This window comes from Chitinophaga sp. CB10 (assembly GCA_001870995.2).
GTDB lineage: Bacteria > Bacteroidota > Bacteroidia > Chitinophagales > Chitinophagaceae > Chitinophaga.
The window spans coordinates 57,672-115,342 of the sequence record MLAV02000017.1 but is presented as its reverse complement, the minus strand read 5'-3'; the positions used below and the strand labels follow the sequence as shown (position 1 = coordinate 115,342).

The 57,671-nt window shown below is 49.8% G+C and carries 49 protein-coding genes (2 of these 49 cut by a window edge); 20 read left to right on the top strand and 29 right to left on the bottom strand.

Annotated elements, in window-relative coordinates; all coding sequences use genetic code 11:
* A protein-coding gene (locus BOC67_RS20905) for a BamA/TamA family outer membrane protein (RefSeq protein WP_291913283.1) crosses the window boundary here: on the top strand, positions 1–1,548 show its 3' portion. 888 nt of this gene lie to the left of the window's left edge; the window shows 1,548 of its 2,436 coding nt (coding positions 889–2,436); its start codon lies off the left edge, out of view; the stop codon is at positions 1,546–1,548.
* A 100-nt stretch (positions 1,549–1,648) separates the two neighbouring features.
* On the opposite strand, the gene truB is transcribed toward BOC67_RS20905, so the two are convergent.
* Positions 1,649–2,338, bottom strand: a complete 690-nt coding sequence (gene truB / locus BOC67_RS20900; RefSeq protein ID WP_291913223.1) for a tRNA pseudouridine(55) synthase TruB — start codon at positions 2,336–2,338, stop codon at positions 1,649–1,651.
* A gap of 73 nt (positions 2,339–2,411) precedes the next feature.
* On the opposite strand from truB, the gene BOC67_RS20895 reads away from it, so the two are divergent.
* Positions 2,412–3,209: a class I SAM-dependent methyltransferase gene (locus BOC67_RS20895; protein ID WP_291913222.1), complete on the top strand. Its 798-nt coding sequence runs from the start codon at positions 2,412–2,414 to the stop codon at positions 3,207–3,209.
* A gap of 157 nt (positions 3,210–3,366) precedes the next feature.
* On the opposite strand, the gene BOC67_RS20890 is transcribed toward BOC67_RS20895, so the two are convergent.
* The 3 genes from BOC67_RS20890 to BOC67_RS20880 all read right to left on the bottom strand — a co-directional run bounded on the left by BOC67_RS20890 (position 3,367) and on the right by BOC67_RS20880 (position 6,573).
* On the bottom strand, positions 3,367–4,116 hold the full coding sequence (locus BOC67_RS20890) for a shikimate dehydrogenase (RefSeq protein ID WP_291913220.1): 750 nt from the start codon (positions 4,114–4,116) through the stop codon (positions 3,367–3,369).
* Between the two features lie 91 nt (positions 4,117–4,207).
* Positions 4,208–4,972, bottom strand: a complete 765-nt coding sequence (locus BOC67_RS20885; protein WP_291913219.1) for a phosphosulfolactate synthase — start codon at positions 4,970–4,972, stop codon at positions 4,208–4,210.
* A 179-nt stretch (positions 4,973–5,151) separates the two neighbouring features.
* Positions 5,152–6,573, bottom strand: coding sequence for a tetratricopeptide repeat protein (locus BOC67_RS20880; protein ID WP_291913218.1), 1,422 nt, complete (start codon positions 6,571–6,573; stop codon positions 5,152–5,154).
* 195 nt (positions 6,574–6,768) lie between these two features.
* On the opposite strand from BOC67_RS20880, the gene BOC67_RS20875 reads away from it, so the two are divergent.
* Together BOC67_RS20875 and BOC67_RS20870 are read left to right on the top strand one after the other, a co-directional pair.
* Positions 6,769–7,128, top strand: a complete 360-nt coding sequence (locus BOC67_RS20875; protein ID WP_291913216.1) for a hypothetical protein — start codon at positions 6,769–6,771, stop codon at positions 7,126–7,128.
* Between the two features lie 72 nt (positions 7,129–7,200).
* A complete protein-coding gene (locus tag BOC67_RS20870) occupies positions 7,201–7,443 on the top strand; it encodes a hypothetical protein (protein WP_291913215.1) in 243 nt (80 codons plus the stop codon).
* A gap of 6 nt (positions 7,444–7,449) precedes the next feature.
* Here BOC67_RS20870 and BOC67_RS20865 read toward each other — a convergent pair whose 3' ends face one another.
* The 3 genes from BOC67_RS20865 to pafA all read right to left on the bottom strand — a co-directional run bounded on the left by BOC67_RS20865 (position 7,450) and on the right by pafA (position 10,742).
* Positions 7,450–8,100, bottom strand: coding sequence for a hypothetical protein (locus BOC67_RS20865; protein ID WP_291913214.1), 651 nt, complete (start codon positions 8,098–8,100; stop codon positions 7,450–7,452).
* A gap of 38 nt (positions 8,101–8,138) precedes the next feature.
* Positions 8,139–8,918 carry an enoyl-CoA hydratase-related protein gene (locus BOC67_RS20860; RefSeq protein ID WP_291913213.1) on the bottom strand — a complete coding sequence of 260 codons (780 nt, stop codon included), beginning with the start codon at positions 8,916–8,918 and terminating at the stop codon, positions 8,139–8,141.
* Between the two features lie 156 nt (positions 8,919–9,074).
* Entirely contained in the window at positions 9,075–10,742 is a 1,668-nt protein-coding gene (pafA, locus tag BOC67_RS20855; protein WP_291913211.1) for an alkaline phosphatase PafA, read from the bottom strand.
* Positions 10,743–10,915: 173 nt separating this feature from the next.
* On the opposite strand from pafA, the gene BOC67_RS20850 reads away from it, so the two are divergent.
* From BOC67_RS20850 to BOC67_RS20840, 3 genes are all read left to right on the top strand, one after another.
* Positions 10,916–12,157 carry a pyridoxal phosphate-dependent aminotransferase family protein gene (locus BOC67_RS20850; RefSeq protein ID WP_291913209.1) on the top strand — a complete coding sequence of 414 codons (1,242 nt, stop codon included), beginning with the start codon at positions 10,916–10,918 and terminating at the stop codon, positions 12,155–12,157.
* A 611-nt stretch (positions 12,158–12,768) separates the two neighbouring features.
* Positions 12,769–13,878, top strand: a complete 1,110-nt coding sequence (locus BOC67_RS20845) for a PepSY domain-containing protein (protein WP_291913208.1) — start codon at positions 12,769–12,771, stop codon at positions 13,876–13,878.
* Complete coding sequence (locus BOC67_RS20840) at positions 13,875–16,199, top strand: TonB-dependent receptor (RefSeq protein WP_291913207.1); 2,325 nt, start codon at positions 13,875–13,877, stop codon at positions 16,197–16,199. The genes BOC67_RS20845 and BOC67_RS20840 overlap by 4 nt, the downstream gene beginning before the upstream one ends.
* A gap of 169 nt (positions 16,200–16,368) precedes the next feature.
* On the opposite strand, the gene purL is transcribed toward BOC67_RS20840, so the two are convergent.
* Positions 16,369–18,570, bottom strand: a complete 2,202-nt coding sequence (purL, locus tag BOC67_RS20835) for a phosphoribosylformylglycinamidine synthase subunit PurL (RefSeq protein ID WP_291913206.1) — start codon at positions 18,568–18,570, stop codon at positions 16,369–16,371.
* Between the two features lie 424 nt (positions 18,571–18,994).
* Here purL and BOC67_RS20830 point away from each other — a divergent pair, with 424 nt between their 5' ends.
* A complete protein-coding gene (locus BOC67_RS20830) occupies positions 18,995–21,184 on the top strand; it encodes a glutamine synthetase III (RefSeq protein ID WP_291913205.1) in 2,190 nt (729 codons plus the stop codon).
* Between the two features lie 262 nt (positions 21,185–21,446).
* Positions 21,447–22,109 carry a hypothetical protein gene (locus BOC67_RS20825; RefSeq protein WP_291913204.1) on the top strand — a complete coding sequence of 221 codons (663 nt, stop codon included), beginning with the start codon at positions 21,447–21,449 and terminating at the stop codon, positions 22,107–22,109.
* 121 nt (positions 22,110–22,230) lie between these two features.
* Here BOC67_RS20825 and accC read toward each other — a convergent pair whose 3' ends face one another.
* The 3 genes from accC to efp form a co-directional block, all read right to left on the bottom strand.
* Entirely contained in the window at positions 22,231–23,568 is a 1,338-nt protein-coding gene (accC, locus tag BOC67_RS20820) for an acetyl-CoA carboxylase biotin carboxylase subunit (RefSeq protein WP_291913202.1), read from the bottom strand.
* A gap of 103 nt (positions 23,569–23,671) precedes the next feature.
* The gene (gene accB / locus BOC67_RS20815; protein ID WP_291913200.1) at positions 23,672–24,154 is read right to left on the bottom strand and encodes an acetyl-CoA carboxylase biotin carboxyl carrier protein; all 483 of its coding nucleotides are present in this window, start codon (positions 24,152–24,154) and stop codon (positions 23,672–23,674) included.
* Between the two features lie 54 nt (positions 24,155–24,208).
* Positions 24,209–24,772: an elongation factor P gene (gene efp, locus BOC67_RS20810; RefSeq protein WP_291913198.1), complete on the bottom strand. Its 564-nt coding sequence runs from the start codon at positions 24,770–24,772 to the stop codon at positions 24,209–24,211.
* Positions 24,773–24,962: 190 nt separating this feature from the next.
* Here efp and BOC67_RS20805 point away from each other — a divergent pair, with 190 nt between their 5' ends.
* From BOC67_RS20805 to BOC67_RS20795, 3 genes are all read left to right on the top strand, one after another.
* Entirely contained in the window at positions 24,963–25,466 is a 504-nt protein-coding gene (locus tag BOC67_RS20805; RefSeq protein WP_291913195.1) for a thioredoxin domain-containing protein, read from the top strand.
* 218 nt (positions 25,467–25,684) lie between these two features.
* Positions 25,685–26,626, top strand: coding sequence for a malate dehydrogenase (mdh, locus tag BOC67_RS20800; RefSeq protein WP_291913193.1), 942 nt, complete (start codon positions 25,685–25,687; stop codon positions 26,624–26,626).
* Positions 26,627–26,780: 154 nt separating this feature from the next.
* Positions 26,781–27,242 (top strand): MarR family transcriptional regulator, encoded by a 462-nt coding sequence (locus BOC67_RS20795; RefSeq protein WP_291913192.1) that lies wholly within the window; start codon positions 26,781–26,783, stop codon positions 27,240–27,242.
* A gap of 2 nt (positions 27,243–27,244) precedes the next feature.
* On the opposite strand, the gene BOC67_RS20790 is transcribed toward BOC67_RS20795, so the two are convergent.
* From BOC67_RS20790 to BOC67_RS20780, 3 genes are all read right to left on the bottom strand, one after another.
* Positions 27,245–28,480 carry an MFS transporter gene (locus tag BOC67_RS20790; RefSeq protein ID WP_291913191.1) on the bottom strand — a complete coding sequence of 412 codons (1,236 nt, stop codon included), beginning with the start codon at positions 28,478–28,480 and terminating at the stop codon, positions 27,245–27,247.
* Positions 28,481–28,573: 93 nt separating this feature from the next.
* Positions 28,574–29,263: a VTT domain-containing protein gene (locus tag BOC67_RS20785; RefSeq protein ID WP_291913190.1), complete on the bottom strand. Its 690-nt coding sequence runs from the start codon at positions 29,261–29,263 to the stop codon at positions 28,574–28,576.
* Positions 29,264–29,357: 94 nt separating this feature from the next.
* The gene (locus BOC67_RS20780; RefSeq protein ID WP_291913189.1) at positions 29,358–30,632 is read right to left on the bottom strand and encodes a dicarboxylate/amino acid:cation symporter; all 1,275 of its coding nucleotides are present in this window, start codon (positions 30,630–30,632) and stop codon (positions 29,358–29,360) included.
* Between the two features lie 189 nt (positions 30,633–30,821).
* Between BOC67_RS20780 and BOC67_RS20775 the strand changes: the two genes are divergently transcribed.
* Positions 30,822–32,318: an amino acid permease gene (locus BOC67_RS20775; protein WP_291913188.1), complete on the top strand. Its 1,497-nt coding sequence runs from the start codon at positions 30,822–30,824 to the stop codon at positions 32,316–32,318.
* Positions 32,319–32,400: 82 nt separating this feature from the next.
* Positions 32,401–33,111 (top strand): YebC/PmpR family DNA-binding transcriptional regulator, encoded by a 711-nt coding sequence (locus BOC67_RS20770; RefSeq protein ID WP_291913186.1) that lies wholly within the window; start codon positions 32,401–32,403, stop codon positions 33,109–33,111.
* Positions 33,112–33,258: 147 nt separating this feature from the next.
* Here BOC67_RS20770 and BOC67_RS20765 read toward each other — a convergent pair whose 3' ends face one another.
* Together BOC67_RS20765 and BOC67_RS20760 are read right to left on the bottom strand one after the other, a co-directional pair.
* Entirely contained in the window at positions 33,259–34,014 is a 756-nt protein-coding gene (locus BOC67_RS20765; protein WP_291913184.1) for a response regulator transcription factor, read from the bottom strand.
* Positions 34,015–34,305: 291 nt separating this feature from the next.
* Positions 34,306–35,265 carry a D-2-hydroxyacid dehydrogenase gene (locus BOC67_RS20760; RefSeq protein ID WP_291913183.1) on the bottom strand — a complete coding sequence of 320 codons (960 nt, stop codon included), beginning with the start codon at positions 35,263–35,265 and terminating at the stop codon, positions 34,306–34,308.
* A 166-nt stretch (positions 35,266–35,431) separates the two neighbouring features.
* Between BOC67_RS20760 and BOC67_RS20755 the strand changes: the two genes are divergently transcribed.
* From BOC67_RS20755 to BOC67_RS20740, 4 genes are all read left to right on the top strand, one after another.
* On the top strand, positions 35,432–36,004 hold the full coding sequence (locus BOC67_RS20755) for an RNA polymerase sigma-70 factor (RefSeq protein WP_291913181.1): 573 nt from the start codon (positions 35,432–35,434) through the stop codon (positions 36,002–36,004).
* A 65-nt stretch (positions 36,005–36,069) separates the two neighbouring features.
* Positions 36,070–37,179, top strand: coding sequence for a FecR family protein (locus BOC67_RS20750; protein WP_291913179.1), 1,110 nt, complete (start codon positions 36,070–36,072; stop codon positions 37,177–37,179).
* Between the two features lie 415 nt (positions 37,180–37,594).
* Positions 37,595–41,011: a TonB-dependent receptor gene (locus BOC67_RS20745; protein ID WP_291913178.1), complete on the top strand. Its 3,417-nt coding sequence runs from the start codon at positions 37,595–37,597 to the stop codon at positions 41,009–41,011.
* 18 nt (positions 41,012–41,029) lie between these two features.
* Positions 41,030–42,799, top strand: a complete 1,770-nt coding sequence (locus tag BOC67_RS20740; protein WP_291913177.1) for a RagB/SusD family nutrient uptake outer membrane protein — start codon at positions 41,030–41,032, stop codon at positions 42,797–42,799.
* 229 nt (positions 42,800–43,028) lie between these two features.
* Here the strand turns inward: BOC67_RS20740 and BOC67_RS20735 are convergent, their stop codons facing one another.
* On the bottom strand, positions 43,029–44,342 hold the full coding sequence (locus BOC67_RS20735; protein WP_291913176.1) for a DUF3472 domain-containing protein: 1,314 nt from the start codon (positions 44,340–44,342) through the stop codon (positions 43,029–43,031).
* A gap of 241 nt (positions 44,343–44,583) precedes the next feature.
* Positions 44,584–46,986 carry a thiamine pyrophosphate-dependent enzyme gene (locus BOC67_RS20730; RefSeq protein ID WP_291913175.1) on the bottom strand — a complete coding sequence of 801 codons (2,403 nt, stop codon included), beginning with the start codon at positions 46,984–46,986 and terminating at the stop codon, positions 44,584–44,586.
* A 198-nt stretch (positions 46,987–47,184) separates the two neighbouring features.
* On the opposite strand from BOC67_RS20730, the gene BOC67_RS20725 reads away from it, so the two are divergent.
* On the top strand, positions 47,185–47,580 hold the full coding sequence (locus tag BOC67_RS20725; protein ID WP_291913174.1) for a DUF1573 domain-containing protein: 396 nt from the start codon (positions 47,185–47,187) through the stop codon (positions 47,578–47,580).
* Positions 47,581–47,706: 126 nt separating this feature from the next.
* A complete protein-coding gene (locus BOC67_RS20720; protein ID WP_291913173.1) occupies positions 47,707–48,909 on the top strand; it encodes a pyridoxal phosphate-dependent aminotransferase in 1,203 nt (400 codons plus the stop codon).
* An 887-nt stretch (positions 48,910–49,796) separates the two neighbouring features.
* Here BOC67_RS20720 and carA read toward each other — a convergent pair.
* From carA to secY, 11 genes are all read right to left on the bottom strand, one after another.
* Entirely contained in the window at positions 49,797–50,909 is a 1,113-nt protein-coding gene (gene carA, locus BOC67_RS20715) for a glutamine-hydrolyzing carbamoyl-phosphate synthase small subunit (RefSeq protein WP_291913171.1), read from the bottom strand.
* A 138-nt stretch (positions 50,910–51,047) separates the two neighbouring features.
* Complete coding sequence (locus BOC67_RS20710) at positions 51,048–51,875, bottom strand: zinc ribbon domain-containing protein (RefSeq protein ID WP_291913170.1); 828 nt, start codon at positions 51,873–51,875, stop codon at positions 51,048–51,050.
* A 142-nt stretch (positions 51,876–52,017) separates the two neighbouring features.
* On the bottom strand, positions 52,018–52,518 hold the full coding sequence (gene rplQ, locus BOC67_RS20705; protein WP_291913167.1) for a 50S ribosomal protein L17: 501 nt from the start codon (positions 52,516–52,518) through the stop codon (positions 52,018–52,020).
* A gap of 101 nt (positions 52,519–52,619) precedes the next feature.
* Positions 52,620–53,615, bottom strand: coding sequence for a DNA-directed RNA polymerase subunit alpha (locus BOC67_RS20700; protein WP_073083240.1), 996 nt, complete (start codon positions 53,613–53,615; stop codon positions 52,620–52,622).
* A gap of 67 nt (positions 53,616–53,682) precedes the next feature.
* The gene (gene rpsD, locus BOC67_RS20695; protein ID WP_291913282.1) at positions 53,683–54,288 is read right to left on the bottom strand and encodes a 30S ribosomal protein S4; all 606 of its coding nucleotides are present in this window, start codon (positions 54,286–54,288) and stop codon (positions 53,683–53,685) included.
* A 158-nt stretch (positions 54,289–54,446) separates the two neighbouring features.
* The gene (rpsK, locus tag BOC67_RS20690; protein WP_291913164.1) at positions 54,447–54,848 is read right to left on the bottom strand and encodes a 30S ribosomal protein S11; all 402 of its coding nucleotides are present in this window, start codon (positions 54,846–54,848) and stop codon (positions 54,447–54,449) included.
* 112 nt (positions 54,849–54,960) lie between these two features.
* The gene (gene rpsM / locus BOC67_RS20685) at positions 54,961–55,341 is read right to left on the bottom strand and encodes a 30S ribosomal protein S13 (protein ID WP_291913161.1); all 381 of its coding nucleotides are present in this window, start codon (positions 55,339–55,341) and stop codon (positions 54,961–54,963) included.
* A 58-nt stretch (positions 55,342–55,399) separates the two neighbouring features.
* On the bottom strand, positions 55,400–55,516 hold the full coding sequence (gene rpmJ / locus BOC67_RS20680; RefSeq protein ID WP_073083232.1) for a 50S ribosomal protein L36: 117 nt from the start codon (positions 55,514–55,516) through the stop codon (positions 55,400–55,402).
* Positions 55,517–55,582: 66 nt separating this feature from the next.
* A complete protein-coding gene (infA, locus tag BOC67_RS20675) occupies positions 55,583–55,801 on the bottom strand; it encodes a translation initiation factor IF-1 (protein WP_012789309.1) in 219 nt (72 codons plus the stop codon).
* A 148-nt stretch (positions 55,802–55,949) separates the two neighbouring features.
* A complete protein-coding gene (map, locus tag BOC67_RS20670; protein WP_291913153.1) occupies positions 55,950–56,750 on the bottom strand; it encodes a type I methionyl aminopeptidase in 801 nt (266 codons plus the stop codon).
* Positions 56,751–56,864: 114 nt separating this feature from the next.
* Positions 56,865–57,671 carry the 3' portion of a preprotein translocase subunit SecY gene (secY, locus tag BOC67_RS20665; protein WP_291913150.1) on the bottom strand. 537 nt of this gene lie beyond the right edge of the window, so the window shows 807 of its 1,344 coding nt (coding positions 538–1,344); the start codon falls outside the window, past its right edge — the gene reads right to left on this strand; it ends in the stop codon at positions 56,865–56,867.

Here is a 57,671-nt window from a genome sequence, read left to right as displayed (position 1 = left end):
AACGGGAATATCAACGATACCACGTTTAAAGAGGAGGTGCGTAAGTATATCACCATCCGCCAGCACCAGGAAATGCTGCGGCCAAAAATACTTTCCAAGTCCATCCTGCTGCGCCCGGGGGAAGTTTATTCCCTGCAGCAGTACAACAATACCATCAATAAGCTGTACGACCTTGGCCTGTGGCTCTTTGTGACGCTGCAATACAAGGAAGCAAAGGATACCAGCAATGCGCTGGACGCCTACCTGATGCTCACGCCCCGTAAGAAGCAGGAGTTTGGCGTGAACTTCGAGGTGAGCAACAGTTCCGACTACCTCCTGGGTAGCGGCATCAGTTTGAACTACCGGCATATCAACCTCGGCAAAACCGCCACCCAGTTTGGTTTCAGCCTTAACACCGGGATTGAGCTGATTAAAGACCCGAATAATAAATGGGCTTTACAGTCCAAACAGTTTGGGGGAGAATTTGGATTTACGTGGCCGCGTTTTGCCCTGCCATTCAACATCCGTCAGAATCCGCGTTCCAATGTTAAAACCCGGCTGACGTTCGGGGCCAACTACCTTTCCCGCGTGGAGAAGTTTGACATTACCAGCATAAACCTTTCCTATGGGTACGACTGGAATGCCAGCGCTTACCGCCGCTGGATCGTACGGCCGTTTACGTTAAACTATGTAGGGGTGAACCTGAACCCTTACTTTAAGGATACCGTAGTGGATCCCAACCCTTACCTGAAGCGCAGCTTTGAGCCGGCGCTGATAGGCGGGGAAAACATCTCCTACATTTACAGCAATAACGATGTGCTGCACCAGAACCACTACACTTATTTCCGGATAAACCTGGAAGAGTCAGGCCTGTGGCTCAATGGCATCAACAGCCTGATCAGCGCTTCCACGAATAAAAAATCCAACCTGGAAACCATCACCAAAGTGGGTATATCCAACTTCGTGAAAGTGGAAGCCGATTACCGGCACTACTGGAAGCTGGGCATCCACAGCGGGCTGGCTACGAGGGTATATGCCGGTATTGGTATCCCGTACAGCTACTCGCAGGTATTGCCCTATGTGAGGCAGTTCACGGCCGGAGGCCCGAACAGCATCCGCGCCTGGCGGCTCCGTACCCTGGGCCCGGGATCTTACAAGGACAGCTCTTCTACCGCTGAAATATTCCCTGATCAAACCGGGGATATGAAGCTGGAAGGGAATGTGGAATACCGGTTTGACCTGTTGCGGATGTTTGGGGGAACCATCAACCTGAAAGGCGCTACCTTCCTGGACATGGGGAATATCTGGATGATCAAGGACGACCCGGACCGCCCCGGCTCCGCGTTTAATATAAACCAGTTGTATCACGATTTGGCCATTGGCACAGGCGCGGGCCTGCGGCTGGATTTCTCCTTTTTCCTGATCAGGCTGGATTGGGGTATTCCGCTGAAAGTACCTTATTTCACGGGGAATAAGAACGGATGGTATTTGAGCCAGTGGGATTTGGGCAGTGGCAGCTGGCGAAGGAAAAATATTATCTGGAACGTGGCCATTGGGTATCCGTTCTAGTGATAAAAAAGCCTCCGGTAATATCCGGAGGCTTTTTTTATGGATGTTTTTAACGGTGTTGGATCTTTATGCTTCTTATTTGATTAACGGAGGCATTTTTTTATGCTTCTTTTTTAACCGTATTCGCCGCTATAAAATCATTAATATCCGTAGCATCCTCCAGCTTAAACTCCCCGATGCGGGTGCGGCACAAGCTGCTCATATAGCCGCCAACGCCCAGCGCAGCGCCGAAGTCATTGGCCAGCGAGCGGATATAGGTACCCGTACTGCATACCACCCTGAAATGCACCACCGGCATTTCAACTTTCGTGATTTCAAATTCTTTGATGGTGACTTTGCGTGGTTCCACCTTCACTTCCACTCCCTGGCGGGCCAGGTGGTAGATGGGTTTGCCGTTTTGCTTGATGGCAGAGTGTATAGGAGGCAGCTGCATGATTTCGCCGAGGAATGGCTGCGTAGCCGCGCGGATTGCATCTTCTGTAAGGTGGCTGGTATCCTGGAAATTTTCAGGTTCGGATTCCAGGTCGTAAGTGGGGGTAGTAGCGCCGAGGGTAAAAGTACCGGTGTACTCTTTTTCCTGCGCCTGGTATTCATTTATTTTTTTGGTCATTTTACCGGTACAGCAAATGAGGAGGCCGGTAGCCAGCGGGTCCAGCGTGCCGGCATGGCCCACTTTGGCTTTGGTGGTATTTCTGATCTTGCGTACAACGTCAAAGGAAGTCCACGTCAGCGGCTTGTTGATGAGTATAACCGCCCCTTCCTGGAATTTTGTTTTTTCTTCAGTTTGCATTTTGCAAAGATAGCTTTAAGCGATCAGGTTTCAGTTTTGCTTTTTTTGACTATTTTCACGGAATTTTCAAAATATGTCATTAGAACATCATAAAGACGCCAGATTACGTTACCAGCAACAGGTGGACAACTCGCGCGACTATGTGATCCCTTTCATACAGCAGGAGTTCCCGGAATTAAAGGGCCTGCGGGTAATGGAAGTGGGTTGCGGAGAGGGCGGCGTGCTGACGCCTTTCCTGGAAATGGGTTGCCAGTGCGTTGGGGTCGACCTGGTACCTTACCGGATAGAGCTGGCTACCAGCTTCCTTGGCCCTTACGTGGCCAGCGGGCAACTGAAGCTCATTGCCAAAAACATTTATGATGTTGATTTTTTAGGGGAGTTCCGTAACTCCTTCGATATTATCATCCTCAAAGATGCCATTGAGCACATTCCCGACCAGGAGAAGATCATCGGTCACATGAAACAGCTGCTGAGTCCAAACGGGCAGATATACTTCGGTTTTCCACCCTGGTACATGCCGCACGGCGGTCATCAGCAGATATGCCGCAACAAATTCCTGAGCATGGTGCCATACGTTCACCTGCTGCCTCGGCCGCTTTACAAGGGCGTGCTGAAGGCCTTCGGGGAAAAGGAGGACGTCATCGTAGACCTGATGGAAGTAAAGGATACCGGTATTTCCATCGAGCGTTTTGAGCGCATCGTGAAGCGCCAGCAGTATGATATTACCCAGCGCAGGTTTTACCTGATCAATCCTATTTACAAGTATAAATTCGGGGTGAGCGCGAAGAAACAATTCGGACCTATTGCCGCCATACCTTATTTCAGGGACTTCCTGACTACCTGCGTGTATTATATGATCAAGCCGCGGTAGGGATATTCAGTAAAAAGTCAATCCTCGTTTGCCGTGGGCGAACGAGGATTTTTTTATGAGGTGGTGATTGTTTCGTGTGATTGATAAATGAGGACCCTTATGTGATGCACGAATGAGCCGTTCCGCATGATTTACAAAACCGGCAGCCTCCCCTACTTTACGGTTGGGAAGTTTCGCGGCCATTCCAAATCGCCCATGCCGCCTCCGCCTGCAGTATCAACATTTCGTGCCCATTTTTAACAGCAGCGCCTCTTTCTTCTCCCAAAGCTAAAAACTTCGTCACCGGCGGATTGTACACCAGGTCGTACAGCAGGTGCTGACTGCCGATATATTCATAAGGTATCGGCGGGTGTGCGTCTACATTCGGAAACATCCCCAGGGGCGTGGTATTGATGAGGAGGGTATGTTGTTCCATTATTTTTTTATCGAGAGAAGTATAAGCTATCGCATCAGCGGTGGCGGTGCGGCTTACCACCGTGTACGGTATCTGTAACTCCCGGAGGGCATACATCACGGCCTTGGCAGCGCCGCCCGTACCCAACACGAGGGCATGGGTATGATGGGCTTTGAGTAAAGGTTTCAGGGAGTTGCTGAACCCGATCACGTCCGTATTGTACCCGATCTTTTTACCATCTTCCAGGCGTATGCAATTCACAGCGCCGATGTTTCTGGCGGCATCGCTCAAATCGTCCAGGAAGGGGATCACCACTTCCTTATAGGGGATGGTTACATTCAGTCCGCAGAGGTCTTCCTCCTGGTGGAAAAGCGTGGGGAAAGCGGCAATATCCGCAATGGGGAAGTTCTCATACCGGCAGTCTGCAATGCCTTCCTTTTTAAACTTCTCCGCAAAATATCCTTTGGAGAAGGAATGACTGAGGGGATAGCCAATAAGACCGTATGTTTTCATGCAGCTATTAGTTAATAGGTTATATAAAGACGTAGGGATTTTGTGATGCACAAAATCCCTACTATAAATTGCTGATATAAAATCAGGATCGTTATTCCTTGTCGAGGAACAGGTGGAAAGTATCGCCACGCAGCCCTACGCGCATCGCTTCGAGGGAAATCACCTCATGCGGCGCCAGGTTGCCGAGGTTGGCGTTGCAGCCTACCAGTTCCAGGAAGTACAGCTGTTGCGCTTTTTGCGGCGCTTCCCAGATAATCTTCTCCGCAGGAATCTGCGTGAGGATTTCCTGTACCAGCCCTTCGCGCACCTCGCCGGAGCCGCGGTAGATACCCACGTTACCGCTTTCGCGCGCTTCCGCGATTACGTAAGTGGCGCCGGCAGACAGTTCAGCGCTCATCAGTTCAATCCATTTGTAAGGAGGGATGATGTGCTCAGCGTCTTTGGAACCAACTTCGCTCAATACGAGCCCCAGTTTAGAGAGTTTTTCGATATAGCCGCATTTTTCAGCGTGAGGGATGATGATGGAACCATCGGATACCTCCATGTAGGAAATACCATAATCCTGAACGGTTCTTACATATTCATCGAACTGATTACGAATAAGGAATGCTTCAAACAGGGTACCGCCAAAATACACGGGAATGTTTGCGGACTGGTACAATTCAATTTTCTGACGAAGGTTAGGTGTGACAAAGGAAGTACCAAAACCCAGCTTAACGATATCAACGTGAGGCGACGCCGCAGATAAAAAATTACGTGCTTCTTCCAAACTTAGCCCCTTATCCATGACCATGGTGAGTCCATGTTGCCGAGGTTTCTGAGTCCTTTCCGGGATTTGTGTCAGATTAAAATTCATTTAGTAATATTTTTATCTTCTTAATGGTCATTAAAACACTCAACTAACTTAGCCAGGCACTATGGGATAGCTTAGTGGGCAATTTTAGTAACCGGAAATAGTATTGTTTTTAACCATGACAATTAAAAACCGGCGCAAAAATAAGAACTATACTTTATTTTAAAAGCAAATAACATTGGTTAACGTTTGCGGCGGTACTGCGCGATCAGGTCGACCACACTCACATGCTGTAAAATAGCCGGGTCCAGCTCAATTAATTTTTTAACGGCTTTGGCATTATGTTGCAGCGCTGTTTCCAGGTGCAACAGGCCTTCCTTGGTTTTGCCCATGGTGATCAGGATGGCGGCGCGGTAGTACTGGAACACCGGTTTGCGGCCGGCTTTTTCTTCGGCTGCATCCAGCTGTACGAGCGCTTCTTCCAGGAATCCGCCGATGTAAAGGCCCCTGATCAGCTCCTGCCAGGTGGAGGCGCTTTTAGGACGGGTACGTACGGCGTTCATGAAAAATGGCAATGCTTCCTTGCATTTATCCATTTCCAGGAGGCATTCCCCCATGCTCATATTGTATTCTGCACTGTTCTTATTGATTTTCAATGCACTCTGCAGGGATTTAACGGCATTGTTCCAGTTCGCCTCCATCATGTAAGCCACTGCTATTTTATAGTAGAGCTTGTCATCATTGGGGCTCAGGTGGGATGCTTTGCGGTAGTAGTACCTGGCCTGGGTGTATTTACGCTGGCGCTCATAACAGTGGCCAATAGCCTCGTATATCACATCTTCCGGCTTGGCTATTTCCAGGTGCTTTTGCAGTACCTCGATGGCTTCTGCGTATTTGCGCAGGCGGATGTAGGCATCCCCCAGGTTGCGGTAGGCATAGTCGAATTTCTCATCAATGGCCAGGGCGTACTGGTAGGCGTCGATGGATTTTTCATAGAGCTTCAGTCCCTGGTAGGCCGTGCCCAGGTTGAACCAGGCCAGGTGATTAAAGGGATGCTCATCAATAATCCAGGTATGCAGGCGGATACTTTCCTCGTTGCGGCCCGTAAACTCCGTCCAGAAGCAGATCTTGTGAAGCGCTTCCTCGTTGTTGGGATCGTGTTGCAGGGCCATTTTCAGGCAGTCGAACACTTTTTCGAATTCTTCCCAATCATCGTACACATCTGCCAGTTCCAGCAGCAACTCCGTACGGTCGTCCCCATCGAACTGCTCGATCTGTTCTTTCAGCACAGCGGCGGCCTTCTGGTGCTGGTTCAGCGCCAGGTAAACATCCGTCTGCAGTATGTAAAGATTGATATCGGTCGTGTCCAGCAGGGCGGCTTTTTCAAGCATATCGAGCGCCTCGTTGTATTTTTTGGTCTCGATCAGTAAGTTGGCCTTTTTTAACAAAAGTGTGGCGGAAAAGGGAAACTGTTCTATGGCTATTTCAGCGGCCTGCAATGCGGTTGGCATTTCGTCATGCTCGTCGTAATAGTCTATGATCTGCTCAAATGAATCTTCGTCCAGAAAAGAATGAGACTTACCAGCTCTGAGGTTTTCAAACTGCTGCAATAAATCTCTCAGATCATCAAAATCCTCGTTTAAAAATGAAAAGTCTTTACTCATTACTGTAAATATAATCAATTTCCGTATCCCCCAAAAAGCGGTGATGCTAAACTATTTACAAATTTTTTAACATTTTATTAAGGTTTGCACTTTTAGACCGTTAAAAATTTGTTATATAATTAAGAGAAGTTGTTGTATCTTTGTATTGCAATGAAAACGAAAACTAACATATTAAGGGTCTTTTCATTGTCTTGCATGTTGGCAAGCGCTATGGCGCTATTCGGTTTCGAAGCCATGGCAAATACTAATATTTTGCCCAACGATAACAAAGACAAGGTGAAAAAGACGGAGAACACCCGCTTTGTCCTGAATACGGCTATGCCCAAAACCAATTTGGGCCTGGATGCCGGTTACCGTTACTCAGGTGCTTTTAGTTCTGACTTTAAGTTTACCAATACCGAAAAGGAACAGTCCGTAAACTTCAAGCAGGTGATGACTTATACAAAAGGTAATGTGACCTACGTGGTTCCTTACAATGTACAGGTGCAGCAACAAATGCCTGGTAACCTCAATTTCCAGCGCTTGCAGATTATCCTGCCGCTTAAAAAAGGTTAATAACGTTTCTTCAGTACAATATGGAGGCTGGTCGTAAGACTGGCCTTTTTTTATTTATTCAACGGAAAAAATATGGGACTTATTAATTGCCCCTCATGTCACAGGGATTCCTTTACCTGGTCCTATGACGAAGAGCGCACGCCGCCCACCTCGTGGTATTGTATCAGCTGTGGCTATTCGGCCGCTGAAAACGAATCCCTGGAGCGCCACTGTCCGGCCTGCCTTGAAAAAAGCCTGATCAGGCTGGAAGACGACACCAGTACCTACTGGTACTGCCACCGCTGTAGCGGCATAAACCTAATTGTAAACCAGTAACTAAAATCAATTCATACTTTTCAGCTCCTGCTGGCTCACCTCCTTATACCCACTCTTCGGCACATCAAAATAAGACGCCGGCACCGGTATCAACTCCACCTTCGTAGCCGTCACCGTAATCACAGACCCCGTCTTCGTATGAATTTCATATTGCAGCGCCAGCCCGTTCAGGTTGCTGAACCGCTGGGTGTACAGCTTGTTCTCCGGCACTAAATCCGGCGTATAATACACAATGTAAGTCTTCCCGTCCGGCATGGTAGCCTGGGCCTTTTTACACATATACCCCGCTATTTCCTTCTTTTCCCCCTGGTCCACGAATTTGGTGCCCTCATACTGCTTCATATCCTTTTCAAACTGCTCCTTGCTATTGCGGATAAGGTATTTGGTCCCGTGCTGGTCAATCAGCGTGGTCATGGTCCTTTCCCGGCTATTGATCAGGTACACATAGTTAACGATGTTGAAATTGATTTCCACCCTGCTGAGGTAACTTCTCATGTACACAGTCAGACTGCTGTTTTGCAGCATGGCGTCGGTTTGCGCCATCTCAGGCGGCAAATCCATCCTGTAGGTGATTTTGGCATCTGATATCGTGCGTTGCGCCATCGCGCTCACGCTGATCCACAGGCATAAAAACGTAGTTAAAAACCGGTGTGACATAGTATGGTCGTTTTTCATGGGTAGCGGTTGTCCACCTGCTACCAGGTCAGCTTTTCCTTATTCAAAAAGGCAGCAATGCCGCGTTTGCAATCCGCATGGCCACGGGTGGCCGCATTCTGCTGCGCTGCATATGCCAGGCTGTCCGGTAGAGTATGGTCCAACACTGTGCCAATCAATTTTTTGGTCACTTTCAGGGAATGAGCCGAAGCCTCTGTACATAAGCCCATGGCCACTTTGGCCACATAGTCCCTGATCTCCGCGGCAGGTACCACCGCCGTGATCAGGTTGGCCGCCGCCGCCTCGGCTGCAGTAATCAGTTTTCCGGTAAGCAGCAATTCCTTCGCCCGCCCCTCGCCTATCTTGCGCACCAGGAAAACCGCCACCAGCGCCGGGATGAAGCCAATCTTCACCTCCGTATATCCCATCTTTGCTTCGGGTACCACATAACTCAGGTCGCACACGGTTACCAGCCCGCTGCCACCGGCTATAGCATGCCCCTCCACCTGCGCTATCACTATCTTATCAAGTTCGTATATTTCCCTAAATAAGGACATCAGTTCATGCGAATCAGCGAGATTTTCCTCATAGGTATTTTGCTGCAGCTGCTGTAAATAATCCAGGTCCGCCCCGGCACAAAAAGCCTCTCCCTCTCCCTTCAGGATAATCACCTTCACATTATCATCCTGGCCCGCCTCCGTAAAGGCCTGCCTCAGCTCCGCTACCAACGCGCCGTTGAGCGCATTCCGCTTGTCCGGCCGGTTCAGTGAAATCGTGGCTATCCTCTCGGCCACCGTGTACAGTAAGAACGAATAAGCCATGTGTCAATGTTTAGTTGCCTCCCCGGAAACTAAAAAGGTGTAACGGGATCTTCAACTCCCATTACACCTTCCTGTTCTCACCGTGAGAGTGACAGCAATGTAAGAAAAAAACCTTAATCTGTAGTCACCTGACCCTCACGGCGACTATACGAATTTCTATCGGATCGCTTCCTCAATCACATGGCCCACATTCCCGCTTGGCATCTGTATCTGCAGCAGCGCGGCAATGGTAGGCGCAATATCCGTCATACCCACCGTGCGGTTGGATTTCCCGGGACGCACGCCCCAACCCATCCATACCAGCGGAATATGCGCATCGTAAGGATACCATAAGCCGTGCGTAGTACCGGTCTTGCCGCCATCGATATAACCCGGGGAGAGTATCACCTGTATATCCCCGCTGCGCTTGGCGTTCATACCGTTGGTCAGCATATTGCGCATCACCGCCGGCAGGATCACATCGTTCAGGTCCTTCAGCGGAAACGCATTCGCAATAGCGGGCGACTTCAGCAAGCGGGAAATAATAAACGCTTCCACGTCCGACTCGCTCTTACCCGCCGCCTCAATGGCCGCATGGTTCATCCAGAACTGGTAGTTTTCCACCGCGCGGATAGCGCCTTTGATGCCGAATTTAGCATTCACCTCTTCGTTGAGGGAAGCCATCGCCGCATTGTCGTTCCACAACCCGCCTGGCAGTTTGTTCTCTTCCATAAAGCCCGGCACATGCGCTACGCCATGGTCCGCCGTGATGAAAAACAGGTAATTTCCCTTGCCCACCTTCGCATCCAGGTAGTTGAAGAAAGTTGCCAGGTCCTTGTCCAGGCGCAGGTATGTATCCTCGATTTCAATACTGTTTGGCCCAAACTGGTGGCCTACATAGTCCGTAGAAGAAAGGCTGATGGCCAGGAAATCAGTTACAGGGCCTTGTCCCAGCTGGTTGGCCTCCATAGCCCGCTTCGCAAACTCCAAAGTCATGGTATTGCCGAAAGGAGTAGCCGCAATGGCGGAATTGGCAATTTCGCTCAGCTCATGCGGAAAGGAGGTATTGGTAGCATTCTTATACCTGCCCTCATAAGGCTTTTCATCCTGGGTGCTGAGTTTATAGGAAGCCCGCGGATACAGCGGCGTCCAGGCTTTGGCCAGGTACTGCTGCGGGAACTTTTCATTGTTGAAATCCTTCGCCCACTGCGGCAGATCATTCATGTAATAGCTGCTGGTCACCCAGTTGCCGGTACTGCCATCATACCAGTAAGCGGCATTGGCGCTATGGCCTGCGGGCAGGATAGCGCCGCGGTCCTTGATCGCCACCCCAATCACCTTGCTCTGGAAGTTGTTGGAAAGGCGCAGTTCATCCCCGATGGTGGTCACCAGCATGTTGCGTGGACTCATTTTGCCGGCATTCGAGCTGCTGCCCACCGTGGTAACAGTCGTATCTTCCGCGCAATACACAGAGCGGTTCAGCTCCGGACTAAACCAGCTGTTGCCGATAATGCCATGTATAGCCGGTACCGACCCGGTGTACACACAGGTATGGCCGCAGGCGGTTATGGTAGGCGTATAATTAATTAACGTATTTTCGCAGGAGAATCCTTCGTGGAGTAATCTATTGAAACCACCGGCGCCGTACCTGCTGCCATACCGGTAGAGGTAATCCCAGCGCATCTGATCAACCACCATTCCCACCACCAATTTGGGTTTAGCGGCAGTTTTAACATTCTTTTTTAAGCTCACATGATTGAATGGTTTCGGCGAAGTAGCCTTCTGGGCATAAGCTGTGGTAACCGCCAGTAGCAACAGGCAGGATAAATGGTAGAATCGTTTCATCAAATTTAACTTATTTTGTATATGACTAAAATCCAAGATTGTTATGGTTTAGCGCGATTTTTTGACAAGTCGGCTGGTATTTACAAATCGAACTCAAGTTTACAAAAACTAATATTTTAATACCTTTGTGTCCGTTTTTAATAAAGGTAATTAACCATTTCATAATATAGCATATGGATATTTTCGAGAAACTGCTGAAACATATGGGCCCTATAGGGGAACATTCAGACAGAGCCCATGGCTATTTCGCATTCCCTAAACTGGAAGGAGAAATAGGTCCCCGCATGAAATTCCGGGGCAAAGAGAAAATTGTATGGAGCCTGAACAACTACCTGGGACTGGCCAACCACCCGGAAGTGCGTGCCACAGACGCGCAGGCTGCCGCTGAATTTGGATTAGCTGCTCCTATGGGAGCCCGCATGATGACTGGTAACACCAATTACCACGAACAGCTGGAAAAAGAGCTTTCCGACTACATGGGTAAAGAAGATACCACACTGGTAAACTATGGTTACCAGGGCTTTATGAGCGCCATTGATGCTATATGTAACCGTCGCGATATCATCGTGTACGACGCTGAAGCACACGCCTGCCTGATCGACGGCCTGCGTTTGCACCAGGGTCACCGTTATGTGTTCAAACACAATGACATCGAAGACCTCGAAAAACAACTGAAACGCGCTACTGAACTGGCTAAAACCTCCGGTGGCGGTATCCTCGTAATCACCGAAGGCGTATTCGGTATGGCCGGTGATCAGGGTAAACTGAAAGAAATTGCTGCACTGAAAGATAAATATGAATTCCGCCTGATGGTAGACGACGCGCACGGCTTCGGTACCATGGGCGCTACCGGCGCCGGTACCGGTGAAGAACAGGGCGTTCAGGATAAAATTGACCTGCTGTTCAACACCTTCGCTAAATCCGGCGCTTCCATCGGTGGTTTCATCAGCGGCGATAAAGCCATCATCAACTACCTGCGCTATAACATGCGCTCCCAGATCTTCGCTAAATCCCTCCCGCTGCCAATCGTAATCGGTCACCTGAAACGCGTGCAGCTGATGCGCAAACACCCTGAGTTTAAAGCCAAACTCTGGGATAATGTCCGCAAACTCCAGCAGGGCCTGAAAGACAGGGGCTTCAACATCGGCCACACCAACTCCCCTGTTACGCCGATCTACCTCCAGGGCGATATTCCGGAAGCTACCGCTATGTGCCTGGACCTGCGCGAAAACTACAATATCTTCTGCTCTATCGTGGTATATCCGGTTATTCCGAAAGGCCAGATCATCTACCGCATTATCCCGACCGCTGCGCACAGCGACGAGGATATCGAGCTGACACTCAAAGCCTTCAGCGAAACCAAAGCGAAGCTGGACGCCAAAGTGTATGAAGTGGCGGAAATTCCAATGGTATAGTGAACGCTATATATTTTTTTACAGGATACCCTTTGTGCCCGGCACAAAGGGTATTTTGTTAGAAGGATGGCTTCATCAACCACGAATAACTCACCAACAAAATTTCCAAACACCCCATTTCATATAAAACAAAAGGGCCACGCCTTGTGCGCAGCCCTTACAACAAATCGTTCTTTCACTAGGTGTAAAGTTCACTTGTTTTCATTAGGACATGGTAGAGAACTGGTCTTCATAGAAAGTTAGAATCTGTTGATTCCAAATTATTTATATGGTGATGATTTCTTTAATTCAGAAATCGTTCGCATTTGATTCTATTCAAAAATAGACTTCTCCCGTTAAGATTTCATAACACAAACGTTGTATTTTGTTAACGGCTTGTTAAAAATATCTACTGCGATAATAAATCACCCTCCCGCCAATTTCCCGATACCGCGCAATAATTTTCCGGATTGCGTAAATGAAAAAATCAGGACTGTTCTACCTTTGCATCGCAAGAAAAAAAGTAGCTCAGAAAAGTATCAGGTCCTGCATGGTTATAGCATAACGGCGATTCCTCATAACACATTCGTGCCTGCCAATTTTCATTGATAAGGAAGTAAAGTATTTAAGGGTTGAGAAAGATTTGGAGTAAACAAGTTTTCAGGATACACCGCCTCGCCGGGTTATTGGCAGGCTTGTTCCTTTTGCTCATTAGTGCCACCGGCTCAATGCTCGTCTTCAATGATGAGCTGGACGAGGCATTGTACCACAGCGCCTATCATATCTCCCCCGGAAAAAATTACCTCCCCCTCCAACAACAATTCCAGGCCGTACGCCAGCTGGTACAGCCGGATCAGCCCTACCTCATGGCGACCCGCCTCCCGCAATCGCCGGACGAAACCACCATCATCCGCGCGGAATATGACGCGGAACGCAAAGTGTACTTCTTCGTAAACCCATACACCGCACAAGTGGTAGGCCAGAGAGGTAATACGGACTATTTCATGGGAAAAGTCCTCTACTTCCACTTCTCCCTGCTTTCCGGAAAAACCGGCGCCCAAATCATACTCGTGATGGCCATCCTGCTCGCCATCTCCCTGCTTACCGGCGCCTGGATCTACCGCCACGCGTTCGGCAAAGTGCTTACTTTCCGGGTAAAACTCGAATGGAGCCACCGCAACCGCCGCTGGCGTAACCTCCACCGCATCCTGGGCGTCTGGGCCATCCTGTTTAACCTCGTCATCGTCATCACCGGCATCATCATGGTGCAAAAAGTGATCGACTCCCGTAAAGGCAAACTCACCGCCTCCAAAGAAATTCCCACTAACCTGGACTATGACCGGCTGGTAACCGAAGCCCGTAAAGCCATCCCCGGGCTGACCGTCATGGGCGTACGCCCTCCCAAAAAGGCGGACGCGCCCGTGCGCATCCTCGGCCATGCCGGCGAATCCCCCATCTGGGGCCAGTTTGCCTCCTCCGTGTACTTCGATAATAAAACCGGCGAAATACAAAAAGTAGCCGCCATCCATCACGCGAAATTCGCAGATAAATTCGCCGCCATCGTACCGCAACTGCACTTTGGCAACTACGGCGGCCTCCCGCTGAAAATAATCTGGTCCTTGTTTGGCCTCGCCCCCGGCCTGCTATCCCTGTCAGGTTTCCTGATATGGTACCGCCGCAAATTCATTATCACATCACAACGGAAATCCATCCACAAAGGATCATTAATAACAGACAAATGAAGAAGCTCGTTTCCTTCGGCCTTGCATTATTACTGGCGACCTTACAACTCGCCGCACAAAATATTACGGGAAAAATACAGGACAGCACCGGCAACGCCGTTCCCGGCCTCCGCATCTACCTGGCCGGCACCCAAAAACACGCCATCACCAACAACGACGGCGGTTTCACCATCCGGGATGTAAAGCCGGGCAACTATAAACTGATCGCTACCGGTATCGGCTATACGACGATTGAAAAGGAAGTAACGCTCCAAAACGATAACCTCGCGCTCAACCTGCTGATCGACAATGCGAAAGTTGGCCTCGGGGAAGTAGTAGTCACCGCCGGCCGTAACAGGGAAACCATCGGTACCGTACCCAGCTCCATCACCATCATCTCCGGTAAACAGCTGCAGGAGCAAAGCGCCATCACTACGGACATCAACCAGCTGCTGGGCCTGAACGTACCCGGCCTCACCCTCGGTACCAACACCGCCACCAAAAAAGGAGAGACCCTCCGCGGCCGCAGCATGCTCATCATGATCGACGGTATCCCGCAATCCACCCCGCTCCGCAACGGGGATAAGGACATGCGTAGTATAGACGTTTCCGTTATAGAACGCGTGGAAGTGATCAAAGGCGCTACCGCCATCTACGGCAACGGCGCGGACGGTGGTATCATCAACTTCATCACCAAAAAAGCCACCGGCGATAAAAAGATCAGCGGCGCTACAGACGTCAGCACCGCCGGCTCCCTCACCAGCGCAGCCAACAGCATGGGCGGCCGCGTATCCCAAACCCTCAGCGGTACGCTTAATAAATTCGATTACGTGGTAAACGGGACCTACGAACAAACCGGCGTGTATAAAGACGCCAAAGGCGAAGTGATCGCCCCGTTCCAATCCCTCGCGCAAAACGAGAATATCAACGCATTTGCCAAAGTAGGCTACAACATCAATGACAATAACCGCATTGAACTGATGTACAACTACTACCGCACCATGCAGAACTCCACCTACATCAACTCCGGCGGCAAATTCGGCGAAAGCCCTATCACCGGCGTATTGGGCACGCTGCCGGGCGCAAAGCAGGGCACGCCGTATAACCACAACGCCTACCTGACGTACACTAACAAACATATTTTCAAAAACACCTCCCTGGATGTGAATATCTACTACCAGGATTTTTATACTATCTTCGAATATTCCGATTTCTATGAAGGCGGCGGCAACTCTGCCATCACCTCCCGCAAAAAGGGTATTCGCGCCAACTTCAATACCCTGCTGAATATCAGCCCGGATCTACACGGGGATATCACGTACGGACTCGACGTGCTCAACGATGTCACCGAACAGCCCCTGGTAGACGGCCGCAAGTTTGTGCCCAGGATGGATATGAAAAACTACGCGCCTTATGCCCAGCTGAAAGCCTATATCTTCAAGGATTTCCTCCTGAAGGCTGGCGTGCGTTACGAAAATGTTTCCCTCGATATCCCGGATTTTACCACCATTAAATTCGGCAACTATGCCGGCGGCGTGAAGGTGAAAGGCGGCAACCTGCCCTACGATGCGCTGACATACAATGCAGGCCTGCGTTATACCCGGTTCGATTATTTCAATCCGTTCGTCAGCTTCTCCCAGAGCTTTAGCCTGTACGACCTGGGGCGCACGCTCCGCCTCGCCAAAGATGTGCCGGGAGGCGCCAGCGTCAACGGTTCCATCCAGACGGACGCTATCATTACCAATAACTACGAAGCCGGCTTCAATAGCAACATCGGGAAATTCAATGCCAGCGGCGCTTACTTCATCAGCACTTCCAACCTGGGCAGCAGCCTGGTGGATATCAATGGGGTAGCCACGCCGGAACGCGCGCCGGAGCGCATCCAGGGCTTTGAATTTACCGCCGGTTACCAGTTCCTCGCCAACCTCTCCGTAAACGCCTCCTATGCGCATGTAGAGGGCAAAAAGGAAACCGCCGCCGGTAAGGTGTACCTGCCCGGAAGCCGCATCACGCCTGATAAAGCGACGGTGAATGTGAACTATTCGCCCTTCCGTCAGAAGCTGGACCTCGGCCTGTATTACATCTACAGCGGTTCCCGCAAGCGCTTCTCGCCCAATTCCAAAGGCGACTGGGACCTGGGCACTGGCCCTGTCAGCAGCTTCAGCCTCGTGAACCTCTATACCGCGTATCATTTCAACAAGGCCACCACCCTGCGTTTGGGTGTGGATAACCTCTTCAACGCGGACTACTACCCGGTGCTGGCACAGTCCCGCGTAGTAACGGACAGCTATATCAAAGGCGCCGGCGCAAGATTCAACCTCGGCCTGAATTACAGGTTCTGATAACAAAAAGCCCATTGCTTGCGCAATGGGCTTTTTACTGCTATTTTATTTTTTTAGGGAGAGATCCAAGGCCGCTGCGATCGCCTGCACGTCCTCAGAACAGGGCCATCACCGCAGGCTGCCGTTTTTACACAGGCCGCGACAGGCGGCGCCTTCCCTGTTACGTTTCCTATTTAAGATTTTCCTCCAGCGCGGTATTATAAATCTTTTTCCAATCCGCTACCTTACCCCATACTTCATCATCCACTACGATGGCATCCCCTTTCACCACGCCGATTTTTTCAGCGCGAATGGATACGTCCGTTGCATCAATAATGGAATGAATCACGGCGTCAAACTTCTCCTTGTCCTCCGGCCGGATGGATACAATCACGCGGCTCTGGCTTTCGCCAAAGAGGAAGGCGTCCGTGCGGAAGTTGTCGTTCGTACGGATGTCGAAACCGAGGCCGTTGGGGATCGCGCTTTCGAATACGGAGATGAACAGGCCGCCTTCGCTCACATCGTGGGCGGACTGCAATACGCCCGCCTTATGCAGTTTGGATACGGCCCGCTGCAGGTGCAGCTCTTCCTCTATGTTGAAGTGCGGAACCGGGCTGTATTCAATGCCGATGATCTTGTGCAGGTATTCGGAACTGCTGATATCATTGCGGCTGCGACCCAGGAGGTAGATGTAGTCGCCCTCCTGCTTGAACCCCTGCGTGAGCACGGCGTCCCTGCTTTCCAGGATACCGATCATTCCGATTACCGGCGTAGGGTAAATAGCCCCGTCGGGCGACTGGTTGTAGAAGCTGACGTTGCCCCCGGTGATAGGCGTATTGAACTTGCGGCAGGCTTCTGTAACGCCTTTCAGCGCATATACGAACTGGTAGTACACTTCCGGATCGTACGGGTTGCCGAAGTTCAGGCAGTTGGAAATTGCCAGCGGCTCCGCGCCGGAGCATACGAGGTTGCGGGCGGCTTCCGCTACGGCTATCTGCGCGCCCACGTGCGGGTCCGCATACACGTAGCGGCTGTTACAGTCGGTAGTCACCGCCAGCGCCTTATCCATACCCGGCAGCGGCACTATGGCCGCATCGCTGGGGGCGGTGGCGCCGCCGTTGAACTGGTTATATATCCAGCGCTTGGAAGCGATATTCGCCTGGGCAATCATGCGCTCCGCTACAAACGAAGGGTTATCCGTATCCGGGATGAACTGGATATCAAAAGGTCTGATTTTTTCAAAATAGGCCGGCACGGTGTACGCGCGGTGGTATTGCGGAGCGCCGCCTCCCGGTACGAGGGAAAATGCCGGCACGTCCGCTTCCAGCGTTTCATGCAGGTAGCATTTCAGGCTTTTATCGGCAGTCACATGGCCTATTTGCGCGCATTGCAGCTCCCATTTGGAAAAGATTTCCGTTACTACCTGCTCCTGTCCTTTTTTCACGACCATGAGCATCCGCTCCTGGCTTTCGCTGAGCAGGATTTCCCAGGCCCGCATGTTGGGGTGGCGGGCAGGCACTTTATCCAATTGCAGGATCATCCCATGTTCGCCTTTGGCGCTCATTTCCGCAGCGCAGCAGGTGATGCCGGCAGCGCCGATGTCCTGCATGCCGATGAGCGCTTTGGTGGGCGCTACTTCCAGGCAGGCTTCCATGAGCCTTTTCCCCAGGGCGGGGTTGCTCTGTTGTACTTCCGGCAGGTCTTCCGCACTGTCTTCCGTGATGTCGGCCGATGCGAATACCGCGCCCCCGATGCCATCCTTGCCAGTGAGGCCCCCTACGATAAACACGGGGTTACCGTCTCCATACGCCGTCGCGGAAATCGTCTGCCCGGTTTTTACCACGCCTACGCTCATCACGTTTACCAGCGGGTTGGTTTGGTAGTTGCTTTCAAAATACACTTCCCCGCCAACGGTCGGCACGCCGAAATCCTTTCCGTAGTGGCTGATGCCGGCTACCACGCCTTTCATATTTTCCCTTGATTTGGCGTTGCTGATGCTGCCGAACCGCAGGGAGTTCAGCTCTGCAATGGGGCGTGCGCCCATGGTAAATATATCGCGGTGGATGCCTCCCACGCCCGTGGCCGCGCCCTGGAAGGGCTCAATGGCGGACGGGTGGTTATGTGATTCTATTTTGAACACCACGGCGTTGCCGTCGCCAATGTCTACCAGGCCGGCATTTTCCTCCCCTGCTTTCACCGGCAGGTGATCGCCTTCGCGGGTCAGGGTTTTGAGCCATACCAGCGAATTTTTGTAACTGCAGTGCTCGCTCCACATGGCGGCGTACATACTCAGTTCAGTGAAGTTTGGGGATCGGCCTAACGTGGATTTTACTCTTTCAAACTCGTCAGCGGTAAGTCCCAACTGTTCAGCAATTTCTACGGTAGTTTGCATGCTTATAAGGTATAAAACGAGTGAATAATGGGTAATACAAATTACATGATTTTCATACAACTGCCAAAGTGAACCCCGGTACTCTTACCGGATTATTTAGCCGTATTATTATAATACGGGGCCGGCTATACGTTAAAATCCTGCCGGAAGTCACTATGAGCTATAAGATAGTTTCAGGGGTACTTTTCCTCCCAAACCTGCCCTGGGTATGAGATAGAAATATTTTCCCATAAGATGTACAAGCGCTTATTATATTAATAATTTTTTAATTTATCAGTTTTAGACTCCGCTACCCTCTTTTTTTTGACCAAATGGAAAAATTCGCTGCTTTTTTCGACCCAAAATGTAATTTTTTGGTTAAAGTGAACAATTTTATTGCATTTACCGGTGTTATTGTGTTCTTTTGTGTAAAATTAATTACAGCATGCAATCGTTACGTTTTACCGCGCTGGAAGGATTAGCTGGCGTAGACTCCAAACTCACCGAGCATAATGGCAAAATCACCGAAGTTTTCGGTTCTAACGTATTTGCCGGAAGAATTGTACGTGAATACCTGAGCGATGAGGCTTACAAGAGCCTGATGAACTCAATTAAGAACGGCACCAAGCTTGAGCGCAAAATGGCTGAGCAGATTGCCTCCGGTATGAAAGCCTGGGCAATGAAAAAAGGTGTAACTCACTACACGCACTGGTTCCAACCGCTGACTGGTACTACCGCTGAAAAACATGACTCTTTCTTCACCCTGAAAAGCGATGGCTCTGCCCTCGAAACTTTTGACGGTGATGCGCTGGTACAACAGGAGCCAGATGCTTCCAGCTTCCCGAATGGCGGTCTGAGAGCAACCTTCGAAGCTCGCGGTTATACTGCATGGGACCCATCTTCTCCAGCCTTCATCCTGGAGCAAGGTTATGGTAAAACCCTCTGCATTCCTACTATCTTCGTTTCATACACCGGTGAATCACTGGACTACAAAGCGCCTTTGCTGAAAGCCCTCGCTGCGATCGACAAAGCTGCGGTAGACGTATGTAACTATTTCGATAAGAACGTTACCAAAGTTACGCCTACCCTCGGTTGGGAACAGGAATACTTCCTGGTAGACGAAAACCTGGCTAACGCCCGTCCTGACCTGATCATGACCGGCCGTACCGTGGTAGGTCACGCGCCTTCCAAAGGTCAGCAGCTGGAAGACCACTACTTCGGCGCTATCCCTGAAAGAGCTTACGCTTACATGCGCGATTTCGAAGAAGAATCCTACAAACTGGGTATTCCGCTGAGAACCCGCCACAACGAGGTAGCTCCTTCCCAGTTCGAGTGCGCGCCTATCTTTGAAGAAGTGAACATCGCAGTTGACCACAACTCTCTGCTGATGGACATCATGAACAAAGTAGCGAAACGCCACAAACTGAAAGTACTCCTGCACGAGAAACCATTTGCCGGTATCAACGGTTCCGGTAAACACAATAACTGGTCTATGGCTACCGACACCGGCGTAAACCTGCTGGCTCCCGGTAAAACTCCTAAGACCAACCTCATGTTCCTCACTTTCTTCGTGAACACGATCAAAGCGGTACATGACTACGCTGACCTCCTCAGAGCGTCTATCGCTTCTCCGTCCAACGACTTCCGTCTGGGCGCCAACGAAGCTCCTCCTGCCATCATCTCCGTATTCTCCGGTAAATACCTCTACGAAGTACTGCAGGAAGTTAAAACCCGCGTAAACAACAAGTTCGACGAACAGGACGAGGCTATCCTGAAACTGGACCTGCACCGTCACATTCCGGAACTGATGCTGGACAACACCGACCGTAACCGTACTTCTCCGTTCGCCTTCACTGGTAACAAGTTCGAGTTCCGCGCCGTAGGTTCTTCCGCTAACTGCGCTTCCGCAATGACCGTGCTGAACTCTATCGTGGCTAAAACCCTGACCGACTTTAAAGTGGAAGTGGATGGCCTGATCGAAAAAGGTGAGAAAAAAGAGATTGCAATTATGCAAACTCTTAGAAAATATATTGTAGATTCGGAAAGAATCCTGTTCGAAGGAGACGGTTATTCCGAAGAGTGGGAAAAAGAAGCTGAAAGAAGAGGTCTTGAAAATATCAAAACCACTCCTAAAGCACTCGACGCTTTCGTTACGCCTAAAGCTACCAAACTGTTCACCGAAGTAGGTGTGTACAACGAAAAAGAACTGCACGCCCGTCACGAAATCCTCCTGGAAGACTACGTGAAAAAAGTGCAGATCGAAGCCCGCGTAATCGGCGACCTCGCTACCAACACTATCCTGCCTTCTGCTATCAGCTACCTCAATGAGCTGATCGAAAACATCAAAGGCCTGAAAGAAATTGGTCTCGGCGAAGAGTCAGTGAAAGCGCAGAAACAAATCGCTGCTAAAATTTCTGAACATATTAATGTCATCAGTGAAAACGTACAGGCTATGATCGAGGCGCGCAAAGTTGCTAATAAACTTACCGACAGCCGCCAGAAAGCGATCGACTATTGTGAGAAAATCAAGCCTTACTTTGATGTGATCCGCTACCACTCCGATAAACTGGAGTTCCTGGTTGATGACAAGAAATGGGCATTGCCTAAATACAGAGAGCTGCTTTTCTTGCGATAAAACCGTAAGATTGTTTTGGTGTATGATTAGCCCCGGATTTTCATCCGGGGCTTTGTTTTTCCGTAAAGCGCCCATTCGCCAAACACTAATGCTTCAAGCGCCAATTACCGCAAGCCCCCTCTTCAAAAAGCAGGACCCATCCCCAGGCAATCATCTATAAACCAATTACTTACCTCCCATTTAACTAAATTTTACCATATCTTAAACATTTCATTTTTAAACTCCCGGACCACCCCGGGGTCTAAAACTGAAAACAACCAATATGCTTAAGAACTTACTCTTGATCTGCCTGATGGCAGCAACGATTCCGGCCATGGCGCAGGATTCTGCCAGGTCTAAGCCATTGAACCTGACCGCTGAACAGCAAACAAAACTGAAAGACATAAACAAATCCTTTATCAAAGACGCACAACAGGTTCGCAAGGATTCCAGTCTTTCCCCGGCTGATAAAAAAGCTAAAATGCAGGCCATCAGCCAGGCCCGGGAAGCGAAGGTAAAATCCGTACTCACGCCGGACCAGGCCGCAAAATGGGAACAGCAGCACACTGCCATGAAAAATAAAATGGCGGATATGCGCCAGCATAAAAGGCATCGCAGCGATAGCGCCCACGGCAAAAAGGCCATGAAGGAAGCCCTCGGCCTATCAGACGACCAGGCCGCGAAAATGCAGGCCATCCACAAGGATTTCAAGGCCAAAGCACACGCTGTCCGTAAAGACAGCACCGTGTCCAAACAAGACCAGCTGGCTAAAATGAAAGCGCTCAAAGCCGAGAAGGATACGCAGGTAAAATCAGTCCTCAATGCGGACCAGTACCAGCAATACCAGGCCATGGCGGACAATTTTAAAAAGCGTCACAAACATGGCGGTCACCACAAAGGACCGAAAGCGTTTAAGAAAGAGCAAAACACTGCTGACGGCAAATAATCATTACATCAGGCAATAAAAAAAAGGTCGCCCGCCGGGCGGCCCTTTTGCGTTTAAAAACACCTCCAATAAAAAAGCTCCTGACCTTAAAGCCAGGAGCCGTTCTTATAATCACTTGTCCTTACTGCATCTGGAAAGACTCAATAAACTTCGTAGTAAAGTTACCCTTACGGAAGTCTTCGTTCTTCATCAGCTGCTGATGGAAAGGAATGGTAGTTTTAACCCCTTCGATTACAAACTCGCTCAGTGCGCGCTCCATGGTATTGATCGCTTCTTCACGGGTTTGCGCCACGGCGATGATTTTAGCCACCATGGAATCATAGAAAGGAGGAATCACATAACCGGCATAGATATGCGAATCCACACGTACGCCATGACCGCCCGGGATATGCAGGGTAGTAATCCTGCCCGGGGACGGACGGAAGTCGTTGTACGGATCCTCCGCATTGATACGGCACTCAATCGCGTGCATCTGCGGCGTATAGTTTTTACCGGAAATAGGAATACCGGCTGCAATCTTGATCTGTTCCTTGATCAGGTCAAAGTTGATCACTTCCTCGGTCACACAGTGTTCTACCTGGATACGGGTGTTCATTTCCATGAAGTAGAAGTTACGGTGCTTATCCACGAGGAACTCAATAGTACCAACGCTTTCGTAGTTGATAGCGCTGGCGGCTGCGATAGCGGCTGCGCCCATTTTCTCACGCAGTTCAGGCGTCATGAACGGAGAAGGCGATTCTTCTACCAGTTTCTGGTGACGGCGCTGGATCGAGCAATCCCTTTCGGAGAGGTGACATACTTTACCGTATTGGTCGCCCGCTACCTGGATTTCAATATGGCGCGGCTCTTCCACGAATTTCTCCATGTAAATACCGTCGTTGTTGAATGCAGCACGGGCTTCATTCTTAGCCATGTTGTAGGCATTTTCCAGCTCAGCTTCTTCCCATACCACGCGCATACCTTTACCACCGCCGCCGGCAGTAGCTTTCATGATCACGGGATAGCCCATCTTAGCGGCCAGCATTTTAGCTTCGGCTACGTCTTTGAGCAAACCTTCAGAACCTGGAATTACCGGTACGCCGGCAGCAATCATGGTTTCTTTAGCCGTCATCTTATCTCCCATTTTGCGGATCATCTCCGGAGTAGGGCCGATAAATTTAATGCCGTGCTCACCGCAGATCTCGGCGAAACGCGCGTTTTCAGCAAGGAAACCGTAACCAGGGTGGATAGCGTCCGCGTTGGTGATTTCCGCCGCCGCCATCAGGTGAGGGATATTCAGATATGACTCGCTGCTCTGCGGCTTTCCGATACAAACCGCCTCGTCTGCAAACTTCACATGCAGGCTGTCTTTATCTGCAGTGGAATATACTGCCACCGTTTTAATACCCATCTCCTTACAGGTACGGATAATACGGAGGGCAATCTCTCCACGGTTAGCAATCAATATTTTTTTGAACATTGTTTTCCTGATAAGTTAAGAAAAGAGAATAGCCCCCAGAAATTAGCCTTTAGTTATGCAACAATGCGAAAACTAAAGGCTAACAACCAAAGGCTACATGCAATTATGGTTCTACTAAGAATAAAGGCTGGTCGTATTCAACCGGAGAAGCGTCTTCAACGAGCACTTTCACGATTTTACCAGTTACTTCACTCTCGATTTCATTGAACAGTTTCATCGCTTCGATGATGCAAACCACTTTACCTGGCGCTACTTCATCACCTACGTTGACGAATGGCGGCTTATCAGGACCCGCAGAACGGTAGAAGGTACCGATCATAGGAGATTTAATGGTAATCAGGTTGTCGGCCTTAGGCGCAGCCGGAGCAGTGGCCGCAGGAGCAGCAGGCGCAACAGGGGCAGCTGCAGGAGCTACAGGTGCTACAGCCTGTACCGGAGCCGCTGGGGCAGGTACCGCAATAACCTGTTGTACTTCGTTTTCTTTCTGTTTTATTGTAATCTTAAACTTGTCCTGCTCGATGCTCAGTTCACTGATGTTTGATTTGTTAATCATCTTTACCAGTTCCTGAATCTGTTTAAAGTCCATGTAGACAGCTTTTGGTTTAGAAATGTGATATAGTTAGTCTAATAGTCTGACAAATTATTTTACTCTCTCGATGTATTCGCCGGTCTTGGTGTTCACACGGATCAGCTCGCCCTCATCCACAAACAGCGGCACCATCACGGTAGCACCGGTTTCGATAGTAGCAGGTTTTAAAGTACGGGTAGCGGTATCACCCTTAACGCCTGGTTCTGAGTAAGTTACCAGCGCAACGATTTTATCCGGCAGCTCTACAGCCATGTACTGGTCAGTTTCAGTGTTGATCTGTACCATTACTTCCTGGCCGTCTTTAAGGAACTGAGGCGCATCAATGGTGTGCTCTTCCATCACGATCTGCTCGAAAGTTTCGTTGTCCATGAAGTTGTAACCACTCTCATCTTTATATAAGAATTGGAAAGGCTTCTTCTCGATACGAACCGGATAAATCGTATCGCCGGAGTTCCAGGTATGTTCGATAGAACGTGTGTTGTCAACGCCCTTCAATTTAGCCCAAACCTTTGCTGCTGCGCGGGCGGTTTTGTTCTGACCAAACTCTACAACAGAATACAAACTGTTATCCAGCTTGATGATTAATCCTGTTCTGATATCTGCGGTGGTAGCCATAAAAGCTTACTGATTTTTTTAAGTTAAAAATTTATAAGGAATGCAAAAGTAAAAATTTTCGCATATGAACAATCAATTTCCTTCCAAAAATAGGCAGAATACGTTCTTTTTGACCCATTTTTCTTCATTTTTATGCAGAAAATGACATTAAAGGGGTAAATTGACCCCAAAATTTAAGAAACTCTGAACTATGCGTTATTTGTTTTTACTGCTGTGCGCCTGCATGCCCATGTTGCTGAAAGCCCAGTTCAATACAGCCGCCTCCAATACCAAACCTCCTTATCTGCAGTACCCGGTGATTCCGGCCTTTAAAATGACCCTCCCGGATGGCCACGTCATCACCAAAAACGACCTGAGAAAAGAAAAAACCATGGTATTCGTCTTCAGCGTGGATTGCGACCATTGCAAGCACCTGACGGAAGAAGTCCTCAAAAACATCGATAAATTCAAAAAATACCAGATCCTCATGGTGACGCCCTTCAACGTAGACCAGATGAAGGAATACTACAAACAATACAACATCGCCAAATACCCGAATATCATTATGGCCAGCGAGCCTACCCGCCAGATCATGTACTTCTATGACCTGCACTTCTTCCCCGGCCTGTACATCTACAGCGCTAAGGACAAGTTTATCAAGGGTTTTGAAGGTTCCGCCAAAGTGGATTCCCTCCTCTACTATTTAAATAAATAAATTTTTTTGGGAGAGAGATCTAAGGCTGCTTCCTCTTCTCTCTCCCGTTCACACCGGCATATCCCCTGCAGCAGCGCTCGCGGACGCTACATGGCCGCCCAGGGGCGCATAAATCTTCTCCCCCCAAAATTAAAATACCCGCTAAAACTGATTTGTTGGACCCAATTCCGTAAATTCATTACCATAAATTTTTCGTTCACCTAAAAGCCATAGACAAGATGAAAGTTACAGTAGTAGGAGCCGGTAATGTGGGAGCCACCTGCGCCAACGTGCTTGCACACAGAGATTTCTTAACGGAGGTGGTTTTGCTTGATATCAAGGAGGGAACAGCAGAAGGGAAAGCGCTAGATACCTGGCAACAAGCTCCCATCGACTATTACAGCACAAAGGTAACCGGGGTTACCAACGACTATTCCAAAACCGCCAACAGCGACGTGGTAGTCATCACCTCCGGCCTGCCCCGCAAACCCGGCATGAGCAGGGATGACCTGATCTCTACCAATGCCAACATCGTAAGGTCCGTTACAGAAAACGTTACCAAACACTCCCCCAACGCAGTAATCATCGTGGTGAGCAACCCGCTCGACGTAATGACCTATTGCGCCTACCTGACCGCTAAAAAAGACAGCAGCAAAGTGTTTGGCATGGCCGGCATCCTGGATACCGCCCGCTACCGCGCTTTCCTGGCCGACGAAATCGGCTGCTCCCCTAAAGATATTCAGGCCATCCTCATGGGAGGCCATGGCGATACCATGGTACCACTCCCCCGCTATACTACCGTGGCCGGCATCCCCGTTACGGAACTGGTGGCGAAAGATAAACTGGACGCTATCATCCAGCGCACCAAAGTAGGTGGCGGCGAAATCGTCAACCTCCTCGGCACCTCCGCCTGGTACGCCCCCGGCGCAGCGGCTGCACAAATGGTAGAAGCCATCCTCAAAGATGAAAAACGCGTATTCCCCGTGTGCGCATGGCTCACCGGCGAATACGGCCTGCAAAACATCTACCTCGGCGTACCCGTGGTACTGGGCAAAAACGGGATCGAAAAAATTATAGAACTCCGGCTCAACGAGGAAGAAAAAGCCTTGCTCCAAACCTCCGCCCAACACGTGAAAGAAGTGATGGACGTGCTGGACAACATGAAAGAACAAAAAGTATAATAATTCCACTGAAGACAGTAAAAGGATCGGCAGCTGCATAACCGCCGATCCTTTTTATTTTCAAGGAATTAAAACCTGCAAGTGTTAATTACTGTTAAAAAAAGAATCGTATTTTCGTTATTATTCTGATACAATCGATACATCTTTTGTGCATATGTCTAACCTGGAAAAGTTAATTACTCAAAAATCCTTTCTCAACGAGTATCACAAAGGACTTGTAAGTCTGATTTTTGTGGGCAACTGGCTGACATCCCGCCACCAGCAATTCTTTAAGAAGTACGATATCACCATGCAGCAGTTTAACATCCTGCGCATCCTCCGCGGCCAGCACCCGCAGGCCGCCAGCATCAACGTACTCAAAGAACGCATGCTCGACAAAATGAGCGACGTTTCCCGGCTGGTAGAGCGACTGCGGAAGGCGGACCTGGTAGTACGCAAAAGCAGTGAGCTGGACAGGCGCTCTGTAGATGTACGTATCACCGATAAAGGGCTGGAACTGCTCAGCAAAATCGATGAGGACCTCGGAGAGCTGGAAAACGCGCTCAAAGGCCTCAACGAAGCGGAAGCCGCCCAACTGAACCAGTTACTGGATAAAGTACTGGACCACTATTCCTGATCCTATATTTCTTCCAGGTAGTTCAGATCCTTATGAAAGGTTTCCTCTATCGTCCAGGCAGCCAGCATGGCCACGCCTATACATATCACCGCTACAATCGCCCCGCTTTGCAATAAATTGAAGTATTTCTGCGCCGCCACAAACAGGATGGAGATCAGCGGCAGCATGCCCCGGGCAAAATTCGGCACCGTAGTGGCCACCGTGGCCCGCAGGTTGGTCCCGAAGCTCTCCGCCCCAATGGTCACAAATATGGCCCAGAAGCCCACGCTGAAGCCCATCAGGAAACAAACGGTATAAAACAATGCCGTGCTCGCGCCGTGCAGGTTCAGGTACACTGCCACCATAATGCCCGTCAGCGCCAGGAAGAGCAACATCACCTTGCGGCGGCTCCGCAGCAGCTGGCTGATTACGCCGCTGCTAAAATCGCCGATTACAAGGCCGGCATAACAAAAAGCCACGGCATCCCCCGGGTTAATCGTTCCCTGCACCTGCATTTCCCGGGCAAATTTGTTGGAAAACGCAATCAGGATGCCCACTACAAACCAGGTGGGCGTACCCAGTAACACGCATTTCAGGTACTTCAGCAGCCGCGCCTTATTGGTAAACAACGCCACCAGGCTGCCCCGGGTAGTATTGGCAGCCTTCACCTGGTTAAACAGGTGGGATTCCATGACGGAAATCCGCAGTACCAGCAAGGCCAAACCCAAACCTCCGCCTATAAAATAACATATGCGCCAGTCCCCAACGGCCTTGGCAATCAGGTTGGCGGCAACAGCCCCGGAAACCCCGACCGTAGCCACGATCATGGTGCCGTAGCCCCGCTTTTCCTTCGGCAGGATTTCGGAAACCAGCGTGATGCCGGCGCCCAGCTCCCCCGCCAATCCGAAACCGGCTACAAAACGCCATAGTATATAACCATTGATCCCCTGCACGAAACCGTTCGCTATATTGGCCACTGAATAGATGAGGATAGACCCGAACAATACGCTCAGGCGGCCTTTCTTATCTCCCCATACCCCCCAGAAAAGCCCACCCAGGAGCAATCCCAGCATTTGGATATTGATCAGCAGCAGCCCCGCACCGGAGTCGATTTCACTCTGCGGCAGGCCGAGCGACTGCAAACTTGGAACCCGGACGATGGTGAATAACAACAGGTCGTAGATATCGACAAAATAACCCAGCGATGCAACGATGACGGCAATGTTGAAGATGGAAGCGGATTGGCTTTCGGTTTTCATGTGCGTGGTTGATAAAGACTTAAAAAATATTACCTGGTTGATAAAAACAAAAATGCCATGAAAGATAGTACTTCATGGCATTTTTCTGATAATTTATTTGTTGGATTCTGTCAGTTCATCCGGATGATTTTCCTTCGCGTGATCGTGCGGCACTTTCACCTTGCCGAACACCAGCTTCAGCAACACCGGCAGCGTGGTGATCAGGATCAGGATGATCACGATCAGCTCCAGGTGGTTTTTAATGGTAGGATATTTATTACCAAGGAAATAACCGGCCAGCATCATGGAAAACACCCAGCTGATGGAACCTACCACGTTGTACACCATGAATTTTTTACGCTCCATGCCCACAATGCCCGCTACAATCGGTGCAAAGGTGCGGATGATGGGCAGGAAACGCGCCAGGATGATGGCGCCTCCACCGTGCTTATCAAAAAATTCCTTAGCCTGGAAGAGGTGTTTCTTCTTAAACAGGAAGGTATCCTTCCGGCTGAAAAGCAGCGGGCCAGACTTGCGTCCGAACCAGAAGCCCACAATATTACCCAGCACGCCAGCCAGGGCAATGAGCAACATCAATACGATAAAAGGAGCATCGTAAAAGCTGGCGCTCAACTCTTTACCATAGATCCCTGCGAGGAACAGCAGGGAATCCCCGGGCAGAAAGAAGCCTACAAACAGGCCGGTTTCTGCAAAAATGATTGCTACTAACAGGTACAGCCCTCCGTGTTCAATAATCCATGACGGATTAATGAGGTGCTTAAATAACTCTATAATCTGGTCCATGCGCTTTTAAATAACTTTCGGGAATCGGTAAATTATAAATTATTCTCTAATGAGAATGTTAATGTTTGGCAATAGGTCTTTATTGTCAGGCATTTCAGGCTGGCACGTCGGCGGTTCCTTCGCCCAGCTTGTTTTCCCATTTTGATACTACAGCAGTGGCCATGGCATTACCGATCACGTTGGTAGCGGAGCGGCCCATATCCAGCAGGTGGTCTACTCCCAGCAACAGCAGCAGGCCGGCTTCCGGGATATTAAACATGGACAGTGTACCTGCGATAACCACGAGGCTGGCGCGGGGCACCCCGGCAATACCTTTACTGGTGATCATGAGCACGAGCAGCATGGTGATCTGCTGGTCGAACGGCAGGTGCATGCCATAAGCCTGGGCAATGAACAGGCTGGCAAAGGTCATATACATCATGGACCCGTCGAGGTTAAAGGAATACCCCAGCGGCAGTACGAAGCTCACAATGCGTTTATCGCAGCCAAAGCGCTCCAGTTCCTCCATGGTGCGGGGGTAGGCCGCCTCGGAGCTGGCAGTGCTGAAAGCCAGCAGGATAGGGTCCTTAATGAGCCCCAGCAGGCGCAATACGGGCTTGCCGAGGATCATAAACCCAACCAATGCCAGTACCACCCAAAGGCTGAACAGCCCGGCGTAGAACTGCGTGATGAATTTACCATAGATCCAGAGTACGTTGAGTCCTTTATCGGCGATGATGGCGGCCATAGCGGCGAAGACGGCGAATGGCGCGAAGTTCATCACGAAGCCGGTTACTTTCAGCATGATGTGCGCAACGCTGTCCATCAGCTTAACTACAGGGCTGGCCTGCTCCCCGATCGCGGCGGCGGCCACGCCAAAGAAGACGGCAAAAACAACGATCTGCAATATCTCGTTATGGGCCATGGCGTTGATAACGCTATCCGGCACCACATGGTGGAAAAATCCTCTTAAAGTCATATCCGCCTTGGAGATGCCCGCATCGGCATGGGTATCCGGCAGTGGCAATTCCAGGGACAAGCCTGGTTTCATGAGGTTGACCAGCACGAGGCCGAGAAACAATGATACAAAGGTTGCACTGATAAACCACAGCATGGTTTTACCGCCTACGCGGCCAACAGCTTTAATATCCCCCATTTTGGCCACGCCTACTACCAGGGTGGAGAACACCAGCGGAGCGATGATCATTTTAACGAGCCGGAGAAAGATATCTGTCAGTATAGATACATTATCGGCGAACTTTTGAATACTTGCCTGCTGTTCCGGAGTAGGTGTTCCTTTTCCAAATGAGTAGTTTACAATGTATCCCGTTGCAATACCAATTAACATGGCGGCAAAGATGTACAAAGTAAGCTTGTTGGATTTCTTCATGCGTAGGTAGAATTAATTGCTGTAAGTGTTTGTAACCTAAAATTTCCCAAAAATAAGGTTACTGGCTTAAATATGAGCCGCCGGAGGTAAAATAAAAGAGGGCATTTTGATTTGCAGTTATTATATTTGGCGATTAACAATCAACAACAAACAAATCTACCTTAACAACAATCAACCAACATTTGGCTTATGAGCAAACTATTTGCCAAGAAACAACTGTCTGTTCTGCTGTCAGAGGCTTCCGAATCCGATAAGGGGCTTAAAAGGACTTTAGGGGCAGGCTCGCTAATCGCTTTGGGTATCGGGGCCATCATCGGCGCCGGTCTTTTCGTTAGAACAGCTGCCGCTGCAGGCCAACACGCAGGTCCGGCCGTAACGGTATCCTTCATCATCGCGGCCATCGGCTGTGCCCTTGCCGGATTATGCTATGCCGAATTTGCCTCTATGATTCCGATTGCGGGAAGTGCTTACACTTATTCCTATGCCACACTTGGTGAATTCATTGCCTGGATTATTGGTTGGGACCTGGTGCTGGAATATGCCCTCGGCGCCGCCACAGTGGCCATCGGCTGGTCGCAGTACCTCAATAAGTTACTGACAAACGTCTTTCACATCACAATACCCTATGAGTGGTGTCACAGTCCATTTGAGGTGAGCGATGCCGGCGTAAGGGGTATCATGAACGTGCCTTCCGTGTTCATCCTCCTGCTGCTCACCATGCTGCTGGTACGCGGTATCCAGGGTTCTGCCATTGTGAACAACATCATTGTGATTTGTAAAGTGGCCATTGTAATCCTGTTTATCTTCTGCGGATGGCAGTTTATCAACCCGGCTAACCACACACCGTTCACCATTGCCGCGGATGCAGGTACCGTTACCATGCACAACGGCCACGTGGTGGATTACTCCAACTTCTTCAACCATGGATGGGGGGGCGTGCTAAGGGGCGCCGGCGTGGTGTTCTTTGCGTTCATCGGTTTTGACGCCGTATCTACCGCGGCCCAGGAAACCAAGAACCCGAAGCGGAACATGCCGATCGGTATCCTCGTTTCCCTCCTGATCTGTACCGCGCTGTATATCCTGTTCTCCTTCGTGCTGACAGGCGTGGCGCCGTTTAAAGACTTCCTGAAAGCAGGTGGCGAGGCTTCCGTAGCTTATGCGATCGATACCTATATGCCTGGTTATGGCTGGTTATCCACCCTGATCACCGTGGCCATCCTGGCAGGTTTCTCCTCTGTAATCCTCGTGATGCTGCTGGGTCAGACCCGCGTGTTCTACTCCATGAGTAATGATGGACTGGTACCGCCGGTATTCTCCAAGCTGCACCCTAAATACCGTACGCCTTACCGCTCCCAGTGGATGTTCTTCGTATTTACCTGCCTGTTTGCCGCATTTATTCCGGACAGCGTGGTAGGCGATATGACCAGCATCGGAACCCTCTTTGCGTTTGTACTGGTTTGCGTGGGCGTGATCGTAATGCGTAAAAACAACCCGGATGCGCCGCGCGCGTTCAAAACCCCTTGGGTACCGGTAGTGCCGGTGCTGGGCGCACTGTTCTGCCTCACCATGATCGTGAGCCTGGGCGTAGAAAACTGGTCCCGCCTGTTCGTATGGCTGGGAATCGGCTTTATCATCTACTTCGGCTACAGTGTGAAGCACAGTAAGGCCCGCAAGATGATGGATTAACCGGATGGTGATTTCATTACTTAGCCAGATTAGCTTAAATTTGCGGATTATTTTAAAGATCCAATAATAAGATACCACTCCAATGGGAAGAATATTTGAAGTTCGTAAATCCACCATGTTTGCCCGCTGGGACAGGATGGCAAAACAGTTTACCAAAATAGGTAAGGATATAGCAATCGCCGTGAAGGCTGCTGGCCCTGACCCTGATAATAACCCTGCGCTGCGTCGTTGCATTCAGAATGCGAAAGCCGTGAACATGCCGAAAGACCGTGTTGACGCTGCGATCAAACGTGCGATGGGGAAAGATAAAACTGATTACGAAGAAGTTGTATATGAAGGATATGCGCCACATGGCATTGCCATCATGGTGGATACCGCTACCGATAATACCACCCGTACCGTTGCCAACGTGCGTACGCACTTCAACAAATGCGGCGGCAGCCTTGGTAACAGCGGTTCCGTAGCCTTTATGTTCAACCGTGTGGGCGAGTTTAAAGTGAAGAATGCCGGACAGGACCTGGAAGAACTGGAATTGGAACTGATTGATGCCGGTTTGGAAGAAATTGGAGAGGATGCGGAAGGAAATATCATTATCCGCGCTGCCTTCACCGAGTTCGGCAATATGTCCAAAGCCCTGGAAGACAAAGGCCTGGAAGTGATCAGCTCAGAACTGAAGCGTATCCCTGCCAACCTCGTGGAATTATCGGAAGAGCAGGCTAAAGACGTGCTGGAGCTGGTAGACCGCCTGGAACAGGATGACGACGTTCAGGCTGTATTCCATAATCTGAAGTAAGTACAATTTAATACACAAGAGAGGTCCTGCTGATGAGGCAGGACCTTTTCTTTTTTTGTCAAGGAACCGAAATGTATCTGATTAATAGGAGCGCCTTTGAGGGAAAGGCGCTTTTTAATTTCAACGGATAGTAGCAGCCACTGTTTCTCAGGCTTTAATAATTTCCTGGCGCCGGTCCGCCTCATTGGCAATGAACATGATGCCTTTTCCGTGGTACGTGGCCACGCTGAGGGTAGGATCCGGGGCTATATACCGGCGCAGCCGCGTCAGGTACACGTCCATAGAACGCTTGTTGTATGATTCGTCCCCATCCCAAACGCTGGCCATGATCTGGTCCCGTTTGAGCTTTTTATTGGGATTTTCACACAGGTATTTAAAGAGATCGGATTCTTTGGGGGGGAGTTGGAGATGTTTGCTTTCAATGCTGGTACCGCCGTCGGGGCCTGTCTTTTTCACTTCTACCACTACGTTACATTGCTGGTAATTGAACCGCAGGTTGCCCACGTGGTAGGTAATCTGCTTTTCGCTGCGCAGCAGGCGGGCCCTTTTGATGAACACGTCCATCCTGAGCAGGAATTCCTGCATGTTGAAAGGCTTTACGATATAGTCGTCCGCGCCATTTTCCAGTCCCAGCATACGGTCCTGCTCCATATAACGGGAGGAAGTGATGATGACCGGTACGTTTTCGTTGATCGAACGGATGTCTTTAGTGAGGGCAAATCCGTCTTTCTTCGGCATGACCACATCGAGGACGCACAGGTCAATGTCCCGTTGTTGGAATGTTTCCCATCCGGCCTCTCCGTCGGCACAGTACAGTACTTCATAACCGGCTTTTTCGATATGTCTTTTCATCACTTTAGCAAAAAACTGGTCGTCTTCCACCAATAAAACGGTCGGCTTCATTTTAGATAGATTTTAATTGTAACGATTAAAAGTAGCTAGACAGCGATTCTCGATTTTGGGTTTGACCCTGAAAAAGCAAAGGGTATTTTTTACGTTTATTCAAAGTACCGATTTCCTGACGGTTCTGCAATCGTTCTTTTTGTTCAGTTAGAATTTTCTGTTCATTTTGTTCATTTTTGAGGTGATGAATGAACAAATGTATAATTGAGGGGGAGTGAGTTATAAACGCATAGCGAATAAAAACAGTTTATAATTTTTATCAACTATGCGTTTATTTTAATATAAAAAATGTTAGCTATTAACGACGTTTTTAGCCCTTCCGGATAGGAATGCGTCAAGGTTATCCACCACGGCGGAGAGCAACCTGCCCCTTGCAGCGGAGGTAGCCCAGGCAATATGCGGGGTAATGACGATGTTCGGCGCACCGAGGAGCGGATTATCGGCCGCCGGCGGCTCCGTTGATAATACGTCCACACCCGCTCCCGCAATGCGGCCACTGCGCAGCGCCGCCTCCAGGTCCGCCTCGTTGATGAGCCCGCCCCGGCTGGTATTAATCAAAAACGCGCTGCGCTTCATCGTATCCAGCAACGCGGCATTCACAAACTCTTTATTGGCAGCGCTCATAGGCGTATGTAGGCTTACCACATCCGCTTCTTTAAAACAGGCAGCAAGGTCCACAAACCTTACGCCCTCCATTTTATCGCGCTCCGGGTGCTTGTGGTGGGCAATCACCTGCATCCCGAATGCCAGCCCTATCCTGGCCACCGCCTGTCCTATCTGCCCCAGGCCTACTATGCCCAGCGTTTTGCCTTCCAGCTCCACCAGCGGAAAATCCCAGAAGGAAAAATCCTTGCTGCTGCTCCAGCGGCCCTGGTGCACCGCCACGCTGTGCGCGCCCGCATGGTGGCATAATTCCAGGATCAGGGCAAACGTAAGCTGGGCCACCGCCGCCGTACTGTACGCCGGCACATTGGTCACCGGGATACCCCGCTCCTTCGCAGCCGCTATATCTACTACATTATATCCCGTGGCGATTACGCCAATGTATTCCAGCTTCGGCAACGCGGCAATGGAAGCCGCGTTGAGTATGGATTTGTTGGTAAGCACTATCTCCGCGTCCCTGGCGCGTTCCACCACCAGCTCCTCCGGCGTACGGTCGTAAATGGTCACATTGCCCAAGGCTTTGAGGCCGTCCCAACTGAGATCCCCGGGGTTGAGGGCATATCCGTCCAACACAACTATTTGCTTCATATCGTCTTTTTAAGGTGTGAAAAAATCAGTCGATAAAAATAGGTAAACTCGCCCAATCCCTCCAAACGAGAAAATAACGCGACTTTCTGCGAAAAAAACATCAAAAACGAGTGGCTTTAAAAAGTAGATTGCAGGTATAATATCCCGCTAAAATTATTATCGGCTTATGTTCGGTTGGACAGCGATGGAGGACAGTGAACTGCTTGCGTACCTGAAAGAAGGTAACGTGCGCGCGTTTGATACCATTTACGCGCGCTACTGGGCGGACCTGTACAAACATGCCTTCTTCACTCTCCGCAGCCGGGAACAGGCCCTGGACATCATCCAGGAAGTATTCACCTGGCTCTGGATCCACCGGGAAACCGTGGAGATCACCTCCCTCAAACAATACCTCAAAGGCGCCGTACGGTTCAAAATGGCCAACTACCTCCGCGCCAGCAAATCCCGCAAACAATTGATCCACTCCCTGCAATACCTGGCAGAAGACGCCGTTTCCCCGGATGAAATCCGCCTGAAGGAACTGCAATCCCTCATTGCCTCCGCCGTGGACGCCCTCCCGGAAAAATGCAGGGAAGTGTACAGCATGAGCAGGCATGAACAGCTATCCCATGCGGAAATAGCAAGCCGGCTTAATATCTCCGTAAAAACGGTGGAAAACCAGATCTCCATCGCCCTCAAGCGCATCCGCGTCCACATTGGCAGCGCGCTCCTCTACTTCCTCTGCTGGTGGTGTTTTTAAAATTTTTTTTAGCCGCTTTGGGGGATCAGCCTTCCCCGCGTTACCAGGATATAAACGGGCTTTCATTGATCCACGAAAAACTGGCCGCCCTTGCGGAAAAAATCGCCGATGGCGTGGCTACCGAACAGGAAATTAACGAGTATAACGCGCTGCTGGATACCCTAGAAGCAAGTGAACAATGGGATGATGACCTCCTGGGCAACCAACAGGAAACAGGCAGACTGTTACAGGCACGGATATACGAAAATGCCGGCATCCGCCGGAAGATACAGCGCATGCGTATCCTAAGGATTGGTATGGCCGCCTCCGCAGCCTTGCTGATAGGGCTTTCCGCCATGCTTTGGCTGCATTACAAACAGCCGGCAGCATCGCCCGCTGTGGTAACAACGGCCCGCAACAGTGAACAGGTTGTATTACGCCTCGCCAACGGCAGGGAAATCACCCTCGGCAACGATTCTTCCGTAATTCAACAAGGCCATACCGTTATTACGCTCGGCAACGGCGCAGCCACCTGGCAAAGTACGGGCGCCGCTACGGACGAGGTCAATGAACTGATCACGCCCGCCGGCTCCCAGTTCATGATGGTACTGGCAGATGGTTCCAAAGTCTGGCTCAACACCGGCTCCCGCCTGCGATTCCCCACGGCCTTTCATGGCCGGGAACGGACCGTGGAACTCAACGGGGAAGCCTACTTTGAAATAGCGCCAAACGCCCGTCAGCCATTCGTGGTAAAAAGCAATGATAACGCCGTCAGGGTACTGGGCACCAGCTTTAACATCACGTCCTACCAGGATGAACCGGCAGCCAGCGTCACCCTGGTAAACGGTGCAGTGAAAGTGTACCGCCGGCAGGATTCCCTCCTGCTCCAGCCCGGGCAGCAAGCCAGGATGAGCCAGGACAAAGGGATTACGCTCGTCCCCCATGCGGACGTTGCCGCCATTACCGCCTGGAAAAACGGCTTCTTTGCCATGCAGGGAGAAAATACGGACGCTATGCTCCGGCAAATCGCCCGGTGGTATGACCTGGAAATTGAATACACCGGGAGAATTCCCGACCTGAAATTCGAAGGCAGTATTAAGAAAAGTTATGAATTACAGGATGTCATCGCCATTCTCAACGAAAGCGGCATCCACCTGAAACAGGACAATAAAAAACTGGTAGTATTTCCGAACTAGACATCAACATAATTATCATGTGACCGAAAGGAACCAAAAACAAAACCGGGCATGCGCCAACATAACCCGGTTTAAATGGTAATAAACACAATACGATCAAGCATTTTTTTATCACCTAAATCAAATTTATGTTTTTAGCAACTCCTTGTCAAACACCGTCCGCAAGCTAACCTGGTACTGATCAGGTACAAAACGCAGTGAACAATTAGCCGGGAGGGTATCACCTCCGCCAATCCTGCTGCTTATCCAATTCCAAATCAATTCCGGACAGCAATGCTGCCGCGGGCTATCTCCTGCGCGCCTCCTGCTGCTTCCCGCTATTCTGTTATCCTTAATCATCCAAAACATGCAGTTATTATCAACTCTGCTAAATCGTTTAAGTCGCCACCGGCGTCACACCAAAATCTGGAAAGTTATGAAACTAACAACGGTACTCTTATTGGTAGGTTTCCTGCAGGTAAGCGCCCATGGCCTGGCCCAGAAGATCACCATGAACAAAACCGACCGGCCCATACAGGAAGCGCTGACGGAAATCGAAAAACAGTCAGGCTACAAATTCTGGTATCATGCCGGCCTGCTCAACAATGCCAAAAATGTGAGCATCAGCGTTACCGAAGCGCCGCTTAACACCGTGCTCGACTTGCTGGTGAAGGACCAGGGCCTCTCCTGGAAAGTAATCAAAGAAACAATCATACTCAATAAAGCCGCGGCGGCGCCCTCACCGGCAGCTCCGCCAGCCGATACGCTCCGCGGGAAAGTGACGGACGACAAGGGCAACGCCATTCCCGGGGCCACCATCCTCGTGAAAGGCACTAAAAAGGCAACGGTATCCAATGCCAACGGGGAATTCACCCTGGCAAGCATACCGGACAACGCTACCATCGTCATCTCCAACATCGGCTTCCAGACGCAGGAAATACCTGTGAACGGCAGGTCAAAAATCAATGTGACCTTCCTCCCGGAAGTATCGCAGCTGGAGAATGTAGTAGTGGTTGGTTACGGCACGCAGAAGAAAGTAAACCTCACCGGCGCCGTAGCCCAGGTATCCGGTAAAGTGCTGGAAAACAGGCCTATTACCCGCGTATCACAGGCCCTGCAAGGGATGGTAGCCGGCCTCAACATCTCCACCAATACCGGCGGCGGCGCGCCTAACGCCACCCAGAATATTAACGTGCGCGGCTATACGGGAATCAACTCCTCCGGCGGTACGCAATCCGGCGGCCCGCTCATCGTAATCGACGGTATCCAGGGTGGGGACATCAATGCCCTCAATCCTTCCGACGTGGAAAGTATTTCCGTACTGAAGGATGCGGCATCCACCGCTATCTACGGCTCTTCCGCTCCTTACGGCGTTATCCTCATCACCACCAAAAAAGGAAAGGCCGGCCAGCCTACGCGCATCACGTACGATAACAACCTCTCCTGGGCGCAGGCCATCAACCTGCCTAAAATGATGAACTCACTGGACTTCGCCAACCTCTACAACGAAGCCTTTGTAAATGCAGGCCGTGCGCCGTTCTTCGACGATGCCACCCTGCAACGCATCAAGGATTACCAGGCCGGTACCCTCAGGGAGGAAGCCATGAAAAGCCCTTCCGCTCCCAACGACTGGACCTCCTGGAATACTTCCAACGCCAACAACGACTGGTTTAAGATCTATTTCAAGGACTTTGCTTTCAGCCAGCAACACAACATCGGCATCAGCGGCGCTTCCGAAAAAAGCAATTACTACATTGGTATCGGTTATAACAACAAGGAAGGGATGTACAACTTTGGCGACGATGACTTCAAGCGTTTTAATATACGCGCCAACGTTAGTTCCAATATCACGAACTGGCTGCAATTCAACCTGCGCAGCACCATCAGCCGCACCCTGTACAACACGCCGAATACCTATTCCGGTAAAACCGGCGGTAACTACATGCACCAGATTGCCCGCAAGTTCCCCACCGTACAGCTGAAAAATCCGGATGGCAACTATTCCGATCCCAGCGATGTACTGCTGCATCAGCAGGGCGGCCGATTCAAATACACCGAGGACCAGCCGATGATCACCGGCGAGTTTAAAATCACGCCCCTGAAGGACTGGAATATCATTGCCAACTATACTTTTGACGGCGATATCTATGATGAACAGAATCACGTTAAAACGGTGTACACCTTCCTGCCGGATGGTTCCACTGCGCCGGTGAGCGGCACCACCCCCAATTCCTTTGCCCGGTATAACTACCGCAGCGAGCATCACATCGTGAATGCGTTTTCTTCCTATGAAAAAACTTTTGATAAGCACAACTTCAAAATCCTCGGCGGTTTCACCAGCGAGCTGACGAACTATACCAATTACAGCGCTTCCAACTCGCTGCTGTATTCCAATGACATTCCTTCCCTGAACCTGACCTACAATACCACGCCTACCGTTGGCGACCAGGTGCGCAGGCTGGCCGTGGAAGGCTTCTTTGGCCGCTTCAATTATGCGTTTGCGGATAAATACCTGCTGGAAATCAACGGCCGGTACGACGGTACTTCCCGCTTCCTTTCCGCCAACAGGTGGAAATTCAGCCCGGGTATCTCCGCCGGCTGGAATATTGACCGGGAAAAGTTCTGGCAGCCGATCAGCAACGTGGTGAATACATTCAAACTGCGCGGCTCTTTCGGCTCTTCGCCGGATCAGCTGTTCCTGGGCGATCCTTCCATCGGCACCTACTACCCGTTCTATCCGAGCCTGGCTACTACGCGGCCTAACAGCACTTCCTGGTTGTTTGGCGGCAACAAACAGGCGTCTGTGAGTCAGCCTTCGCTGGTTAATCCTGACCTGACCTGGGTTACCACCACCTCGTATGATGTAGGGGCTGATTTTAGTATGTTTAGGGAGAGATTGAATGTCAACTTTGATTATTACATCCGTAAGGCGGACGATTTCGCAGGGCCCGCTCAGGTGCTGCCAGCCATCCTGGGCGCAGCGGTGCCGCGGGTCAACAACGCAGCCATCCGGACTACCGGCTTCGAGCTCACCATGCAATGGAACGACCGCATCGGGGAAGTAGGTTATTCCGTACGCGCTAACCTCTCCGATTACAAAGGCGCCGTCGTGAAATACAACAACCCTTCCCGTTCCCTCTCTACCTTCTACGAAGGCCAGAACATGGGCGACATCTGGGGGTACGTATCCAACGGCTTATACGCTACAGATGCCGATGCAGCCAAAGCGCCGAAAGCGCAGTTCTGGAACAGCACCTGGCGCGCCGGTGATGTGATCTACCAGGACCTCAATAACGACGGCGTTATCAACAACGGAAAAAATACCGTGGACAGCAGTGGCGACCGCCGCATCATCGGTAACAACACGCCGCGTTACCAGTACAGCATGAACCTCTCCTTCGATTACAAAGGATTTGATCTGGGCATCTTCCTGCAGGGCGTAGCCAAAAGGGATGCATGGATTGGTTCCAACTACTTCTGGGGTATTGTGGGCAGCGAGTGGCAAAGCTCTCCTTTCACCATCCACTACGACCGCTGGACGCCGGCCAACACGGGCGGTTACTTCCCTAAGTTTTACATGAGCGGGGAAAACGATAAGAACACGCAAACACAAACCCGTTACCTGCAAAACGCAGCTTACATGCGCATCAAGAACCTGCAGCTGGGCTATACGCTGCCGGCGCAGTTACTGTCGCATATCCGCGCGCAGAAAGTGCGTGTGTACTTCAGCGTGGAAAACCTCGCCACTTTCACGAAAATGGCCAAAACCATCGATCCGGAACTCTCCATCAGCGATGCGAAAATTTATCCGTTGCAAAGAACCTGGTCCTGTGGCATCAATGTAATTCTCTAATCCAAAACAGTTGAGCATATGCGATTTCCGAAGATAATCACCACCACTATACTATTGTCGTCCGTACTTTTTGCGTGTAAGAAAGATTTCCTGGAAAGGAGTCCTGAAACAGTGATCAGCGATGCGCAGTACTGGAAAACCTCCAATGACCTGAAGCTGTATGCCAACAGCTTTTACAATAACTTCCCCGCCTATACGGGATTTGGCACCATCGGCATCTATGGCGAAGATGCGGACCAGGGTTCCGACAACATGGTGTACATCAGCTACAACACCCGTATGAACGGGGAAAGCGTGGTACCCGCCACTTCCGATAACTGGAGTACCACGGCCTGGGGCAATCTCCGTAATATCAACTACCTGCTGGCCAACTACACGAAAGTGAAGGAGCCATGGAGCAATGTGAAAACCTATGTAGGCGAAGCCCGGTTTTTCAGGGCTTACTGGTACTTCAATATGCTGCGCAACTACGGGGACCTGCCATGGGTAAGCCAGGTGCTGGACCCTTCGTCCAAGGAAGTGTACAACAAAAGATTACCGCGTAATGTGATCGCTGATTCCATTATTGCGGACCTGGACAGCGCGATCGCCTACCTGCCTGCAAAGGGAACGGCGCAGGCAAGCCGCGTCTACAAAGAATATGCACAGGCGATGCAGGCCCGCATTGCCCTCTACGAAGGCACCTGGGAAAAATACCAGGCCGGCACTCCGTTTGGCGTAAGCGGCGCAACGCCGGAAAAATACCTGCAGAAGGCCGTTGAAGCCTCTGCGGCAGTGATGGGCAGCGGACTGTTTACGCTCGACAATGTGGGTAAAGCATTCGGCTACTGGTCCCTCTTCAACCAGACGGATTACAGCGGCAGCAGGGAAGTGATGTTCTGGCGGCAGTACAATGTTACCACCGGCCCTTCCCATAACTGGCACAGATATACGAATACAGGCGCCGGCAGAGGGCTGACCAAAAACCTGGTAGATGACTACCTCTGTGCGGACGGCCAGCCGATATCCGTCAGCACGCTGTACAAAGGCGATGATTCCCTGCAGCTGGTAGTTACCGGCAGGGATCCGCGACTGGCGCAGACGATGTACGTTAACGACGGCAATCACATTGTTACCAGCAACCAGCCCAACGGCGCGCCTAACCTGCTCTTCCAGGTACCCACCTTCGATGCAGCCAGCGAAAACCGCCCTGCTACCGGCTACCAGGTATATAAAGGGCATAATACCGATTATATGCAACAATACGCGGCGGAGCTGGGCACCACCGGCCTCATTCTGATGCGCTATGCCGAAGTGCTGCTGATCCATGCAGAGGCTAAAGCAGAGCTGGGGATTTTAACACAGGGAGATGTGGATCTCACGATTAATAAACTGCGCGCCAGGGTGGGCATGCCACCGCTCAACATCGGTGCTATCGTTACCGATCCGAAATGGATCTTTCCCCAGTTAAGTCCCCTGCTGAATGAAATCCGCCGGGAACGAAGGGTGGAACTGGCTTGCGAAGGTTTCAGAAGGGATGACATCTACCGCTGGGGCGCGGCGCAACGGCTGCTCGTAGGCTGGAAGCCCAAGGGCGCGAAGCTGAAACAGTGGCAGGGCCGCGTATCCGCGAGCCTGCTCTCCGGCTACCCTGTGGATGCCAACGGGTATATTGAACCTTTCCAGAAGGTAGGCGCGCTTAGTAACGGCTACAAATTCAACGTAAACCGCGATTATCTCCTCCCTATTCCACTGGGAGAGCTGCAGGTGCCTGGTAATACCATGACGCAGAATCCGGGCTGGAATTAGGCTTAAAATCCATTTTTTAAAAGGCCGGCCTTTCATCCATGTAAACAAATCATTAATTAAGGCGGCTGCTCTGGCAAAGACTGAATTATTACCCCACCTTTGCAGCGCCATAAATAAATAATTAACTAAGCCTGCAACTGATTTAATTCATTTATCAAAGAAGCCACTACAAACGCACTTTCATATGCTTTGTAGTGGCTTCGTCTATTTTCCACGGAGCAACGAACCATTAAGGAAGTGTGGAAAGGTTGACGGACGGCGCGCTGCCGCTGGAAGGCCGGGTATAGGTTACTCCCACGCTGTTGCCCACCTGGCGGAAGCCTCCGCTGTACATATACATCATATTCGTTTCAATGCCCGCGCCGATGTCGTACCGCTGGTGCGCGGCATCGCTGGCGGTGGTGGAGAAGGATGCCTGCGTGATCTCTATCCAGTTGCCGTTTTTCGTGCGTACCCACTGGTTGCCGTAACGGGCTTTAAAATAGTTCTGGCCGTTACTGCCAAAGTTTTCCACAAAGGAGTAGAGCCCGCCGAGCAGCTGCCCGTTGGTTTTGGACTTATCCCATTCCGCCAGCAGCTTCCAGGCGCCGTTTTCCGGCGCGTAGTACCAGGCGGTAAACAGGGTATGCGTGCCGGCAGCCTCTGCATGGACCAGCATTTTGTACGTGTTACCGGTTACCCATGGAAATACGAGGTAGGTTTGCCCGCCGGAGCCTTCGTTGCCGAACGCATTATCGACTACGCCCGCGCCTTTGCGCACCAGCGTTACCGCATAGTCCGCCGGGATTTCGTTCGGGTCGTTGGTATTGTAATTACTCCAAATACTGAACAGGATTCTCCTTTCCGTAGGGGAATTTACCTGGATGCCGAAGTAGCCATCCCAAAAGCCATTGGTCATATAGTAGGCATACAGCGGATCGGCGCCGGCCGGCACGTTGATTTCCGTATAGAACCAGGCAATGGCGCTGTCCCCCGGGTACTTATAGCTCAGGTGGGTAGCGGGCGCGCTCCGGTACTGGCTTTTGTTGTACTTAAGCCCGAGGGAGCTGGTGATAATCACCGACTGCACATCCGGCAGGTAAGTACCGTTTTTGGTAACGGCTTTGATTTCTATACAGTGATAGTTAGCCGACGTAATATTAAAGCTGCCTACGTTTAGCGTCACGTAGGAAGATGTTTGGTTGACCACCACATTATAGGCCGTTCCGGAGCTGTCCAGCCGGATGCGCAGCGTATTGGTATTGCCGGGCGCTTTCACGCGGATGGATACGGAAATACTGCCGGTAGTGGTCGGGTAAAAATAAACTTTTGTGACACCGTTGGTGTCCGTCCAGGCGCCGAGCCCGGAAGTGCCGATAGTGCCGTAGCCATTGCTCTGTTCTTTCGGATAGACGTAACCGTTACTATACAGCGTGACGGTATCCGTTTTGACAAGCTCAGTGGAAGCTTTCGGGGAATTGCCTTTTTGTTTGAGTTCACTGTCGATGCTTTTGGCGCATGCTGCCAGCAGCAGGCAAAGCATAATAATAGGGTACTTTTTCATGCGAGATCGGATTTTGGTTTAGCATATAATGATTGCTCCGTGTACTAAGGGAATTAACTGCGTTCACTGTGCTTGTTCACTGTCAGATCAGATTTGCGCCGGGCTCGGGTCGTCAGCAAAATGAAGGTAATTTTTACATTTATTATTTGCCAGTTGGAAATTCTTTTCTGGCAGATTTATGACATAAAAAAAGACCGATCGGATCGATCGGTCTTTAAGTATTTATCAGACAGCTTGTTAGCTATTCTTCCATCATTTGCAGCACGATGCTGACTACATCTTCCGTATTTGGTTTGGAGAAGTAATCGCCATCGGAGCCGTACGCAGGCCTGTGGGCCTGTGCGCTCAGGGTACGCGGCGCAACGTCGAGCCAGCGGTAGCCACCCTGCACTTCCATTACCTGCTGGAACATGTAGGCGGTACCACCACCTGGTACATCTTCATCAGCAAAGAGGATGCGGTTGGTTTTCTTCAGGGACTCCACAATGATATGATGGATGTCGAACGGTAATAAGGTTTGTACATCAATGATTTCGCAGGATACGCCCAGTTCTTCCAGGGTGTTCACTGCTTCTTCCACGATACGGGTCATGGAGCCGTAGGTAACGATGGTTACGTCCTCCCCTTGTTTCAGGATTTCCGGAATACCCAGCGGAACGGTGTAGGTATCCAGGTTTACCGGCAGTTTCTCCTTCAGGCGGTAACCGTTCAGGGATTCGATGACGATAGCCGGCTCGTTGGCTTTCAGCAGGGTATTGTACATACCGGCTGCCTGCACCATGTTGCGTGGCACGCAAACGTGCATCCCGCGGAGGGAGTTGATGATCATGCCCATCGGGGAGCCGCTGTGCCAGATGCCTTCCAGGCGGTGGCCACGTGTACGCACGATCAGCGGGCAGTACATGGCGCCTTTGGTACGGTATTGCAGGGAGGCCACATCATCGCTGAGTGGTTGCAGGCCGTAGAGCAGGTAATCCAGGTACTGGATTTCGGCAATCGGGCGAAGGCCGCGGAGCGCCATACCGATGCCCTGCCCCATGATGGTCAGCTCGCGGATACCGGTATCGGCTATACGAAAACCGCCGTGCTTTTGCTGTAATCCTGCAAAGCCCTGGTTAACGTCTCCGATTTTACCCACATCTTCTCCGAAAGCGAAAACTTTCGGGTTGTTGGTAAAGAGTTGATCAAAATATTTGTTCAGGACTTCGTAGCCATTGATGACAGCAGGTTCATCGCCGTATTCGGCCGGCACTACCGGCACGTTCAGCGCGGAATTAACGCCGCCGGCGTGTAAGCCGGAGGTATAATTTTCCTTCTCCTGCCGGAAGTAGGCATCGTAGTAGGCTTGCAGTTGCTGAACGGCTGGTTCATTTTTCTGCGCTTTGAGCCGCACGAGGATGGAAGCCGCAGCTTTCAGGATATCGCGGCGCTGTGGCTCGCGATTGGTTTGCACCTCGTGGATAGCTTTCTGCACAAAGTCGGCCCTGGCGCCGGCAACGGCTACCACCGGGGTGGCGTGGGCGAGGAACTGTTGTACTTCTGCTTTTATCGGCGTGATGTATTTCTCCCAGGCGGCTTTGCGGGCATCCTGAGCAGCCGTTTTAGCTTCCGCTTCAATTTGCTGCAGGGTAGCTTCATCTGCCAGGGCGTTTTCCAGGATCCAGGAACGCATTTTTACGTTACAGTCGAATTCTTTTTCCCAGGCGAGGCGTTCCTTGCTTTTGTAACGCTCGTGGGAGCCGCTGGTAGAGTGGCCCTGGGGCTGCGTGATCTCCTCCACGTGGAAGAGCGCAGGGATGTGTGTTTCACGGATCTTGCGGATGGCAGGCTCCAGTACTTCGCACATGCCGGCATAATCCCAGCCTTTAATATTATATATATCGAAGCCATTGGTGCCGTTAGCTTTACGGAAACCTTCGAGGGCTGCGGAAATGGAGTTTTTGGTAGTCTGGTATTTGCGTGGTACGGAAATGCCGTAACCATCGTCCCAAACGAATACAGCCAGCGGCACCTGCAGTACGCCTGCGGCGTTCATGGTTTCCCAGAAGTGCCCTTCAGACGTAGAGGCGTCACCGATAGTCGCGAACGCGATCTCGTTACCGCCGTTGGAAAGGTGCTTCATATCCTTCAGCTCATCCACCTTGCGGAACAGCTTGGATGCCAATGCCAGGCCCAGCGCGCGGGGCATTTGGGCGGCGGTAGGCGCCATATCCGCGGCGGAGTTCTTCATCTGTACCAAAGGCAGCATATTCCCCTCCTTGTCCATATTAGGAGTGGCAAAGTGCGAGTTCATCTGGCGGCCGCCGGAAAACGGATCGTTGTTTACATCCGGATCGGCATATAACTGCGAAAAGAATTGTTCAGGAGTGGCGATGCCGGTAGCGAAAGCTACAGTCTGGTCGCGATAATAACCTGAGCGAAAGTCACCCGGCTGAAAGTATTTGGACATCGCTATCTGCGCCACTTCCTTTCCATCCCCAAAAATGCCAAACTTAGCTTTACCGGTAAGAACTTCCTTACGGGCGAGCAGACTAACCTCTCTGCTTACGCAGGCCAACCTGTAGTCATTTAACACCTCCTTACGGAATTCTTCGAATGACAACCGGCTTTCTATATTCATAGCGAGTTCGTTATTTTCTATCATGCCTCATGGTTAAAGTACAAAAGTAAGCTTAATTATACAGTTCGGAAATGCCTGGAAAATTCATATTTAAAATAATCTGATTTTTTTAATAAGAATTTAATAAATTGTTAGGTAACAAACAGTTTTTGGCCGTAAATTTGTCTGAGAACTTGGAAAAATTTATTTTTTTTAACCAGTCGCTTTTAAAACCAGTATAAAATGAAAAAGTTTATTCTATCCCTATTTGCAACACTGTTGATCTCAACAGCACTCTGGGCACAACAATCACCTGCAGATGCGAAGGTTAAGTTCGCAAAAGAAACCATTGACTTCGGTAAAACTGAACTGAACAAGCCAGTGACAGTTGATTTCGAATTCACCAACATCTCCAAGGAACCGGTTTTGATTGAAGCAGCGCGAGCGAGCTGCGGTTGCACTACTCCAAAATGGACTAGTGAACCAATTCTCCCTGGCAAAAAAGGCAAGGTGACTGCCAGCTACAACGCGAGCAGCATCGGCCAGCAGAACAAAACTATCTGGGTTAAATTCAGAGGAGTGGATTCAGACAAAGAACTGCATCTGACCGGTACAGTAGGAAGTCCATCCAGCAAATAACACAAGTTATTACTTCATAGAAAAAGCCTTACAGATAGCCTGTAAGGCTTTTTTGTTGCCTTTATGTTTGATATCCAGACATCTAATTCACCTATCTTTGCAACGCAAAAGAATCAAAACAATTATATGCCTACCATTAGCCAGAGAGGGAAGGTAATGCCCCCCTCTCCCATCAGAAAACTTGTCCCTTTTGCTGAAGCAGCAAAGAAAAAAGGCGTTAAGGTTTATCACCTCAACATCGGCCAGCCGGACATTGAAACACCAAAACCAATCCTTGATGCGGTACGTCATTCTGATTTTAAGATTTTAGAATACAGCCACAGCGCCGGCAACGAAAGTTACCGCCGCAAGCTGGTGGAATATTACAAACGTTTCGATATTGAGGTTAACCACAACCAGATCATTGTAACCACCGGCGGTTCCGAGGCGATCCTCTTCGCCTTTATGGCCTGCCTGGACCCGGGGGATGAGATCATTGTGCCGGAGCCGTTCTATGCAAACTACAACGGGTTTGCCGTGGAAGCGGAAGTTAAGATTAAAACGATCACTGCCAATATCAGCACCGGCTTTGCGCTGCCTGCCATGGAGGATTTTGAAAAAGCGATCACTCCCCGCACCAAAGCCATCCTGATCTGTAATCCGAATAACCCTACCGGTTACCTGTACAGTAAGGAAGAGATGGAGGTGCTGAAAACCCTCTGCCTGAAACACAACCTGTACCTGTTTTCAGATGAGGCTTACCGGGAATTCTGCTACAGCGGCAGGCATTTCAGCGCTGCCAACCTGGAAGGCATGGATAACAATGTGATCCTGATGGATACGATCTCCAAGCGTTACAGCGCCTGCGGCGGCCGTATCGGCGCTTTTGTGACCCGGAACCAGGAAGTGCTGGATGCTACGATGAAGTTTGCCCAGGCGCGACTGAGTCCTCCTTCCTTTGCGCAGATTGCCGGGGAAGCGGCGGTAGACCTGCCGGCTGACTACTTTGACGGCATTAAGGCGGAGTACCAGAGCCGCCGCGACCTGCTGGTAAAAATGCTCAACGAGATTCCGGGGGTCTTCTGCCCGAATCCGGGAGGCGCATTTTACGCCATGGCGCAGTTGCCTATCGATGATTCGGATAAGTTTTGCCAGTGGATCCTGGAGCATTTCCAGCACGAGGGGCAAACGGTGATGATGGCGCCGGCTACCGGTTTTTATGCTACTGCCGGTTTGGGTAAGAACGAGGTGCGCCTGGCTTATGTGCTGAACCTGGAGGATATCCGGTCCGCGATGGTGTGTTTGGCGGAAGCTTTAAAGGTATATCCGGGCCGTACGGAAATAAAATAAAAAGTTTTGCAGGAGGTGGAAGACTAAAAAAAGAGCCTAAAACACATTATAAATAATTTTATATATGGTTTTTCGAAGAAATTATCGATTTTTTTAGGGTCACCTCTTGCAAATCTCAACTTTTGTTTCGTATATTTGGTATAGAAACAACAAAGAAATCAAAAAATACCAAACATAAAAATATTTACATATACGATCAATTTTGCAAAATCTAAACTTGTTTAAGAATAATTTAACCTGCAGAATTTTTCAAAACGTTCTTTTGGTCCGACCTTTGGATTACAATTACAAGATTGAATTATCAACAATCTGTAAAAAAAACTAAGTTTAACTAAAACGTTTTAGCAAAATATCGTATTTTTGTATCAGTTTTTCATAACGTGGAATTTATAAAGGCAAACGGCTCTGATCACAGAGCCGTATTTTTTTGCCCAAAACTCCAATTTCGTCCCTGATTTTTGCGTTTTTGTCGCTTTTTCCCCCGATTTTCAAAAATTTACGCTTAGCTTTTACTTATTGCACCTGATTTTTTTATAATATTGTTATGTAATAAAACGGCGGAACATACCCATGCCTCGGCATGGTGATATTTTTCGTTTGTTTTCATAACGTGGAATTTTAAAATGCAACGGTCCCGACTCTTCGGGACCGTCTATGTTTTATTATGCCGGTTTGCCTTTTTCATGGTTGAGGGGTTGATAACCAGCACCTCCCGGGGCAACACCGGCATAAGGAGGCAGGTGTGATACCGGCATATAGCCGTGATAGTACTGTCCCCGGCCGGATCCCTGGCCTGCAGCGGCCTTAAATCTCTTCCCCCCATAAAAAAATCCCCTCGCGTGAAACGCGAAGGGACTCTCTAAAAGAAAATATCTATACTAACTGAATTACTTCATATTAGCCTTGATCATGGTGAAGAAGTCATCGAACAGGTAGCGGCTGTCGTGCGGGCCCGGAGTTGACTCAGGGTGGTACTGCACGGAGAACGCAGGTTTGTTCTTAATGCGGATGCCTTCAACGGTATTGTCGTTCAGGTTAATGTGCGTCACCTCCACGTTTGGATGGTTTTCCACCGCCTTCGCATCAACGGCAAAGCCGTGGTTCTGGGTGGTGATTTCGCACAAACCGGTTTGGAGGTTTTTAACCGGGTGGTTCAAACCGCGGTGACCGTGGTGCATTTTGTAAGTCGGGATATCATGCGCCAGCGCCAGCAGCTGATGGCCGAGGCAAATACCGAACAGGGGCTTTTCAGCGGCCAGGATCTGTTTAACGGTATCGATCGCGTATTTCAGCGGAGCGGGGTCGCCGGGACCGTTGGAAATGAAGTAAGCGTTCGGTTTGAACTCTTCGGTGACTTCGAATTTCGTGTCGGTCGGGAATACTTTCAGGTAAGCGCCTTTTTCAGACAGGCATTTCAGCATGTTACGTTTTACACCGTTGTCCATTACTGCGATGCGGATCGGCGCTTCCGGGTCACCTACGGTGTAGGCTTCTTTGGTAGAAACTTCCTGGCTCAGTGCAAGACCTTCCATGGAAGGCACTTTTGCCAGTTCTACCTTCAGTTTTTCCACCTCGAGGATTTCGGAAGAGATGATGCAGTTCATGGCCCCTTTGCTGCGGATATGGGAAACGAGCGCGCGGGTGTCCACATCATAGATCGCTACCAGGTTGTTATCTGTCAGGAACTTTTCCAGGGATTCATCGGCCATTTTCCTGGAATAGTTGTAAGCGATATTCTTAGCGATCAGACCGCTGATCTTAACACTGCCACTTTCTACGTCATTGGACTTAGTCCCGTAGTTACCGATGTAGCAGTTGTTCATAATAAGGACCTGTCCTTTGTAGGAAGGGTCTGTAAACACTTCCTGGTAACCCGTCATACCGGTATTGAAAGCTAATTCACCGGCGGCAGTGCCAATTTTCCCAAAAGCTTTTCCCTGAAAAACCGTACCGTCGTCTAACAGCAGTATGGCAGGTTGGATGGTTCTTGTCTGAGGCATTTCTGGTATCTGTCTTGTTTTATTTTTTTAAAAAAAACCTTCGAGGGCATTTGCCCAGGAAGGTTCGGATAAAAAACCGTGCAAAGTTATGAAATGCAAGCTTTAATTCCAGATTTTTTTGCCTCAGAATTGTAATCGCTATTTAATTTTAACAGATTTAAGGATTCTGGCGGCCACATCCTGGCCAACGGGATCATCGTCCCGGTAGTTGATATGGATTTGCCAGCGGCTGTTTCCCCGGACGATAACGAGGTTGGAAAAGCTCAGTTTAATGGCGCCTTTGTAGGTATAGGTACCTTCCTCCAGGGCGCCCTGCAAGCCGGAGATCAGCACCGGTACTGATTTGCATTGGATATCCCCTACCAGGCCACCGTCCTGCAGGGCTTTATGGGCGGCGCTGACGGCAGCTTCCAGGGAGTTATCGGCCCCGGGCTTATAGCTGCGCAGGTTAACGGCGATCTGTATCCCGCCTCCGTCTTCGTTTCTATAGGATTTGGCGTACTCCACACCGGCGGCTTCTTCCGGTTTCAGGGCCTGGTCGTGCACCCATAATTTGAGCGGGGTACTGACTTCCAGGGCCTGGCGCCCGATGGTGGCGGTATGCCAGGCGGCGTACAGGCTGGATTTCGGCACTTTGGGATAGAGGAGCGTGTAAACGGCCCGTTTCCCGAAGAGGGTGCCGGCGCCGGCGATGCAGATGAACAGGAGGGTGAAGAAGATAATGACCTTCCCCCGGTGCTGGGGCTGCATCTGGCGGTTGATCCAGGCGGTTACTACATTCCGGCGGGGCGGTTTCATGGTAACGCCTACTGTTTCCCGGAATTCCCCGAAGCTGGCCATGGGATGTGACTGTCGCCAACCGGCAAAGGTGAGTTGCAGTTTTTTGCCACAGGCTTCGCAGAAGGTCTGGTATTCAGACTTAATAACATTCGGATGCTGACAGTTTGCACAAATCAGGTATTTCATAGGGACGGTCAGGTTTGTTTATGGTCTTTCAGTGGGGATAAATATACATTTTTTTGTGAATATATCAGGGAGCGACAGGAATTAAAACAGCAAAGGCCCCGACATGCGGGGCCTTTGCAAATATTGTAATCTAATGAATAAATTACTCAGCTGATTTTTCTTCAGTTGAAGCTTCAGCAGCAGGAGCCGGAGCAGCTTCTTCTTCAGCTTTTTTCTTAGCACCACCAGCGCGGCGTGTTTTCTTAGCAGGCGCTTTTTCAGCAGCGGCGGATTTACCGTAGATTTCGTTGAAATCAACCAGTTCGATCATTGCTACTTCCGCGTTATCGCCCACACGTTTACCCAGTTTAATGATGCGGGTGTAACCACCTGGACGGTTAGCGATTTTTTCGCTGATAACACCGAACAGTTCTTTGATGGCTTCTTTGTCTTGCAGGTAAGAGAACACGATTCTACGGTTGTGGGTAGAGTCGTTTTTACCCCTGGTCAGGATTGGTTCAACGTACACGCGCAGTGCTTTAGCTTTAGCCAAAGTGGTGGTGATACGTTTGTGACTGATCAGTTCGCAAGCCAGGTTAGACATCAGGCTTTTGCGGTGTGCAGCTGTTCTGCTTAATTTGTTTAATTTAACTCCGTGACGCATGACATTTGATTTTACCCCTGCACCGTGTCAGGAATTGCAGGGTACTTTTATTAAAAATAGGAATCCCCTTCACACTTGTGGGTGAAAAGGGGATATAAAGATTATTCTTCGTCGAGTTTCAGTTTGGACAGGTCCATACCGAAGTGCAGACCTCTTTCGCCCAGTACCTGTTCGATTTCGCTCAGTGATTTCTGACCGAAGTTTCTGAATTTCATCAGTTCTTCCTGTTCGTACTGTACCAGTTCGCTCAGGGAGTTGATTTTAGCTGCTTTCAGACAGTTGAATGCACGCACGCTCAGATCGAGGTCTTCCAGTGGTGTTTTCAGTATCTTACGGAGCTGCAGTGTTTGTTCGTCCACAACATCTTCTTTTTCAGCGTCTTTGGTATCAAAGCTGATGTTTTCATCGGTGATGATCATCAGGTGCTGGATGAGGATGCGGGAAGCTTGTTTTACTGCTTCTTCAGGGTGAATAGTACCGTCGGTAACAACCTCCATGATGAGTTTCTCATAGTCGGTCTTTTGTTCCACACGGGTATTTTCTATGCTGTACTTTACGTTTTTGATTGGCGTAAAGATAGAGTCGATGGCGATGTAGCCAAACACTGCATCCTTAGGTTTGTTCTCTTCTGCGGGAACGTAACCGCGGCCTTTACCGATGGTCAGTTCGATATCCATCTTAGCGGATGGATCGAGGGTGCAGATGAGGAGTTCCGGGTTCATGATCTGGAAAGCGCTGGTGGCTTTTTCGATCATATCTGCGCGGAATTCAGTTTTACCTTTGATTGACAGTGTGATCTTTTCGTTCGTCACATCATTTTCAGAAATTCTCTTGAAGCGCACCTGTTTGAGGTTCAGGATAATTTCTGTAACGTCTTCGGTAACACCTTTCAGTGTTGCGAACTCGTGATCAGCCCCTTCAATCTTAATACCCACAATGGCATAGCCCTCCAAAGAAGACAACAGCACGCGACGCAACGCATTACCGATAGTCACAGCATAACCTGGTTCTAATGGTCGGAATTCGAATTGAGCTTCAAAGTCGGTAGACTTCTGCAATACGATCTTATCAGGTTTCTGGAAATTTAAAATTGCCATTGATATGATAGATTTATGAGTTTAAATATGAAGTTAGTCCATGGCCGGAGCCATGGACTAGTAATTATTACTTAGAATACAATTCCACAATCAGTTGTTCCTTGATATTCTCAGGAACGCTCTCTCTCTCAGGATAAGCAATGAATGTACCTTTCATTTCTTTCTCGTTCCAATCCAGCCAGCTGAATTTAGGATTTTTACCACGGATAACGCTTGTGAGGGCGGTATTGTTTGCGGTTTTGTTTTTCAGGGATACGATATCGCCTGGTTTCAGTTGGTAAGAAGGCGTGTTAACCACGATACCGTTTACGGTGATGTGTTTGTGAGACACGAGCTGACGAGCAGCAGGACGGGAAGGCGCGATACCCAGACGGAACACGGTGTTGTCCAGACGAGCTTCCAGTAATTTGATCAATACCTCACCAGTTACACCTTTTCTGCGGTTAGCTTCGTCAAACAGGTTGCGGAACTGACGCTCCAGTACACCGTAAGTGTATTTTGCTTTCTGTTTTTCTCTCAGCTGCAGGGCGTATTCACCTAACTGTTTACGTTTGCGGTTTGCGCCATGCTGACCCGGAGGGTTGCTGTTTTTTCCTAAATACTTGCCATTGCCGAGAATGGGTTCACCAAAAATTCTGGAAATTTTGGTCTTTGGTCCTGTGTACCTTGCCATAATTGAAAATAATAAAGATTTTTTAGTTAATGATGTATGCTCTTCAAAAAATCTAAAAACCTGATCATACACCCATGTTTATTAAATATTAAACTACAAAGTCCAGACACCAGTCAGTTATATCCTGACCAGTATCTGGAATCTGTAATAATATATTCCTACACTCTTCTTTTCTTAGGAGGACGGCAACCGTTGTGAGGCAGAGGAGTTACGTCTTTAATCATGCTCACTTCGATACCGGCATTTGCGATAGCACGGATAGCGCTTTCGCGACCAGCACCCGGACCTTTTACAAATACGTCTGCTCTTTTCAGACCGGCGTCCATAGCAACTTTAGCAGCATCCTGTGCAGCCAGCTGAGCCGCGTATGGAGTGTTCTTTTTAGAACCTCTGAAGCCCATTTTACCAGCAGAAGACCAGGAGATTACCTGACCGTGCTTGTTGGTGATGCTTACAATGATATTGTTAAAGCTAGCAGAGATATGAACATCTCCGTAGTTATCTACTTTTACTACCCTCTTTTTATTAGCAGCAGTTTTTGTATTAGTTGCTTTTGCCATAATGATATTAAATTCCAAATATTGAAATCCAGATCCCAAATCAACACGATAATTGCGTCACTTGAAACCCCCTCACCTTGGAATTCGGGATTTCAACCTGGGATTTTATTTATTATTTCTTAGTTGCTTTTTTCTTACCAGCCACTGTCTTACGTTTACCCTTACGAGTACGGCTGTTGGTACGGGTACGCTGACCTCTTACCGGTAAACCTTTCCTGTGACGCAGACCACGGTAGCAAGCGATATCCAGCAGGCGCTTGATATTCATTTGTACCTCGGAACGCAGCTGACCCTCTACCTTAAACTCGCCGTTGATAATGTTACGGATGGCAGCTTGTTCATCATCATTCCAATCCTTCACTTTTTTATTTACATCAATTTCCGCCTTGTTCAGGATATATTGGGCGGAAGAACGGCCTATACCGAAAATATAGGTGAGGCCAATTTCTCCTCTTTTATTTTTAGGAAGATCTATACCGGCTATACGTGCCATATTTCTATTTTATTTTTATATGATTCTGATTAAAAAATCAAATTCCGTCAAGAACTAATTACCCCTGACGTTGTTTGAAGCGAGGGTTCTTTTTGTTGATCACCAACAGAACACCTTTTCTACGAACTATTTTACAATCCGCACTTCTTTTTTTGATTGCAGCTCTTACCTTCATGATGATTTATTTATAAAAGGTTATATTTTAAAATTGTACTTCCGGACTACACCGTTACTCCCCTGCTTACTTGTATCTGAAAATTATACGGCCTCTTGACAAATCGTACGGGCTCATTTCAACCCCCACCTTATCTCCTGGCAGAATGCGGATGTAGTGCATTCTCATCTTTCCAGAAATGGTGGCCAGAATCTCATGCCCGTTTTCCAGTTTAACACGGAACATAGCGTTTGATAAGGCTTCTAATATAATTCCATCCTGCTTAATGAGTGCCTGTTTTGCCATAAAAATTTTTAGGACTGCAAAGATAGCGATTATCTTTTGAAATAGAAAAATTTCCCCGGATTATTCTTATTATTGCCCGTCTTTTAATTTTATCCTATCTCCTGTTTTATTAAATACTACAAATTATGAATAGGTATTCTATTTATAATTAATAGTTTGTATTCAATTCTGGGTTATTTTTCTCCGCTTCTTCGATACCGGCAAAATTGGATAAAATATCCGCTTTTCCTTTTCCTACGGCAACTGTATGCTCAAAATGCACGGAAGGGCTGTTATCCCGGGTTACGACTGTCCACCCGTCTTCCAGGTATTCCACGTCTTTGGAGCGGAGGTTGATCATGGGTTCGATGGCGATGACCAGGCCTTCTTTCATTACGGGGCCGCTGCCGCGTTTGCCGTAGTTGGGTACCTGCGGGTCCTCATGGAGGTGACGGCCCAGGCCGTGCCCTACCAGTTCTCTCACTACGCCGTAGCCTCTCTCCTTTTCGGTGTATTCCTGGATGGCGTAGGAAATATCGCCGATACGGTTACCTACGACGGCTTTTTCGATGCCTTTGTAGAGGGAAGCCTTGGTGGCGCCCATCAGGCGAAGTACGTTTTCTGCCACGTTTCCGATGGCAAAGGTATAGGCGCTGTCGGCATGAAAACCATTCATATATACACCGCAATCCACTGTCACGATATCGCCGTCTTTCAGCACGTAGTTATTGGGGATGCCGTGCACCACTGCTTCATTTACGGAAATGCAGCAGGCGGCGGGGAATCCTTTATAGTTTTTGAAAGAAGGGGTAGCGCCATGTTCAACAATGTATCTGTCGGCCACTGCATCCACTTCCAGGGTAGACATACCGGGTTTGATGGTACGGGCTACTTCTGCCAGGGCATCGCTGAGGAGCAATGCGCTTTTGCGGATGAGTTCTATCTCTTCTTTTGTTTTATATTGAATCATAACAATCTTTTTCTAACCTGACAGTTAAATAACATAGCCACTAAAGCATAAAAAATGGGTTTATGCTTCTGTGGCTATGTTTATTTCTATGCCCTTGCGGGGCAGCCTGATAGCTTAAGCGTTTGCCGGAGCTGTTCTGCCTTTGATACGGCCGGTGCTCATTAAGCCGTCGTAATGACGCATGAGCAGCTGGCTTTCGATCTGCTGGAGGGTATCCAGGATAACGCCCACCATGATGAGGAGGGAGGTACCGCCGAAGAAGGTGGCGAAGTTGCTGTTTACGCGGAAGGCGGCAGCAACACCCGGGAGGATACCTACCAGGGCCAGGAAGAAGGCGCCAGGCAGCGTGATACGGTCCATTACCGCGCCGATGTAGTCAGCGGTAGCGGTACCCGGTTTTACGCCAGGGATGAAACCGTTATTGCGTTTCATTTCATCCGCCATTTGGGTAGGATTGAAGATGAGCGCAGTATAGAAATAAGTAAATACAATTACCAACACACCGTAGATCACGTTGTACCAGCCGTTCGTATGATCGGAGAAGATACGGATGAAGCTGGAAGCACTTTCTGAGGAAGTGGCAAAACCGATTACGGTGGCAGGAATAAACATGATAGCCTGGGCGAAGATGATCGGCATTACGCCGGCAGCGTTCACTTTCAGGGGGATGAACTGGCGTACACCACCATATTGTTTATTACCTACAATGCGTTTTGCGTAGTTAACCGGAATTTTGCGGGTTCCCTGAACCAGGAGGATCAATCCTACGGTGATCAGGATAAAGACAGCAATCTCGATCAGGAAGAGGATCGGTCCACCGCCGCCGCCTTCTACCTTGGTAGAGAATTCAGCGATGAGCGCCTGAGGCAGACGGGCGAGGATACCCATCATGATGATGATGGAAGTACCGTTACCAATACC

What these genes read in the sequence shown, in the direction of transcription:
- pafA (WP_291913211.1), bottom strand. Translation starts at nt 10,742, where the DNA reads ATGAAACGATTCTACCATTTATCCTGCCTGTTGCTACTGGCGGTTACC.
- BOC67_RS20790 (WP_291913191.1), bottom strand. Translation starts at nt 28,480, where the DNA reads ATGAAAACCGAAAGCCAATCCGCTTCCATCTTCAACATTGCCGTCATC.
- accB (WP_291913200.1), bottom strand. Translation starts at nt 24,154, where the DNA reads ATGGACTTTAAACAGATTCAGGAACTGGTAAAGATGATTAACAAATCA.
- BOC67_RS20770 (WP_291913186.1), top strand. Translation starts at nt 32,401, where the DNA reads ATGGGAAGAATATTTGAAGTTCGTAAATCCACCATGTTTGCCCGCTGG.
- rplQ (WP_291913167.1), bottom strand. Translation starts at nt 52,518, where the DNA reads ATGCGTCACGGAGTTAAATTAAACAAATTAAGCAGAACAGCTGCACAC.
- accC (WP_291913202.1), bottom strand. Translation starts at nt 23,568, where the DNA reads ATGTTCAAAAAAATATTGATTGCTAACCGTGGAGAGATTGCCCTCCGT.
- BOC67_RS20885 (WP_291913219.1), bottom strand. Translation starts at nt 4,972, where the DNA reads ATGAATTTTAATCTGACACAAATCCCGGAAAGGACTCAGAAACCTCGG.
- BOC67_RS20795 (WP_291913192.1), top strand. Translation starts at nt 26,781, where the DNA reads ATGTCTAACCTGGAAAAGTTAATTACTCAAAAATCCTTTCTCAACGAG.
- purL (WP_291913206.1), bottom strand. Translation starts at nt 18,570, where the DNA reads ATGCAAACTACCGTAGAAATTGCTGAACAGTTGGGACTTACCGCTGAC.
- BOC67_RS20710 (WP_291913170.1), bottom strand. Translation starts at nt 51,875, where the DNA reads ATGAAATACCTGATTTGTGCAAACTGTCAGCATCCGAATGTTATTAAG.
- BOC67_RS20720 (WP_291913173.1), top strand. Translation starts at nt 47,707, where the DNA reads ATGCCTACCATTAGCCAGAGAGGGAAGGTAATGCCCCCCTCTCCCATC.
- BOC67_RS20860 (WP_291913213.1), bottom strand. Translation starts at nt 8,918, where the DNA reads ATGGCTTATTCGTTCTTACTGTACACGGTGGCCGAGAGGATAGCCACG.
- BOC67_RS20785 (WP_291913190.1), bottom strand. Translation starts at nt 29,263, where the DNA reads ATGGACCAGATTATAGAGTTATTTAAGCACCTCATTAATCCGTCATGG.
- BOC67_RS20850 (WP_291913209.1), top strand. Translation starts at nt 10,916, where the DNA reads ATGGATATTTTCGAGAAACTGCTGAAACATATGGGCCCTATAGGGGAA.
- rpsD (WP_291913282.1), bottom strand. Translation starts at nt 54,288, where the DNA reads ATGGCAAGGTACACAGGACCAAAGACCAAAATTTCCAGAATTTTTGGT.
- BOC67_RS20780 (WP_291913189.1), bottom strand. Translation starts at nt 30,632, where the DNA reads ATGAAGAAATCCAACAAGCTTACTTTGTACATCTTTGCCGCCATGTTA.
- BOC67_RS20730 (WP_291913175.1), bottom strand. Translation starts at nt 46,986, where the DNA reads ATGATAGAAAATAACGAACTCGCTATGAATATAGAAAGCCGGTTGTCA.
- BOC67_RS20865 (WP_291913214.1), bottom strand. Translation starts at nt 8,100, where the DNA reads ATGTCACACCGGTTTTTAACTACGTTTTTATGCCTGTGGATCAGCGTG.
- BOC67_RS20755 (WP_291913181.1), top strand. Translation starts at nt 35,432, where the DNA reads ATGTTCGGTTGGACAGCGATGGAGGACAGTGAACTGCTTGCGTACCTG.
- truB (WP_291913223.1), bottom strand. Translation starts at nt 2,338, where the DNA reads ATGCAAACTGAAGAAAAAACAAAATTCCAGGAAGGGGCGGTTATACTC.
- BOC67_RS20870 (WP_291913215.1), top strand. Translation starts at nt 7,201, where the DNA reads ATGGGACTTATTAATTGCCCCTCATGTCACAGGGATTCCTTTACCTGG.
- BOC67_RS20805 (WP_291913195.1), top strand. Translation starts at nt 24,963, where the DNA reads ATGCGTTATTTGTTTTTACTGCTGTGCGCCTGCATGCCCATGTTGCTG.
- BOC67_RS20830 (WP_291913205.1), top strand. Translation starts at nt 18,995, where the DNA reads ATGCAATCGTTACGTTTTACCGCGCTGGAAGGATTAGCTGGCGTAGAC.
- BOC67_RS20890 (WP_291913220.1), bottom strand. Translation starts at nt 4,116, where the DNA reads ATGAAAACATACGGTCTTATTGGCTATCCCCTCAGTCATTCCTTCTCC.
- BOC67_RS20725 (WP_291913174.1), top strand. Translation starts at nt 47,185, where the DNA reads ATGAAAAAGTTTATTCTATCCCTATTTGCAACACTGTTGATCTCAACA.
- rpsK (WP_291913164.1), bottom strand. Translation starts at nt 54,848, where the DNA reads ATGGCAAAAGCAACTAATACAAAAACTGCTGCTAATAAAAAGAGGGTA.
- mdh (WP_291913193.1), top strand. Translation starts at nt 25,685, where the DNA reads ATGAAAGTTACAGTAGTAGGAGCCGGTAATGTGGGAGCCACCTGCGCC.
- BOC67_RS20895 (WP_291913222.1), top strand. Translation starts at nt 2,412, where the DNA reads ATGTCATTAGAACATCATAAAGACGCCAGATTACGTTACCAGCAACAG.
- BOC67_RS20880 (WP_291913218.1), bottom strand. Translation starts at nt 6,573, where the DNA reads ATGAGTAAAGACTTTTCATTTTTAAACGAGGATTTTGATGATCTGAGA.
- map (WP_291913153.1), bottom strand. Translation starts at nt 56,750, where the DNA reads ATGATTCAATATAAAACAAAAGAAGAGATAGAACTCATCCGCAAAAGC.
- BOC67_RS20700 (WP_073083240.1), bottom strand. Translation starts at nt 53,615, where the DNA reads ATGGCAATTTTAAATTTCCAGAAACCTGATAAGATCGTATTGCAGAAG.
- BOC67_RS20745 (WP_291913178.1), top strand. Translation starts at nt 37,595, where the DNA reads ATGAAACTAACAACGGTACTCTTATTGGTAGGTTTCCTGCAGGTAAGC.
- BOC67_RS20765 (WP_291913184.1), bottom strand. Translation starts at nt 34,014, where the DNA reads ATGAAGCCGACCGTTTTATTGGTGGAAGACGACCAGTTTTTTGCTAAA.
- BOC67_RS20740 (WP_291913177.1), top strand. Translation starts at nt 41,030, where the DNA reads ATGCGATTTCCGAAGATAATCACCACCACTATACTATTGTCGTCCGTA.
- efp (WP_291913198.1), bottom strand. Translation starts at nt 24,772, where the DNA reads ATGGCTACCACCGCAGATATCAGAACAGGATTAATCATCAAGCTGGAT.
- infA (WP_012789309.1), bottom strand. Translation starts at nt 55,801, where the DNA reads ATGGCAAAACAGGCACTCATTAAGCAGGATGGAATTATATTAGAAGCC.
- BOC67_RS20735 (WP_291913176.1), bottom strand. Translation starts at nt 44,342, where the DNA reads ATGAAAAAGTACCCTATTATTATGCTTTGCCTGCTGCTGGCAGCATGC.
- rpmJ (WP_073083232.1), bottom strand. Translation starts at nt 55,516, where the DNA reads ATGAAGGTAAGAGCTGCAATCAAAAAAAGAAGTGCGGATTGTAAAATA.
- BOC67_RS20825 (WP_291913204.1), top strand. Translation starts at nt 21,447, where the DNA reads ATGCTTAAGAACTTACTCTTGATCTGCCTGATGGCAGCAACGATTCCG.
- BOC67_RS20875 (WP_291913216.1), top strand. Translation starts at nt 6,769, where the DNA reads ATGTTGGCAAGCGCTATGGCGCTATTCGGTTTCGAAGCCATGGCAAAT.
- BOC67_RS20760 (WP_291913183.1), bottom strand. Translation starts at nt 35,265, where the DNA reads ATGAAGCAAATAGTTGTGTTGGACGGATATGCCCTCAACCCCGGGGAT.
- rpsM (WP_291913161.1), bottom strand. Translation starts at nt 55,341, where the DNA reads ATGGCACGTATAGCCGGTATAGATCTTCCTAAAAATAAAAGAGGAGAA.
- BOC67_RS20840 (WP_291913207.1), top strand. Translation starts at nt 13,875, where the DNA reads ATGAAGAAGCTCGTTTCCTTCGGCCTTGCATTATTACTGGCGACCTTA.
- carA (WP_291913171.1), bottom strand. Translation starts at nt 50,909, where the DNA reads ATGCCTCAGACAAGAACCATCCAACCTGCCATACTGCTGTTAGACGAC.
- BOC67_RS20775 (WP_291913188.1), top strand. Translation starts at nt 30,822, where the DNA reads ATGAGCAAACTATTTGCCAAGAAACAACTGTCTGTTCTGCTGTCAGAG.